At 55.5% G+C, this 52100-nt stretch carries 57 protein-coding genes and 1 pseudogene (1 of these 58 only partly in view); 31 read left to right on the forward strand and 27 right to left on the reverse strand.

The window, feature by feature from the left end; all coding sequences use genetic code 11:
• Window positions 1–24 carry the 5' end (the start) of an osmotically-inducible lipoprotein OsmE gene (osmE, locus tag H2Z33_RS21755; protein ID WP_003857836.1) on the reverse strand. It extends 321 nt beyond the left edge of the window, so only the first 24 of its 345 coding nucleotides appear in the window; it begins with the start codon at window positions 22–24; its stop codon lies beyond the left edge, outside the window.
• 231 nt (window positions 25–255) lie between these two features.
• On the opposite strand from osmE, the gene nadE reads away from it, so the two are divergent.
• Entirely contained in the window at window positions 256–1083 is an 828-nt protein-coding gene (nadE, locus tag H2Z33_RS21760) for an ammonia-dependent NAD(+) synthetase (protein WP_003857837.1), read from the forward strand.
• Window positions 1084–1198: 115 nt separating this feature from the next.
• The gene (cho, locus tag H2Z33_RS21765; protein ID WP_063136382.1) at window positions 1199–2077 is read left to right on the forward strand and encodes an excinuclease Cho; all 879 of its coding nucleotides are present in this window, start codon (window positions 1199–1201) and stop codon (window positions 2075–2077) included.
• Here cho and ves read toward each other — a convergent pair.
• The 7 genes from ves to H2Z33_RS21800 form a co-directional block, all read right to left on the reverse strand.
• The gene (ves, locus tag H2Z33_RS21770) at window positions 2055–2612 is read right to left on the reverse strand and encodes an environmental stress-induced protein Ves (protein WP_017384666.1); all 558 of its coding nucleotides are present in this window, start codon (window positions 2610–2612) and stop codon (window positions 2055–2057) included. The two genes, cho and ves, sit on opposite strands and share 23 nt — an antisense overlap.
• Window positions 2613–2779: 167 nt before the next feature.
• A complete protein-coding gene (spy, locus tag H2Z33_RS21775; RefSeq protein WP_015570753.1) occupies window positions 2780–3274 on the reverse strand; it encodes an ATP-independent periplasmic protein-refolding chaperone Spy in 495 nt (164 codons plus the stop codon).
• 337 nt (window positions 3275–3611) lie between these two features.
• Complete coding sequence (astE, locus tag H2Z33_RS21780; RefSeq protein ID WP_063135064.1) at window positions 3612–4577, reverse strand: succinylglutamate desuccinylase; 966 nt, start codon at window positions 4575–4577, stop codon at window positions 3612–3614.
• A gap of 9 nt (window positions 4578–4586) precedes the next feature.
• Window positions 4587–5912 carry an N-succinylarginine dihydrolase gene (astB, locus tag H2Z33_RS21785; protein ID WP_032104259.1) on the reverse strand — a complete coding sequence of 442 codons (1326 nt, stop codon included), beginning with the start codon at window positions 5910–5912 and terminating at the stop codon, window positions 4587–4589.
• On the reverse strand, window positions 5899–7386 hold the full coding sequence (gene astD, locus H2Z33_RS21790; protein WP_063866930.1) for a succinylglutamate-semialdehyde dehydrogenase: 1488 nt from the start codon (window positions 7384–7386) through the stop codon (window positions 5899–5901). The genes astB and astD overlap by 14 nt, the downstream gene beginning before the upstream one ends.
• The gene (astA, locus tag H2Z33_RS21795) at window positions 7383–8417 is read right to left on the reverse strand and encodes an arginine N-succinyltransferase (protein WP_058700341.1); all 1035 of its coding nucleotides are present in this window, start codon (window positions 8415–8417) and stop codon (window positions 7383–7385) included. Before astA ends, astD begins: the two co-directional genes overlap by 4 nt.
• Entirely contained in the window at window positions 8414–9634 is a 1221-nt protein-coding gene (locus tag H2Z33_RS21800) for an aspartate aminotransferase family protein (protein ID WP_032104258.1), read from the reverse strand. The genes astA and H2Z33_RS21800 overlap by 4 nt, the downstream gene beginning before the upstream one ends.
• A 433-nt stretch (window positions 9635–10067) precedes the next feature.
• Between H2Z33_RS21800 and xthA the strand changes: the two genes are divergently transcribed.
• The 6 genes from xthA (at window position 10068) to H2Z33_RS21830 (ending at window position 16243) form a co-directional block, all read left to right on the forward strand.
• Complete coding sequence (gene xthA / locus H2Z33_RS21805) at window positions 10068–10874, forward strand: exodeoxyribonuclease III (RefSeq protein ID WP_015570756.1); 807 nt, start codon at window positions 10068–10070, stop codon at window positions 10872–10874.
• A gap of 6 nt (window positions 10875–10880) precedes the next feature.
• Window positions 10881–11564: a TVP38/TMEM64 family protein gene (locus tag H2Z33_RS21810; RefSeq protein WP_063135062.1), complete on the forward strand. Its 684-nt coding sequence runs from the start codon at window positions 10881–10883 to the stop codon at window positions 11562–11564.
• 6 nt (window positions 11565–11570) lie between these two features.
• Window positions 11571–12740, forward strand: a complete 1170-nt coding sequence (locus tag H2Z33_RS21815) for an ABC transporter substrate-binding protein (RefSeq protein WP_074133791.1) — start codon at window positions 11571–11573, stop codon at window positions 12738–12740.
• Window positions 12713–14242: an ABC transporter permease subunit gene (locus H2Z33_RS21820; RefSeq protein ID WP_063135061.1), complete on the forward strand. Its 1530-nt coding sequence runs from the start codon at window positions 12713–12715 to the stop codon at window positions 14240–14242. The genes H2Z33_RS21815 and H2Z33_RS21820 overlap by 28 nt, the downstream gene beginning before the upstream one ends.
• Window positions 14242–14862, forward strand: a complete 621-nt coding sequence (locus H2Z33_RS21825) for an ATP-binding cassette domain-containing protein (protein WP_063135060.1) — start codon at window positions 14242–14244, stop codon at window positions 14860–14862. Before H2Z33_RS21820 ends, H2Z33_RS21825 begins: the two co-directional genes overlap by 1 nt.
• 73 nt (window positions 14863–14935) lie before the next feature.
• The gene (locus H2Z33_RS21830; RefSeq protein ID WP_063135165.1) at window positions 14936–16243 is read left to right on the forward strand and encodes a sulfurtransferase; all 1308 of its coding nucleotides are present in this window, start codon (window positions 14936–14938) and stop codon (window positions 16241–16243) included.
• Here the strand turns inward: H2Z33_RS21830 and H2Z33_RS21835 are convergent.
• Window positions 16240–16857, reverse strand: a complete 618-nt coding sequence (locus H2Z33_RS21835; protein WP_045141483.1) for a CDP-alcohol phosphatidyltransferase family protein — start codon at window positions 16855–16857, stop codon at window positions 16240–16242. The two genes, H2Z33_RS21830 and H2Z33_RS21835, sit on opposite strands and share 4 nt — an antisense overlap.
• Entirely contained in the window at window positions 16847–17419 is a 573-nt protein-coding gene (locus H2Z33_RS21840) for a carboxymuconolactone decarboxylase family protein (RefSeq protein WP_032670967.1), read from the reverse strand. The genes H2Z33_RS21835 and H2Z33_RS21840 overlap by 11 nt, the downstream gene beginning before the upstream one ends.
• A gap of 75 nt (window positions 17420–17494) precedes the next feature.
• Between H2Z33_RS21840 and H2Z33_RS21845 the strand changes: the two genes are divergently transcribed.
• The gene (locus tag H2Z33_RS21845; RefSeq protein ID WP_017384679.1) at window positions 17495–17911 is read left to right on the forward strand and encodes a pyrimidine (deoxy)nucleoside triphosphate diphosphatase; all 417 of its coding nucleotides are present in this window, start codon (window positions 17495–17497) and stop codon (window positions 17909–17911) included.
• Here the strand turns inward: H2Z33_RS21845 and H2Z33_RS21850 are convergent.
• Entirely contained in the window at window positions 17871–18143 is a 273-nt protein-coding gene (locus tag H2Z33_RS21850; protein ID WP_003857857.1) for a YnjH family protein, read from the reverse strand. The two genes, H2Z33_RS21845 and H2Z33_RS21850, sit on opposite strands and share 41 nt — an antisense overlap.
• Before the next feature lie 225 nt (window positions 18144–18368).
• Between H2Z33_RS21850 and gdhA the strand changes: the two genes are divergently transcribed.
• On the forward strand, window positions 18369–19712 hold the full coding sequence (gene gdhA / locus H2Z33_RS21855; protein WP_063135059.1) for an NADP-specific glutamate dehydrogenase: 1344 nt from the start codon (window positions 18369–18371) through the stop codon (window positions 19710–19712).
• A gap of 113 nt (window positions 19713–19825) precedes the next feature.
• Here the strand turns inward: gdhA and H2Z33_RS21860 are convergent, their stop codons facing one another.
• From H2Z33_RS21860 to H2Z33_RS21870, 3 genes are all read right to left on the reverse strand, one after another.
• A complete protein-coding gene (locus tag H2Z33_RS21860) occupies window positions 19826–21748 on the reverse strand; it encodes a DNA topoisomerase III (protein ID WP_017384681.1) in 1923 nt (640 codons plus the stop codon).
• 4 nt (window positions 21749–21752) lie between these two features.
• Window positions 21753–22796, reverse strand: coding sequence for a selenide, water dikinase SelD (selD, locus tag H2Z33_RS21865; protein WP_015570773.1), 1044 nt, complete (start codon window positions 22794–22796; stop codon window positions 21753–21755).
• 116 nt (window positions 22797–22912) lie between these two features.
• Window positions 22913–23464 carry an NAD(P)H nitroreductase gene (locus H2Z33_RS21870; RefSeq protein ID WP_032670093.1) on the reverse strand — a complete coding sequence of 184 codons (552 nt, stop codon included), beginning with the start codon at window positions 23462–23464 and terminating at the stop codon, window positions 22913–22915.
• A gap of 167 nt (window positions 23465–23631) precedes the next feature.
• Between H2Z33_RS21870 and sppA the strand changes: the two genes are divergently transcribed.
• From sppA to H2Z33_RS21890, 4 genes are all read left to right on the forward strand, one after another.
• Window positions 23632–25488 (forward strand): signal peptide peptidase SppA, encoded by a 1857-nt coding sequence (gene sppA / locus H2Z33_RS21875; RefSeq protein WP_058689454.1) that lies wholly within the window; start codon window positions 23632–23634, stop codon window positions 25486–25488.
• A gap of 62 nt (window positions 25489–25550) precedes the next feature.
• Entirely contained in the window at window positions 25551–26567 is a 1017-nt protein-coding gene (gene ansA, locus H2Z33_RS21880) for an asparaginase (RefSeq protein WP_033487292.1), read from the forward strand.
• A 9-nt stretch (window positions 26568–26576) separates the two neighbouring features.
• Window positions 26577–27218, forward strand: coding sequence for a bifunctional nicotinamidase/pyrazinamidase (gene pncA / locus H2Z33_RS21885; protein ID WP_017384686.1), 642 nt, complete (start codon window positions 26577–26579; stop codon window positions 27216–27218).
• Between the two features lie 219 nt (window positions 27219–27437).
• Entirely contained in the window at window positions 27438–28691 is a 1254-nt protein-coding gene (locus tag H2Z33_RS21890) for a glycoside hydrolase family 18 protein (protein WP_058700347.1), read from the forward strand.
• A gap of 50 nt (window positions 28692–28741) precedes the next feature.
• Here H2Z33_RS21890 and H2Z33_RS21895 read toward each other — a convergent pair whose 3' ends face one another.
• Together H2Z33_RS21895 and msrB are read right to left on the reverse strand one after the other, a co-directional pair.
• Window positions 28742–29014 (reverse strand): YeaC family protein, encoded by a 273-nt coding sequence (locus tag H2Z33_RS21895; protein WP_017384688.1) that lies wholly within the window; start codon window positions 29012–29014, stop codon window positions 28742–28744.
• 41 nt (window positions 29015–29055) lie between these two features.
• Complete coding sequence (msrB, locus tag H2Z33_RS21900) at window positions 29056–29469, reverse strand: peptide-methionine (R)-S-oxide reductase MsrB (protein ID WP_003857865.1); 414 nt, start codon at window positions 29467–29469, stop codon at window positions 29056–29058.
• A gap of 341 nt (window positions 29470–29810) precedes the next feature.
• Here msrB and gapA point away from each other — a divergent pair, with 341 nt between their 5' ends.
• Both gapA and H2Z33_RS21910 read left to right on the forward strand, forming a co-directional pair.
• Window positions 29811–30806 carry a glyceraldehyde-3-phosphate dehydrogenase gene (gapA, locus tag H2Z33_RS21905; RefSeq protein WP_006809136.1) on the forward strand — a complete coding sequence of 332 codons (996 nt, stop codon included), beginning with the start codon at window positions 29811–29813 and terminating at the stop codon, window positions 30804–30806.
• A gap of 74 nt (window positions 30807–30880) precedes the next feature.
• Complete coding sequence (locus H2Z33_RS21910; protein WP_063135058.1) at window positions 30881–31765, forward strand: D-hexose-6-phosphate mutarotase; 885 nt, start codon at window positions 30881–30883, stop codon at window positions 31763–31765.
• Window positions 31766–31831: 66 nt separating this feature from the next.
• Here the strand turns inward: H2Z33_RS21910 and H2Z33_RS21915 are convergent, their stop codons facing one another.
• Window positions 31832–32572, reverse strand: coding sequence for a MipA/OmpV family protein (locus H2Z33_RS21915; RefSeq protein WP_063135057.1), 741 nt, complete (start codon window positions 32570–32572; stop codon window positions 31832–31834).
• A 432-nt stretch (window positions 32573–33004) separates the two neighbouring features.
• On the opposite strand from H2Z33_RS21915, the gene yeaG reads away from it, so the two are divergent.
• The 3 genes from yeaG (at window position 33005) to H2Z33_RS21930 (ending at window position 36912) form a co-directional block, all read left to right on the forward strand.
• Window positions 33005–34939, forward strand: coding sequence for a protein kinase YeaG (gene yeaG, locus H2Z33_RS21920; protein WP_006809140.1), 1935 nt, complete (start codon window positions 33005–33007; stop codon window positions 34937–34939).
• 89 nt (window positions 34940–35028) lie between these two features.
• Window positions 35029–36312 (forward strand): YeaH/YhbH family protein, encoded by a 1284-nt coding sequence (locus H2Z33_RS21925; RefSeq protein WP_017384692.1) that lies wholly within the window; start codon window positions 35029–35031, stop codon window positions 36310–36312.
• 99 nt (window positions 36313–36411) lie between these two features.
• Complete coding sequence (locus H2Z33_RS21930; RefSeq protein ID WP_023303492.1) at window positions 36412–36912, forward strand: YbaK/prolyl-tRNA synthetase associated domain-containing protein; 501 nt, start codon at window positions 36412–36414, stop codon at window positions 36910–36912.
• Between the two features lie 20 nt (window positions 36913–36932).
• On the opposite strand, the gene yoaI is transcribed toward H2Z33_RS21930, so the two are convergent.
• Window positions 36933–37034, reverse strand: a complete 102-nt coding sequence (gene yoaI / locus H2Z33_RS23510) for a small membrane protein YoaI (protein ID WP_017384693.1) — start codon at window positions 37032–37034, stop codon at window positions 36933–36935.
• Between the two features lie 286 nt (window positions 37035–37320).
• Between yoaI and H2Z33_RS21935 the strand changes: the two genes are divergently transcribed.
• From H2Z33_RS21935 to H2Z33_RS21945, 3 genes are all read left to right on the forward strand, one after another.
• On the forward strand, window positions 37321–38652 hold the full coding sequence (locus tag H2Z33_RS21935) for a glycoside-pentoside-hexuronide (GPH):cation symporter (RefSeq protein ID WP_074133803.1): 1332 nt from the start codon (window positions 37321–37323) through the stop codon (window positions 38650–38652).
• A gap of 15 nt (window positions 38653–38667) precedes the next feature.
• Complete coding sequence (locus tag H2Z33_RS21940) at window positions 38668–40704, forward strand: TIM-barrel domain-containing protein (protein WP_063135236.1); 2037 nt, start codon at window positions 38668–38670, stop codon at window positions 40702–40704.
• Window positions 40705–40810: 106 nt separating this feature from the next.
• Window positions 40811–41257 carry a DUF441 domain-containing protein gene (locus H2Z33_RS21945; protein ID WP_003857881.1) on the forward strand — a complete coding sequence of 149 codons (447 nt, stop codon included), beginning with the start codon at window positions 40811–40813 and terminating at the stop codon, window positions 41255–41257.
• On the opposite strand, the gene H2Z33_RS21950 is transcribed toward H2Z33_RS21945, so the two are convergent.
• Window positions 41241–42032 carry an AraC family transcriptional regulator gene (locus H2Z33_RS21950; protein ID WP_063135237.1) on the reverse strand — a complete coding sequence of 264 codons (792 nt, stop codon included), beginning with the start codon at window positions 42030–42032 and terminating at the stop codon, window positions 41241–41243. The genes H2Z33_RS21945 and H2Z33_RS21950 overlap by 17 nt on opposite strands.
• A gap of 99 nt (window positions 42033–42131) precedes the next feature.
• Here H2Z33_RS21950 and H2Z33_RS21955 point away from each other — a divergent pair, with 99 nt between their 5' ends.
• Window positions 42132–43319, forward strand: a complete 1188-nt coding sequence (locus H2Z33_RS21955; protein ID WP_017384696.1) for a CynX/NimT family MFS transporter — start codon at window positions 42132–42134, stop codon at window positions 43317–43319.
• Window positions 43320–43350: 31 nt separating this feature from the next.
• Here H2Z33_RS21955 and H2Z33_RS21960 read toward each other — a convergent pair whose 3' ends face one another.
• A complete protein-coding gene (locus tag H2Z33_RS21960) occupies window positions 43351–44058 on the reverse strand; it encodes a CTP synthase (RefSeq protein ID WP_063135238.1) in 708 nt (235 codons plus the stop codon).
• Window positions 44059–44209: 151 nt separating this feature from the next.
• Between H2Z33_RS21960 and H2Z33_RS21965 the strand changes: the two genes are divergently transcribed.
• A complete protein-coding gene (locus H2Z33_RS21965; RefSeq protein WP_015570789.1) occupies window positions 44210–44554 on the forward strand; it encodes a DUF488 domain-containing protein in 345 nt (114 codons plus the stop codon).
• Here H2Z33_RS21965 and H2Z33_RS21970 read toward each other — a convergent pair whose 3' ends face one another.
• Both H2Z33_RS21970 and H2Z33_RS21975 read right to left on the reverse strand, forming a co-directional pair.
• The gene (locus tag H2Z33_RS21970) at window positions 44555–44860 is read right to left on the reverse strand and encodes a periplasmic protein (RefSeq protein WP_032670952.1); all 306 of its coding nucleotides are present in this window, start codon (window positions 44858–44860) and stop codon (window positions 44555–44557) included. It abuts the gene before it with no gap.
• A gap of 80 nt (window positions 44861–44940) precedes the next feature.
• Window positions 44941–45195, reverse strand: a complete 255-nt coding sequence (locus H2Z33_RS21975) for a DUF333 domain-containing protein (RefSeq protein WP_015570791.1) — start codon at window positions 45193–45195, stop codon at window positions 44941–44943.
• Window positions 45196–45507: 312 nt separating this feature from the next.
• On the opposite strand from H2Z33_RS21975, the gene H2Z33_RS21980 reads away from it, so the two are divergent.
• The 3 genes from H2Z33_RS21980 to yoaJ are packed head-to-tail and all read left to right on the forward strand — an operon-like array spanning window position 45508 to window position 46755.
• Window positions 45508–46536 (forward strand): sensor domain-containing diguanylate cyclase, encoded by a 1029-nt coding sequence (locus H2Z33_RS21980; protein ID WP_045141474.1) that lies wholly within the window; start codon window positions 45508–45510, stop codon window positions 46534–46536.
• A 45-nt stretch (window positions 46537–46581) separates the two neighbouring features.
• A complete protein-coding gene (locus H2Z33_RS21985) occupies window positions 46582–46680 on the forward strand; it encodes a YoaK family small membrane protein (protein WP_015570793.1) in 99 nt (32 codons plus the stop codon).
• On the forward strand, window positions 46681–46755 hold the full coding sequence (yoaJ, locus tag H2Z33_RS23630) for a protein YoaJ (RefSeq protein WP_015570794.1): 75 nt from the start codon (window positions 46681–46683) through the stop codon (window positions 46753–46755).
• A 53-nt stretch (window positions 46756–46808) separates the two neighbouring features.
• Here the strand turns inward: yoaJ and H2Z33_RS21995 are convergent, their stop codons facing one another.
• Window positions 46809–47057, reverse strand: a complete 249-nt coding sequence (locus H2Z33_RS21995; protein ID WP_003857896.1) for a GlsB/YeaQ/YmgE family stress response membrane protein — start codon at window positions 47055–47057, stop codon at window positions 46809–46811.
• Window positions 47058–47426: 369 nt separating this feature from the next.
• On the opposite strand from H2Z33_RS21995, the gene yncL reads away from it, so the two are divergent.
• Window positions 47427–47519, forward strand: a complete 93-nt coding sequence (yncL, locus tag H2Z33_RS22000; RefSeq protein WP_071524166.1) for a stress response membrane protein YncL — start codon at window positions 47427–47429, stop codon at window positions 47517–47519.
• 124 nt (window positions 47520–47643) lie between these two features.
• Complete coding sequence (locus H2Z33_RS22005) at window positions 47644–49143, forward strand: cyclic diguanylate phosphodiesterase (RefSeq protein WP_047735062.1); 1500 nt, start codon at window positions 47644–47646, stop codon at window positions 49141–49143.
• Window positions 49144–49147: 4 nt separating this feature from the next.
• On the opposite strand, the gene H2Z33_RS22010 is transcribed toward H2Z33_RS22005, so the two are convergent.
• From H2Z33_RS22010 to H2Z33_RS22020, 3 genes and pseudogenes are all read right to left on the reverse strand, one after another.
• A complete protein-coding gene (locus H2Z33_RS22010) occupies window positions 49148–49393 on the reverse strand; it encodes a YmjA family protein (RefSeq protein ID WP_015570796.1) in 246 nt (81 codons plus the stop codon).
• Window positions 49394–49468: 75 nt separating this feature from the next.
• Window positions 49469–49645, reverse strand: a pseudogene (locus tag H2Z33_RS22015) (isocitrate/isopropylmalate family dehydrogenase); the annotation flags it as partial.
• A 120-nt stretch (window positions 49646–49765) separates the two neighbouring features.
• Window positions 49766–50002, reverse strand: a complete 237-nt coding sequence (locus H2Z33_RS22020; protein ID WP_080459232.1) for a hypothetical protein — start codon at window positions 50000–50002, stop codon at window positions 49766–49768.
• A 353-nt stretch (window positions 50003–50355) separates the two neighbouring features.
• Here H2Z33_RS22020 and H2Z33_RS22025 point away from each other — a divergent pair, with 353 nt between their 5' ends.
• Both H2Z33_RS22025 and H2Z33_RS22030 read left to right on the forward strand, forming a co-directional pair.
• Window positions 50356–51090 (forward strand): protein kinase family protein, encoded by a 735-nt coding sequence (locus tag H2Z33_RS22025; protein ID WP_063135240.1) that lies wholly within the window; start codon window positions 50356–50358, stop codon window positions 51088–51090.
• On the forward strand, window positions 51087–51824 hold the full coding sequence (locus tag H2Z33_RS22030) for a PP2C family protein-serine/threonine phosphatase (protein WP_063135241.1): 738 nt from the start codon (window positions 51087–51089) through the stop codon (window positions 51822–51824). Before H2Z33_RS22025 ends, H2Z33_RS22030 begins: the two co-directional genes overlap by 4 nt.
• Window positions 51825–51935: 111 nt before the next feature.
• Here the strand turns inward: H2Z33_RS22030 and H2Z33_RS22035 are convergent.
• Window positions 51936–52100 (reverse strand): isocitrate/isopropylmalate family dehydrogenase (locus tag H2Z33_RS22035; protein WP_023337139.1); only part of this gene is annotated, 165 nt, incomplete at its 5' end.

Raw genomic sequence — 52100 nt, forward strand, 5'->3', positions numbered from 1 at the left:
AATTCCTGCTACGTTCTTGTTCATATTCCGTCCTCTTGTTTATCAGCGTGTTAACTAAGCATGGGATAAAAATTACTATTGTTCAACTTTGCGAGTTACGCCAGACGAATTTCGGAAAATTCTAATAAAACAACGGTAAGCTGCTAAATCGCTGTAAAACAGTACACTCAAAACTGTGATCCTTGTCGTTTCCCCGACAAAGGGTTAGTTTTAACAGATCACACTTTCTGTTTGGTTCTGCATAGGGAGGGCGTAATGGCTCTGCAACAAGAAATTATTCAGGCGCTGGGCGCGAAACCTGCGATTGATGCCAATGAAGAGATCCGTCGTAGCGTTGATTTTTTGAAAGCTTACCTGTCTGCACACCCTTTCCTGAAGACGCTGGTGCTGGGCATCAGCGGCGGTCAGGATTCCACTCTGGCCGGTAAGCTGAGCCAGATGGCCATCTCCGAGCTGCGTGACGAGACCGGTGACACCGCGCTGCAATTTATTGCCGTACGTCTGCCGTATGGCGTGCAGGCCGACGAGCAGGACTGTCAGGATGCGATTGCGTTTATTCAGCCGGACCGTGTTCTTACCGTAAACATCAAAGGTTCGGTACTGGCCAGCGAGCAGGCCCTGCGTGAAGCCGGTATTGAACTGAGCGATTTTGTCCGCGGCAACGAGAAAGCCCGTGAGCGCATGAAAGCGCAGTACAGTATCGCAGGGATGACCAAAGGGGTCGTCGTCGGCACTGACCACGCCGCGGAAGCCATCACCGGCTTCTTCACCAAATACGGCGATGGCGGCACGGATATCAACCCCCTCTTCCGCCTGAACAAGCGTCAGGGTAAGCAACTGCTGGCGGCGTTGGGCTGCCCGGAGCACCTGTATAAGAAGGCGCCAACGGCGGACCTGGAGGACGATCGCCCTTCCCTGCCGGATGAAGCGGCGCTGGGCGTTACGTATGACAACATCGATGATTATCTGGAAGGCAAAACGCTCGACGAAGGTACCGCTAAAATTATCGAAGGCTGGTATCTGAAAACCGAGCATAAGCGCCGTCCGCCCATTACGGTGTTTGATGATTTCTGGAAAAAGTAAAAGCAAAATGGTAACTCCGCTTTGCAGGCCGGGTAAGGCGTAGCCGCCACCCGGCTCTTTTTTAACCACCAAACACCTGCTACACTGTATGCCTGAACAGTATATGGAGCAGTATGTGAGCAGGCGTCAATCCGCCCCGCGTCTTGAGTTCGAAGCGGCGGCTATCTACGAATATCCCGAGCATCTTCGCCCCTGGCTTGAGGCACTGCCTAAACAGCCTGGCGTCTATTTCTTCCACGGCGACAGCGACACCATGCCGCTCTATATCGGCAAAAGCGTGAATATCCGCAGCCGGGTGATGTCGCACCTGCGTACGCCGGATGAAGCATCGATGCTCAGGCAGTCCCGGCGGATCACCTGGATCGAGACGGCAGGCGAACTGGGCGCGCTTCTGCTCGAAGCCCGGCTCATCAAGGAACAGCAGCCGCTGTTTAACAAACGCCTGCGCCGCAACCGCCAGCTGTGTTCCTTGCAGATTAACGCAGGAAAACCGCAGGTCGTTTATGCCCGGGAAGTGGATTTTTCGCATGAACCCAATCTCTACGGTCTGTTTGCCAACAAACGTGCCGCACTGCAAACCCTGCAATCCCTGGCTGATGAATTACAGCTTTGTTACGGCCTGTTAGGACTGGAAGCCACCACCCGTGGTCGCGCCTGTTTCCGCTCAGCGCTGAAACGCTGCGCCGGGGCGTGCTGTGGAAAAGAGAGCGTTGAAGAACATCATGCCCGGTTTATGGCTGGCCTGGCCTCTATCAGCGTTAACTGCTGGCCGTGGGAAGGCGCGGTGGCGCTGAAAGAAACCCGCGATGGGATGACGCACTATCACATCATCCGCAACTGGCTCTGGCTTGGCGCCGTTGAAAATCTGGATGACGCTACCGCTCTGCTGCGCACCCCTGCCGGTTTCGATCAGGATGGTTACAAAATTCTCTGCAAGCCACTGTTAACCGGAAAATATGAGATCATCGTCCTCAATGACCCGGCAGCCAGGTAATTTCACTGAACAGCAGCGACCCCTTCGTTTCCAGTAAACGGAGGGTATGACTGCCCGCTTCCCAGCTGGCGCCCTGATCGGCGGTCAGTAATTTGTCGCCCAGTTGCCAGGCGCCGCTTAATACGAACGCCACCCCACCGCGTGATGCGAAGGTAGTGAACGTCCGGGTAGCAACGCGCACCTTTGCCTGGCAGCAATCCCGTCGGGTCATGATGTTGAAGTCCATCGACATCTGCCCCTCTGTGAGCACGGCTTTCACCGCCAGATCGCCCGCAAATCGGTAAGGCTGATGATGCTTCAGGGTATGACAAAACGCCCTGCCTGCATCCAGGGTCACCTCGCCGCCCTCCAGCAGCGTAATCACCCGGTCAACGCCCGGGAACGCGGAAAATTCGCCGTTACTGGCGATGGAGGCAATACTGGCCCGCCAGAAAAAATCCCGCGTCGCGGGAGGAAAACAGCAAATCTCACGCGTCTCACCCGCACCATTACGCCAGAGACTGACCGGCATTTTACGGATATCAAAGAATTCCATGACCACTCCTGAAGGACGCACCGTGCGCCAGGGCATTTTCACAGACGTATTATCGGCAGCAGTCAGGCCAGACCTTAGGCATGGGATAAAAGAAAAACCGCCGGTCCTGTCCACAGCGTTTTCGCTTTTGTAGACAGGAGCCCGGCGGTCTTAAGAGAGTGAACCGATTATTCGGTTGGTGCAGGCATTTTACCTTCCGGCGCTGCACGTTCTGTCAGACGCTTCTCAAAATTGGCATTAAATTGCTTTTTCTGTTCCGGCGTCAGAATGTTGTAAATCTTGTTCTGAGTTTCCATGTGGGCCAGCATGCGCGCTTTATGCTGCTCGGCCATTTTGTCGATCTGCGCTTCCGCTTTTGCTTTATCGAAGCTGTCGCTGGCAATGATGTCATGCATTGCGCGGCGCTCTTCCAGCGGAGGACGTTTCATCTGGTCACGCTGGCTTTTCATGATGTCGCGGATCTGCTGCTTCTGCGCATCGGTGAGGTTCAGATCTTTAAACATCATCATCTCATGGTGCATACCCGGCTTGCCTTTATGATGCATCATCATTTTGCCTTCCGTCGGCGCGGCGGTAGTGGTCGCGGTATCGGCGGCGAACGCCATGCTGGTAGCGCCCAGAGCCAGGGTAGAGGCAACAAACAGTGCAGTTAATTTACGCATAATGTCTTTCCTTACTTTCAGTTATTCTTCGGCGCTATGCCGTGTTGACGAGATTAACTTTACGGGGTTTATCGTCAATTAGTCAGAGCAACGGTAAAACAATGAAAGTGTAAAAAACAACTTTTCGCCAATTGTGGAGAAATTAAGGAAAAAGCGTGGAGAGATGAAACAAAAATATTCAACAGGATGATTTTAAAGAGATTATGGAGAAGTATAGCGAAGTGCCGTTTAATAATAAAGCAATTCTCCAGGAATATTCCGCAAACAATACCAGAGCGCTTTTAACGCTAAGAAATTTATTCTTCATTTCCCCTCCGGTCTGCGCGAGGGGAGATGATCAGGGCATTTTTTCCAGCATCAGGCCAGCTCGCAAACCAAACGCGACCGACGGATTAGGAAATAAAACATATTCCGTGGATTTCTGTACCTCATAGCGCGTCTCACCATCTTCCGCCAGCAGGACGCCCTGGCGAAACGGCGTAAAGTTCAGCGTATGGGGCGCCATATGTAGCTGGAAAGCCTGGCTTTGACGCGTGATCTGCTGCACGACCCGATAGCGCACAACGGGTTCTCGGGAGGGTTCCGGCGCAACCCCGGCGAGCAACGCCCGAAGCGCCTGATGCGTAGGGGCAAAACGCGTCAGGTCGTTTTGCCCGAACGGCAGCGCTTTTCCCAGCTCCAGGGTGCAGGATAACGCGCCAACATTCTCGCAGGTGAAGTGGGTAAACGTGCCGCCTGGCGTCTGGTGGAAAACCAGCGCCTCCAGCCCCGCGTCGCCAAGCCAGGTCAGAAACGCCTCATCCCACGGCTGATGACGCTGCGGTAACACGCCAAAACGCACGTGGTACGAGGCGCGAATGGCCGTATGCAGATCGAGGTGCCAGCGTGTTTCCCCCGCCCCGGCAAAAAACGTCGTGACCACCTTCTCCAGCCATTGCGCGCGTGTCGTCTCAACACTCTGTGGAAACTGCGCCCAGCGACCACCAAACATGCGGTTGATGTCGCTCACGAGATACCGTTTATTTTGCGCCAGCGCAGGCGGATTTCCCAGCACCACCAGCAGACGGCAGTGCAGCGTGATCTCTGCGCGAAACAGCGCGCGCAGCAAAAGATCGACAATCTCCACGGGCGCGGTTTCGTTTCCGTGAATGCCGGTCGAAAGCAGCAGCGACAGGTCATATTCCCCCGTCGGCGTCAGTTCAAGCACGCCCGGCCCCAGCCATCGCCAGTGGAACGAGGGGCCTTCCCCCTCTTGCCGCTCCGGTGTCTCTTCGGCCAGCGTCAGCGCCAGTAAGTTTTCCATATCATCTCCTTAGCGCTGGAACGGATAAACCGATCCCAGTTGCAGGATGGTCGATAATGCATCCAGTGCCTCGCGGCCTTCGCGCAGCAGCTGCGGATCAACCAGATCGGCCTGAACCAGACGGTCGCGATAATAGCGGTCCACCCAGTCATTGAGGGTATTGAACAGCGTGTCGTTCATCATCACCGCCGGATTCACGGCCTGCATCTCCTCCGGCGTTAACACCACGCGCAGTCGCAGGCACGCCGGTCCCCCGCCGTTGGCCATACTTTCCCGCAGATCAAACACGCGCAGTTCATCAATCGGGTTATCCGCCTGCACCAGTTCGCTCAGATAGCGCCAGACGCCCTGATGGTTGCGGGACTCCTGCGGCAGCACCAGCATCATGCTGCCATCATCCCGGCTTAGCAGCTGGCTGTTGAACAGATACGTTTCGACCGCATCCTGCACGCTTACCGCCTGCGTGGGCACCTGAATCGGCATAAATCCCGGCACGCGTTCGCGCAGCGTGGCCAGCAACTTTTCCTGATGGGCAAACGCCTGCTCGTGGCAGAACAGCACCTGACGGTTGGAAACGGCAATGACGTCGTTATGAAACACGCCCTGGTCGATCACCTGCGGATTTTGCTGGGCAAAAATCACCTGAGAAGGATTAACCTGGTTCAGCCGCGCAACCGCCTGGCTTGCGGCTAAAGTTTGTCTCGCCGGATAACGAACCGGCGCGGCGTGGCCGCCCTCTTCCCGTCCATAGATAAACAGCTGCAAACCCGGCTCGCCATAGTCGCCGCCCAGACGGTTGTGGTTTGCCGCCCCTTCATCGCCAAACATCGCGACCTGCGGCAGCGCCGAATGTACCTCGAAATGCGCTTCATGATTAAAAATGGCGCGCAGCACGCGCCCGGTGGTCTCCGCTTCGCTGGCGCGGTGGAATTTGTTGTTCAGGTTAGCAACGGTCAGATGCACTTTGCCGTCCAGCGTATCCGCCGACGGCGCAACGGTGGCGGCATTCGCCACCCACATCGAGGAGGCTGAACTGGCCGCCGAAAGCAGGTGTGGCGTCTGCGTGCCTGCTTTTTCCACCACCTGTTCATCCGTACCGCTGAACCCCAGCTGGCGCAGCACGTCCACGTTTGGTCGCTCCTGAGGCGGGATCACCGCCTGCGGGAAACCGGCATCGGACAGCGCCTTCATTTTCAACAGACCCTGCTTCGCCGCCAGCTTCGGGTTCGAGACCTGGAAACGGTGCTTCGTCGAGGCTTCATTACCGAACGACAGCCCGGCATAGTGGTGCGTCAGCCCCACGAGGCCGTCAAAGTTAACCTCACGCGCTTTCATGGGCGTCACCCTCTGTAAAATCCAGCCCCGGATTCAGCGTCTCCGGCAGCGTCAGCGCCGGGGTTTCCAGGCTTGCCATCGGCCACGCGCAGTAATCGGCGGCATACCAGGCGCTGGCGCGATGGTTGCCCGACGCCCCTACGCCACCAAACGGCGCGGTGCTCGCCGCACCGGTCAGCGGTTTGTTCCAGTTCACGATCCCGGCGCGCGCTTCCAGCAGCAGCTGTTCGAATTTCTCGCGATGCGGCGATATCAGGCCGCTCGACAGGCCGTAGCGGGTGTTGTTGGCCATCTCGATCGCCGACTCAAAATCGTCATAGCGCCAGACGCACAGCAGCGGGCCAAAGACCTCTTCATCCGGCACGTTGCTCGTCGCACTCATCTCAATAATCCCCGGCGTCAGCAGCGACGTGCCCGGCTGAACCAGCTTCGGCTCCAGCAGGGTTTTCGCCCCGCGCGCCACGTGCTCCTGCCACGCTTTCAGCACGTTCAGCGCCGTCTGCGCGGAGATCAGCCCGCCGATAAACGGCTGCGGCTCGGCATCCCATTTCGCGGGAACCAGACGCGCGCTCACCTCCACCAGACGCTTCAGGAACGCATCCCCCTGCGCGCCGCGTTTAACCAGCAGGCGGCGGGCACAGGTACAGCGCTGTCCGGCGGTAATGAACGCCGACTGAATGGTCAGATGGACCGCGGCATCGATATCATCCGGATCTTCCACAATCAGCGGGTTGTTGCCGCCCATCTCCAGCGCCAGAATTTTTTCCGGCTGCCCCGCCAGCTGACGATGCAGCTGATAGCCCGTTCCGGCACTGCCGGTGAACAGCAGACCGTCAATGTCGCTCAGCGCACTCAGCGCCTGACCTGTTTCACGCCCGCCCTGCACCAGATTCACCACCCCCGGCGGCAGCCCCGCCTGCTCCCAGAGTTTTATGACTGCTTCTCCGGTTAAGGGGGTTAACTCACTCGGCTTGAAGATGACGGTATTCCCCGCCAGCAGCGCAGGCACAATGTGCCCGTTCGGCAGATGTCCGGGGAAGTTATAAGGGCCAAACACCGCCAGCACCCCGTGCGGACGGTGGCGCAGCGTGGCGGCGCCGTCTGGCATCTCGGTATGCTGCTCGCCGGTGCGGGTATGGTACGCCTTCACCGATATCGCAATTTTGTTGATCATCGCCGTGACTTCGGTTGTTGCCTCCCAGCGCGGCTTGCTGGTTTCGCAGGCAATGATGCGGGTCAGCTCGGCTTTATTGGCCTCCAGCAGCGCAGCAAATTTCTCAACCAGCGCCTGGCGCTCGGAGAATGGCCGTTTCGCCCATGCCGGAAACGCGCGGCGTGCAGCCTGGCAGGCCTGCTCAACCTGCCCGGCGCTGGCGTCGTTCCCCGACCAGAGCACCTCCTGGCCGACCGGGTTAGTTTTTGTCCGCGCGTCACCTTCGCCCGTTACCCAGTCACCGTTAATCCATAGAGTCATGCTGTTTTCTCCTCAGGGCAGAGCCGCACCAGGCGAACCGTGTCGCCAGCGTTACATTTCAGGGCATCCAGTTGCGCAGCCGTCAGTACCAGACGCTCGCATGTTGGGTTGGTTCGCACCAGCATGGCGCGGAAGTTGGTGTAATTCTCGTTCGAGACCATGCAGGCTGGCCACTCGCCCGGCGCGGGCTGGCCTTCTGAAACCTCAACCAGGCGGCTTTTACGGATGGCGCGAACGCGGTCAATGTCGCATTCCAGCGTCGGGCCGCCGTCGAAGATGTCGACGTAGTTACGGTAGCGAAATCCCTCTTTCTCCAGCACTGCGCGGGCCGGGGCGGTTTGCGGGTGAACTTCGCCGATCACCGCCTGCGCTTCAGGGGTTAAGAAATGGGTATAAATAGGATGCTTCGGCATCAGCTCGGCGATAAACGCCTTCTGACCGGTACCGCACAGGTAATCCGCCCGGCTAAATTCCATGGAGAAGAAGCGTTCGCCCAGACTCTCCCAGAACGGCGAGTAGCCCGTCTCATCAATCACGCCGCGCATCTCCGCGACCACTTTTTCGTTGAAGCGGTCGCGAAAGGCGGCCATAAACATAAAGCGCGATTTGGAGAGCAGATAACCGTTGCCCTCTTTGCGCCAGTCCGGATCGAGAAACAGGGTGCAGAGTTCGCTGGCGCCGGTATGGTCATTACAGAGGAAGAGCGTCGGCAGCGCGTTGTAAACGTTCAGCTCTTTCGAGGCGTGGACCATCGTGCCGACCCGGTAGTTGTACCACGGATCGTTAAGCCCGACGGCCACCTCGATGGCGCAAATCCCCGCCACGGTTCCCGTGTCGGTATCTTCCAGCACGAACACATAGCCCTGTTCGCTTTTTGGCAACGTCCCCTGCCAGGTTTGCAGGGCGCGCTCAATGCGCGCCGACAGCGTTTTTTCATCGGCAGGCAGCGAGGTTAGCCCGCCCCCTGTCTTACCGGCAAGCTGCATAAGCCCGGCGAGATCGCCGTGCGCAACGGGACGGATGACCATCATGATGACACCCCGGACTTCACCTGTTCGCAGGCCAGCGCAAAACGATCTAACCCGGTTCTGACCTCTTCCTCGCTGACGATCAGCGCAGGGGCAAACCGCACCACGTTAGCACCGGCAATCAGCACCATTACGCCCTGCTTTGCCGCTTCCTGTGAAATCAGCTTCGCTTTGCCGGCAAACTCAGGGGCAAGCTCACAGCCTATTAACAGCCCCAGACCGCGGATCTCTTTGAACAAGCCGGTCTGGTTATTGATGGCAGTAAGGCGCTCAACAAACCACTGGTGACGCTGCTTCACGCCGTTCAGCACCTCAGGGGTATTGATGATATCCAGCACCTGTCCGGCGACAGCGGTTGCCAGCGGGTTGCCGCCGTATGTGGTGCCATGGGTGCCCACGGTCATCACGCTGGCGAATTTATCGGTGGTCAGCATCGCCCCCACCGGGAAACCGCCGCCGAGCGCTTTGGCTGTTGAGAGCACATCCGGGGTCACGCCATAGTGCATGTAGGCGTACAGCTCACCCGTGCGGCCCACGCCGGTCTGGACTTCGTCAAAAATCAGAACCGCGTTATGCCGATCGCACAGCTCGCGCAGCCCTTGCAGGAACGCTTTCTGGGCGGGCATGACGCCGCCTTCCCCCTGCATGGGCTCGACAATCACCGCACAGGTGGTGTCGTCAATCAGCTCGCTGGCAGAGTGTAAATCGTTATACGCCGCATGACGGATATCCGGCGGCAGCGGCGCAAAATCCTGAGAATATGAGGGCTGACCACCCGCACTGACGGTAAACAGCGTGCGGCCATGGAAGGCATTTTTAAAGGCTACGATGCCGCTCTTGTGCGCGCCGAATTTATCGTGCGCATATTTTCGCGCCAGCTTCAGCGCCGCTTCGTTCGCTTCCGCGCCGGAGTTACAGAAAAAGACTTTTTCTGCGAAAGTGGCGTCGATCAGCTTCTTCGCCAGACGCAATGCCGGTTCGTTGGTATAACCATTGCCGGTATGCCAGAATTTCGCCGCCTGGTCATTCAGCGCCTGCCGCAGCGCCGGGTTTGCATGCCCCAGCGCATTCACCGCAATCCCACCCGCAAAGTCGATATACTCTTTGCCCTGCTGATCCCACAGGCGAGAGCCTTCCCCACGTACCGGAATAAAAGCCGCCGGAGCGTATACCGGCATCATCCATTCATCGAAATTTTCACGCGTAACTGACAGAGACATAGCGACCTCACCCGGTAAATAAAAGGTTGTTTAAATGTTAAATAATTGAGTGTTTGCACTGTGAATGTAGATTGCAGCCTTCGTGCCAGCCAGCGATAAAAATGCATAAACGGGTTGGGGTAACAGAATATCAATAAGTTACAATATGGAGTTATTCACTTTTAATGCATAAATAGTGAATATTTTTACGACAAGCGGCGCTTTGCCGCATGAAAACAAGAAAGAGTATGCAGAGGCCAAATATAATTCTGGAATTGTGATCGCTCGCGAAATTTATCGGTCCTTTATGCCCTGTTCGAGGGCAAAACGCGCCGAAATGGTGCAAATATTGCACCGTCGGCATTATCTGTCGCAGTAATTGGGCGAAGCGGATAACAGACGACGTAAATTCTGCTACCATCCTTGCACTATTCACCTTGCATTGGCAGCGACTATGAAATTTGTCTCTTTTAATATCAACGGCCTGCGTGCCCGCCCTCACCAGCTTGAAGCGATTGTTGAGCAACATCAGCCAGATGTGATCGGCTTGCAGGAGACAAAAGTTCACGACGATATGTTCCCGCTCGAAGAGGTAGCGAAGCTGGGCTATAACGTTTTTTACCACGGTCAGAAAGGCCACTACGGCGTTGCACTGCTGACCAAAGATACGCCGGTGTCGGTGCGTCGTGGCTTCCCGGGTGACGATGAAGAGGCGCAACGCCGCATCATCATGGCGGAAATTCCTTCCGCGCTCGGCAATGTGACCGTCATCAACGGCTATTTCCCGCAGGGTGAAAGCCGCGATCATGAAACCAAATTCCCGGCCAAAGCGAAGTTTTATCAGGATCTGCAAAACTACCTGACAACCGAACTCAAAAAAGAAAACCCGGTGCTGATCATGGGCGACATGAATATCAGCCCGACGGATCTGGATATCGGTATTGGCGAAGAGAACCGTAAGCGCTGGCTGCGCACCGGCAAATGCTCTTTCCTGCCGGAGGAGCGCGAGTGGATGGAGCGCCTGCTGGGTTGGGGGCTGGTGGATACTTTCCGCACGGCTAACCCGGCGACGCAGGATCGCTTCTCGTGGTTTGACTATCGCTCTAAAGGCTTCGATGACAACCGGGGCCTGCGTATTGATCTGCTGCTGGCGAGCGCCCCCCTGGCCGAACGCTGCATCGAAACCGGTATCGACTATGACATCCGTAGTATGGAAAAGCCGTCCGACCATGCGCCGGTATGGGCAACGTTCAAGCTGTAAACTTCAGTGAATATTAAAAAAATCAGTCTCCTGTGCGCCCTTTTGGGCGCATTTGTTTTGACCGTTGTTTTGCTTCCTCCAGGCATGCTCTCCCTCGACACGCTAAAAATGCACCAGCAAACGTTGCTCGATCGTGTGGAGCAGGCGCCTCTTCAGAGCGCGCTGATCTATTTTGCGGTTTACGTTCTGCTCTCCGCGCTGTCGATCCCCGGAGCCGCGCTTCTGACGCTGCTCGGCGGGGCGCTTTTCAGCCTGTGGGAGGCGACGCTGTTGGTGTCATTTGCCTCGACGCTCGGCGCCACGCTTGCCATGCTCGTCAGCCGTTATCTGCTGCGCGACTGGGTGCAGCGGCGCTTTGCCGCACAGATGAGCACGATAGATGCGGGGATGGATCGCGATGGCGCGCGCTACCTTTTTGCCCTGCGCCTGATGCCGTTGTTCCCGTTCTTTCTGGTTAATTTGCTGATGGGGCTAACCCGTCTCAAGGTGCGTCACTACTGGTGGGTCGGCCAGCTTGCAATGCTACCTGCCACCGTCATTTATCTGAACGCCGGACGCGAGCTGGGGAAACTCACCGCGCTGCGCGATATTCTGTCGCCGGGACTGCTGTTCGCCTTTACACTATTAGGGTTATTACCGCTGGTCACTCGCTGGCTGTTTTCCCGTTACATCCCTTCGATTAAAAAGTGAGGCATTATGCGCCGGGTGCGTTTTTGCGCGTTTCTGACGAGTCTGCTGCTGGCAACCTCTGCCTTCACCGCAGAGAGCTGGCAATCCATTCAGCAACAGGCCACCGGGCAGACCGTCTGGTTTAACGCCTGGGGCGGTGACGAGGCCGTTAACCGCTACCTCGACTGGGTAAGCGGCGAGATGAAAACGCACTACGCCATCAACCTGAAGATCGTTCATCTGGCCGATGCCGCCGACGCGGTGAAGCGGATCCAGACGGAACATGCCGCAGGACGCAGCAGTAACGGGTCGGTGGATCTGCTCTGGGTAAACGGGGAAAACTTCCGCAACCTGAAAGCGGCAAACCTGCTGCTCACCGGCTGGGCGCAAACCCTGCCCAACTGGCGCTACGTCGATACCCGTAAACCGGTAACGGAAGATTTTGCCATCCCGACCGATGGGGCAGAATCCCCGTGGGGCGGCGCGCAATTAACCTTTATCGCCCGTAAAGCGAGTACGCCGACACCACCGGCAGATCCCCACGCGCTGCTGGTATACGCCCGACAGCACCCTGGCAAGGTGAGCTATCCGCGACCGCCGGATTTTACCGGCACGGCGTTTCTTGAGCAGCTACTGCTGGCGCTGACCGCCCATCCGGAGGCGTTAAAAAACGCGCCAGACAGAACCTTTGCGCAGGTCACCGCGCCGCTGTGGGATTACCTTGATACGCTGCACCCCCTGCTGTGGCGCGAAGGGAACGATTTTCCTCCGTCGCCTGCGCGCATGGATACGCTGCTGGCCAGCGGCAGCCTGAACCTGTCGCTCACCTTTAACCCCGCCCATGCGATGCAAAAGGTGGCGAGCGGTGAACTGCCTGCCGACAGCTACAGTTTCGGCTTTCTCAAAGGCATGATCGGCAACGTCCATTTTGTCGCTATCCCGGCAAACGCCAGCGCGAGCGCAGGCGCGAAGGTGGTGGCGAATTTCCTGCTGTCACCGCAGGCGCAGATCCGCAAAGCTAATCCTGCCGTCTGGGGTGACCCGAGCGTGCTGGATGGCGAAAAACTGCCTGCGAAAGCGGCAAAACAGCTTCGCGCCTTTACCCCCTCAGGCACGCCTGATGTACTTCCCGAACCTCACGCCGCCTGGGTTAACGCCCTGGAGCAGGAATGGCTTCGCCGCTACGGAACCCGCTAAGCGAGCTGGTCTGGGCGGCAATGGCGGTCATCTATCTGCCACTGCTTCCCGCCAGCGGCATGCTGCTGGCCCCGGCGTTTTCTCCCGACAACTGGGCGACGCTGTTTGCCGACCCGCAGCTGCCGCAGGCGCTGGCCGCCACGCTGGTTTCCACGCTTATCGCGACGCTGGGCTCACTGTTTATCGCCCTGACCCTGCTTGCGCTTCTCTGGCCGGGTGAAGGCTGGCAGCGCCTGAGCACCCGTCTGCCGTGGCTGTTAGCCGTGCCGCACGTCGCCTTCGCCACCAGCGCGCTGCTGCTGTTTGCGGAAGGGGGGCAGTTTTACCGGATCTGTACGGTCTGTTCGCCGCAGCTTGACCGCTACGGTATCGGGCTTGGCCTGACGCTTGCGGTCAAAGAGAGCGCGTTCGTTCTGTGGGCAATCTACGCCGCGCTGCCTGAAAAGCGCCTCGCACAGCAGAAAATTGTCCTGCATACCTTCGGCTACGGACGAATGCAGGCGCTCAACTGGCTCGTCCTCCCGGCAATCGCCCCCGCGCTGGGCGCAGTCATGCTGGCGGTGCTGGCCTGGTCGCTTTTCGTGGTGGATGTGGCGATCGTGCTCGGGCCAGGCAACCCGCCTACGCTGGCGGTACTGGCCTGGCAGTGGCTCGCCCAGGGCGATGCACAACAGCAAACAAAGGGAACGCTGCTGTGTCTGGTGTTGCTCCTGCTGCTGGCGGCGCTTGCCGCGGTGGGATACGGCTTCTGGACGGCATGGCGGCGCGCCCAGCGTGCCCCCTCCGGAATTCGTCACGCTTCGCATACTGCGCTGCCCGCACGGACGCTGGGCGGGTTACTGCCGCTGTGCGGCGTCCTCTGTGCGCTGGTTCTGCTGATGCTGGCACGCCGGGACGACATCGGCCCCGTCAGCGACAGCCTTTCACTGGGACTGCTGTCCAGCCTGACAGCGCTGGCCATCCTCATGCTCTGGCTTGAGTGGGGACCCCAGCGCGGCGCGGTGTGGGTCTGGCTGCCGCTCGCCCTCCCGGCGCTGCCCCTCGTGTCCGGGCAATATGCCGTGGCGCTGTGGCTGGGCATCGACGGCCAGTACGCTGCGGTGCTCTGGAGCCATATGCTCTGGGTTCTCCCGTGGATGCTCCTGGTGCTGCAACCGGCCTGGCGCAGGCTCGATCCCCGGCTTATCCTCACCGCCAGAACGCTGGGCTGGCGACAGGCGAAAATTTTCTGGTTGGTGAAATGCCCCCTGATGATTCGTCCGGCCCTGCTGGCCTTTGCCACCGGCTTTTCCGTGAGCATGGCCCAGTACATGCCGACCCTCTGGCTGGGAGCGGGACGTTTCACCACCCTGACGACGGAGGCGGTCGCCCTCAGCAGCGGCGGCAGCATTCCGATCCTCGCCAGCCGGGCGCTGGGTCTGTTGCTGTTGACCAGCAGCGTATTTGCCCTTGCCGCGCTGCTCTCCCGGCTCGTGGGCCGTCACAGACAAGGATTACGTTAATGCTGAACGTGACAAATCTCACCATTGCGCCACTCTTCCGTGAGGTCAACTTCCGCGTCCCGGCGGGGGAGATTGTCACGCTGATGGGGCCCTCCGGGAGCGGGAAATCGACCCTTTTCGCCTGGATGGTGGGGGCGTTATCCGCTGATTTTAAGGCGCACGGCGAGCTATGGCTGAACGATCGCCGCTGCGATATGCTCCCCGTGGAAACGCGCGGGATCGGCATTCTGTTTCAGGATGCCCTGCTGTTTGACGCCTTCAGCGTGGGGCAAAACCTGATGCTGGCGCTGCCGGCGCACATCGTCGGGCGCGCCCGCCGCAACGCGGTAGAACAGGCCCTGGACACTGCCGGGCTGGCAAACCACTACGCCAGCGATCCGGCGACCCTTTCCGGCGGCGAGCGCGCCCGGGTCAGCCTGTTGCGCGCCCTTCTCGCCCAGCCGCAGGCATTGCTGCTCGACGAGCCGTTCAGTCGACTGGATAAAACGCTGCGCGCCTCATTCCGGGCGTGGGTATTCGAGGTTACTCGCCAGCGCAGGATCCCGGTGGTGCTGGTCACGCATGATGAGGACGATATTCCGCCCGGCGGCGAGGTGATTGAGATTTCTCGCTGGCAATAATGTGCTAACGCAATGTTTTTGGCTTCAGGAGAGACGACAATGCCCCCCTCTTTTAATGACGTCAGGTTTTTCGATGAAACGTGTTTCTCAACTGACCGCGCTGGCCCTGCTCTGCGGCCTCGCCTCACTCTCCTCCACGGCGGCTGATATGCCCCACTCCCTCACGCTGGACCAGCTCCAGGCGCAAAACGGCGCGGTAATTGATACGCGCGTCAGTGCGTTCTTTAACGGCTGGCCGCAGACCCTGAGCGGAACGTCCGGGCATGAACCCGCCGCGCTTAATCTCTCTGCCAGCTGGCTTGGGGCAATGAGCGATGAACAGCTCAGCGGCTGGGCAAAACAACATCGGCTTACGCCAGACATGCCAGTTGCGCTCTATGGCAACGATGATGACAACCAGACCGTCAAAACGCGGCTGGAGAAAGCGGGCTTTACCCACGTCTCCACCCTGAGCGATGCCCTGCAACAATCCGACCGTCTGCAACGTCTGGCGCATTTCGAACAGCTGGTTTATCCGCAGTGGATCCGCCAGTTGCAGCAGGGCAAACCCGTTACCGCCGCACCAGCCGGAGAGTGGAAGGTGATCGAGGCTGGCTGGGGTGCGCCGAAGCTTTATCTCCTGAGCCACATTCCCGGTGCGGGCTATATCGACACCAATGAAGTGGAAAGCGAACCGCTGTGGAATAAGGTCTCTGACGAAAAGCTGAAAGCGATGCTGGCGAAGCACGGGATCCGTCACGATACCACCGTCATTCTGTACGGTCGCGACGTGTATGCCGCCGCGCGCGTGGCGCAGATCATGCTCTACGCGGGCGTGAAGGATGTGCGAATTCTGGATGGCGGCTGGAAGGCGTGGTCCGACGCCAGCCTGCCCGTTGAGCGCGGAACGCCTGCAAAGGTCAAGCCAGCCCCTGATTTTGGCGCGCCGATCCCGGGCCAGCCCCGGCTGATGGTGGATATGGAGCAGGCCCGGGGAATGCTGCACCGTCAGGACGCCTCGCTGGTGAGCATTCGTTCCTGGCCAGAGTTTATCGGTTTAACCAGCGGCTACAGCTATATCAAGCCAAAAGGTGAAATTGCCGGTGCGCGCTGGGGCCATGCGGGCAGCGACGCGACCCACATGGAAGATTTCCACAATCCGGATGGCACCATGCGCAGCGCCGATGATATTGCCGCCATGTGGAAAACGTGGAATATCCTGCCGGAGCAGCACGTTGCGTTTTACTGTGGTACCGGCTGGCGCGCGTCTGAAGCCTTTATGTACGCCCGCGCCATGGGCTGGCAGAACGTTGCCGTCTACGACGGCGGCTGGTACGAATGGAGCAGCCATCCGCAGAACCCGGTCTCCACCGGGGAGCGCGGACCGGAGAGCGCACGCTAGCGGGGAAGTGATTTCAGCGTGATATAACCGCTCCAGATGCGCGTTGTGGTGGTCAGCCAGCACAATGCGCCAAACGTCCAGGCAAACAGCGCGAAATGCGCCGGAAACAGGCAGCACAGCGCAAACAGCGCGATGGTCTCCGTTCCTTCCGTTAATCCCCCAATGTAATAAAGCGACTTGTGCGCATAGCCGGGGTTGTCGATATCATGCTTCCCCGCCAGCGCGGCAAAGGCCAGAAAACTGCTGCCCGTCCCCATAAAAGCGAACAGCAGCCAGGCGGCGGCGATCGCGTTATCAGCCGGAGCGGCCAGCGCAAAGCCAAACGGCACCAGGGCGTAGAACAGGAAGTCGAGGGCGATATCAAGAAATCCTCCCGCGTCCGTCAGGCCACGGCGACGCGCCAGCGCGCCGTCCAGACCATCCAGCAGCCGGTTCAGCACAATGGCGATCAGCGCCGCCGGATACCAGCCCAGCGCCAGAAACGGTAACGCCAGCACGCCAATCGCAAACCCGGCGAGCGTTAAGCCATCAGGCGTGATAAACGGTCTATCCAGCGCGGCGGCCAGCTGATTTAACCCGGGTTTCAGTCGGGGGTGCAGATGTTTATCCAGCATGCGGTTTACCTTTAAACGTGGCGCACAGCCCCTGAGCCGGGATATCCAGCGCGGCGTTAAAGCGGGCGGAAAGATTCTGAAAGGCAATCAGAGCCGTCATTTCGGTGATGGTCTCTTCCGTAAAGTGGCGCTTCAGCAGACTTTTGATATTTTCATCCACCTGAGGTGGCGTGGCGGTGACCGCTTCCGCATAGGCCAGCGCCGCGCGCTCCTCTTCGCTGAACAGGGTGGAATTTTGCCAGTCGCTGACGGCCTGCACTTTATCCAGCGCCCCGCTCCGCTCGGCCAGACGCAGGCTGTTGGCATCAATACAAAATGCGCAGTGGCAGATCTGCGAGATCCGCGTCATTAGTAGCGATCGCAGAACCGGGGTCAAACGCGCCTTGCGCCGCTCCAGATAGCCGACAAATAGCGCCACCAGCCAGAAAAGACGCGGCATACGCCCCCACCAGCGCGTGGGGTTCAGCACCGCGCCGAAGTGTTTTTTCTGCATGGCGGCGATGGGGCTGAGGCTGACGGGAAGGGTTTCCATGGGCGCAACCCAGGCGGATGTCTCTTTCACCTGATTCTCCTGATGACTGGACTCTTTGGAAGGGCACGATAATATGTCGTTTTTCGCTATTAATTATTGACGAACATGCTGAAAACACTCGATGTGGTTGCGGCCATCCTCGAAAAAGAGGGCAAGATTTTGCTGGCGCAGCGTCCCGAACATGCCGATCAGCCAGGAATGTGGGAATTTGCAGGCGGGAAGGTTGAAGCCGGTGAGACCCAGCCGGAAGCGCTGATCCGCGAACTGCGCGAAGAACTCGGCATTGAAGCCGTGCCCGCGCGGTATGTGGCAAGCCACCAGCGGGAGGTGTCGCAGCGGCTGATTCACCTCCACGCCTGGCATGTGCCTGAATTTAGCGGTCAGCTGAAGGCGCATTATCACTCGGCGCTGGTATGGTGCACGCCAGAAGACGCGTTCACGTATGCTTTAGCCCCGGCGGATATACCGCTGCTGGAAGCGTTTATTCTTTTACGCGACGCCAGACCAGCGGATTTGTACTGAGGGTGCGTTCATCACGCTGGCACTGCAACAGCACGCCATCTGCCCTGACTACTGCGCCTTCGGAATAGTTTTGATCCTGATAGATACAGCACTGATTACACGGCTGCGCACGCTGGCCGCCAGCGCTAAAAACCTCTGGCGGCACGTTGACCTCGACATCCGGGCGAATGCGGTCAGCCTGTGCCCCGGCGGACACCATCAAACATAACGCGGCCATTGCGTAACGGTTCATAGACTTTATTTCCTTTGCATCGTTTATATCTATAACGGTCGATCCGGACGGGATCTTTAATTTATCTCGTCATCGCTTTTGGTTATGACGCGCGCCCTGTCATTAATTTCCCTTGCGGCATAAATTTCTGCTTGCCTCTCAAAGCGGTGCGGGTGGTATAGTCAAAAAAACGACACAAAACATCTACGCCACACGCATAAATTATTATAAGAGGTTCTTATATCTATGGATCAGACACGCTCTCTGGAAAGCTTTCTTGCCCATGTTCAGCAGCGCGACCCGCACCAAAGCGAGTTTGCCCAGGCCGTTCGTGAAGTCATGACCACCCTGTGGCCCTTCCTTGAGGAAAATCCGCGTTACCGTCAGATGGCGCTGCTTGAACGTCTGGTAGAGCCGGAGCGCGTCATCCAGTTCCGCGTGGCGTGGGTGGACGACCGCAATCAGGTGCAGGTCAACCGCGCGTGGCGCGTGCAGTTTAACTCCGCCATTGGGCCGTTTAAGGGCGGGATGCGCTTCCACCCCTCGGTGAACCTGTCGATTCTGAAATTCCTCGGCTTCGAGCAGACCTTTAAAAATGCGCTCACTACCCTTCCGATGGGCGGCGGTAAAGGCGGGAGTGATTTCGATCCGAAAGGCAAGAGCGAAGGCGAAGTGATGCGCTTCTGCCAGGCGCTGGTCACTGAGCTCTATCGCCACCTTGGGCCGGACACCGACGTTCCTGCCGGGGATATCGGCGTGGGGGGGCGTGAAGTGGGTTTTATGGCCGGGATGATGAAAAAGCTCTCCAACAACAGCGCCTGCGTCTTTACCGGCAAAGGTCTGTCGTTTGGCGGTAGCCTGATTCGCCCGGAAGCGACGGGTTATGGTCTGGTCTATTTCACCGAAGCGATGCTTAAGCGTCACGGGCTGAGCTTCGAGGGGATGCGCGTGGCGGTCTCCGGCTCCGGTAACGTGGCGCAGTATGCTATCGAGAAAGCGATGGCGTTTGGCGCGCGCGTGGTGACCGCCTCCGACTCCAGCGGCACCGTGGTGGATGAAGCTGGCTTTACAGCAGAAAAACTGGCGCGTCTGTGCGAAATCAAAGCCAGCCGTGACGGTCGGGTAGCGAATTATGCCCGTGAATTTGGCCTGACCTATCTGGAAGGTAAACAGCCGTGGGGCGTGCCGGTGGATATCGCCCTGCCGTGCGCGACGCAAAACGAGCTGGACGTGGATGCCGCCCGGACGCTGATTAGCAATGGCGTGAAAGCGGTAGCGGAAGGGGCAAATATGCCCACCACTATTGAAGCGACCGACCTGTTCCTGGACGCGGGCGTGCTGTTTGCGCCAGGCAAGGCGGCGAACGCTGGCGGCGTGGCAACATCCGGTCTGGAAATGGCGCAAAACGCCGCGAGAATGGGCTGGAAGGCAGAGAAAGTGGATGCCCGTCTGCACCACATCATGCTCGATATTCATCACGCCTGCGTGGAGTACGGCGGCGAGGCCTCGCAAACTAACTACGTGCGCGGGGCGAATATCGCCGGGTTCGTGAAGGTGGCCGATGCGATGATCGGACAGGGTGTGATTTAGTTTCGCTGCATTCTCGCCCTTGTAGGCCCGGTAAGCGTTAGCGCCACCGGGCTTTTTTCAGGCCGCAGAGGGGCTTTCGCCGGGTGGCGGCTTCGCCTTACCCGGCCTACGGTTTAAGCGGTTGTATTTTTGGCTGCGCTTTTCTTCTTTTTGAACGGTTTCTTCGCCCCGCCGCCCGGGGCGACCATTCCCCGGAATCGCTTCACTGGCGTACTGCGCGCCTGGTCAATCAGCTGATAAAGCGTCCCTACCAGCGGCTGCATAAAGTCCTGATAACGGCACTGCTTTTCGCTGATCTGCGTCAGCACCGACTCCCAGTGCGCGGTCATGTCCGGCCTGGCGGCCAGCTCCGGCAGCGAATGAATTAGCGCCCGGCCCGGTTCTGTTGAATGGATGTAACGTCCCTTTTTCTCCAGGAAGCCGCGCTTAAAGAGCAGTTCGATGATCCCCGCGCGGGTCGCTTCCGTGCCCAGACCGTCGGTGGCGCGCAGGATCTTCTTCAGATCTTTATCCTGCACAAAGCGGGCGATGCCGGTCATGGCCGACAGCAGCGTCGCGTCGGTGAAATGGCGCGGCGGCTGGGTTTGTCGTTCAACCACTTCGCCCTTCTCGCAAAGCAGTTCGTCGCCTTTGGCCACGACCGGCAGCGGCGTGCCGTCGTTCTCTTCGTCACGTTCTTTGTTGCCGAGCAGCGTGCGCCAGCCCGCTTCCGCGAGGAAACGCGCTTTGGCGATAAATTTGCCTTTGGCAATTTCCAGTTCAATAACGCACTTGCGGAACACCGCGTCCGGGCAGAACTGCATCAGATACTGACGCGCGATCAGGTTATAGACCTTTGCTTCGTTGTCGGTCAGGTTGACGTTGCTGGTGCGCGCCGTCGGGATTATCGCGTGGTGAGCATCGACTTTTTTATCGTCCCAGCAGCGGTTATGGGTATCCGGGTTTACCGCCGGCTGCGGCAACAGATCCGGCGCATGGACGCCAATGGCATTCATCACCGAGTGGCGTCCGGCGAAGTGTTCTTCCGGCAGATAGCGGCTGTCCGAACGCGGATAGGTGATCAGCTTGTGGGTTTCGTAGAGCTTCTGGCAGATATCGAGCACGTTCTGCGCGCTAAGACCAAAGCGCTTAGCCGCCTCAATCTGCAACGCCGAAAGGGAGAACGGCAGCGGTGCGGGCTCCGTTTCCCGTTTGTCGTTATAGCTGGTGACGATTGCGGGCTGGCCGGTAATGCGGTTGACCACGTGCTCCGCCAGCGGGCGATGCAGCAGCCGTCCCTCTTCGTCCTGATATGACTCACAGGCATCGCTTGGCTGCCAGACGGCGGTAAAGCGTTCGTCTTTCGGCGTGACGATATGCGCTTTGACTTCGAAGAAGTCTTTGGCGACGAAATTTTCGATCTCTTCGTCGCGACGCACCACCAGCCCCAGCACCGGTGTCTGGACACGACCGACGGAGAGTACGCCCTGATAACCCGCGTTGCGCCCGAGAATGGTGTAGGCGCGGGTCATGTTGATCCCGTACAGCCAGTCCGCACGGGCACGCGCCAGCGCGGAGACACACAGGGGAATAAATTCGCTGTTGGCGCGCAGGCGTGAAATGGCCCGCTCTACCGCCTGAGGGTTGAGGTCGTTGATCAGGCAGCGCTGCACCTGCTGGCGCTTTTCCGGCGCCAGCTCCAGGTAGTCCAGCACTTCATCGACCAGCAGTTGCCCTTCCCTGTCCGGGTCACCCGCGTGGACCACTTCCGTCGCCTCATGCAGGAAGCGCTTAATGACGTTGAGCTGTTTGGTGACGGAAGGACGCGGTTGGAGACGCCACTTTTCCGGCACAATCGGCAGATCGTTGAGATTCCAGCGGGCGTAGCGGCTGTCGTAGACATCCGGCTGCGCCTGTTCAAGCAGGTGACCGATACACCAGGTGACCACCTGCCCGTTACCGCATTCGATAAAGCCGTCGCCTTTGCGATGCGGCCTGGGCAGCACATCGGCGATGGCACGCGCCAGACTCGGCTTTTCGGCAATAAACAACCGCATCGAATTAACGGATCTCAATCATCGGGCGACCACCGCGGGCGGTCACCAGCTCACCAATGGCCGTCAGGGTGATGCCAAACTCGGCAGCCGTCGCCTGAACGTCAGCTTCAGCTTCCGGCGTCACCGCCAGCAGCAGGCCGCCGGAGGTTTGCGGATCGCACAGCAGGTTACGCCACGCTTCCGGCATTTCGCCCATTAAATGGCCGTAGCTGGCGAAGTTGCGCTGCGTCCCGCCCGGCACTGCGCCCTGAGCAATGTACTCTTCCACGCCCGGCAGCTTCGGCACATCCTGATACCAGACCTGCGCCTGCACGCCCGCGCCCTGACAGACTTCAGAGAGGTGCCCCAGCAGACCAAAACCGGTCACGTCGGTCATGGCCTTCACGCCGTCGATATTGGCGAATGCCGCACCGGCGAGGTTCATCTGGCACATCACTTCCGTTGCCAGACCGATATGCTCGGGCTTCAGCAGGGATTTCTTCTCGGCAGTGGTCAGTACGCCAATGCCCAGCGGCTTGGTGAGGAACAATTTGCAGCCCGGTTGCGCCGTGCTGTTGCGCTTCACGCGCTCGGTCGGCACCACGCCGGTGACGGCCAGGCCGAAGATCGGCTCCGGCGCATCGATAGAGTGACCACCGGCCAGGGCAATACCCGCCTGCTGGCAGGCAAAGCGTCCGCCTTCGATCACGTCGCGGGCAATCTCCGGCGGGAGGGTGTTAATCGGCCAGCCCAGAATGGCGATCGCCATAATCGGTTTACCGCCCATCGCAAAGATATCGCTGATGGCGTTGGTGGCCGCAATGCGCCCGAAGTCGAACGGGTTGTCGACAATCGGCATAAAGAAGTCAGTAGTGCTGATAATGCTGGTGCCGTTACCCAGGTCATAAACCGCTGCATCGTCACGCGTTTCGTTACCGACAAGCAGGTTCGGGTCGACAAACTTCGCCTGTTCACTGTGCAGGATGGTCTCCAGCACTTTCGGGGAAATTTTACAACCGCAACCGGCTCCGTGGCTGTATTGCGTTAAACGAATGGTTTGCTCGCTCATGGACGTCTCCTGTCATCTCAATCGCGCTATGGTAGCGCTCATTCCATAAAGAGGTAAGTATGACTGTCTGAATTCTGCGGCGGATGCTCAGAATCCAGACAGTTTAGCGCGGGTGATTAAAAACGGCTGACGAAAGGCGTAGTGTCCGGCACGCTAATGGTGCTGGAAGCTTTAAGCTGCGGGGTGCCGAGATAGAGGAAGCCGACAATTTTATCCTGTTCGCCACAGGAGAAACCTTCCCGCACGGCGGCGCTCCCGGTCAGCGGCCCGGTACGCCAGATGCCGTTAAAGCCCTGCGCGACGGCGGCCATCTGCATTGCCATTACCGCGCAACCGGCAGACATCTCCTGCTCCCAGACCGGCACTTTATGATCGGCCTGACATTTTGCGACTACCGCGATGATCATCGGCGCACGGAACGGCGCGTTGCGGGCTTTATCAATCCCCTTCTCATCCTGGCCTGCGGCAACAGCCCCCTGCTCCAGCAGCTGGCTGAAGCGGTCGCGCCCTTCGCCTTCAATGATAAAGAAGTGCCACGGCTGCAATGTGCCATGGTCCGGCGCACGCATTCCGGCACGCAGAATGTTTTCCAGCTGCTCGCCGACGGGTGCCGGTTCGGCCAGGCGGGAAGCGCTACGACGGTTAACAAGCAGTTCAAGTGCGTCCATTGGTTAACTCCTTTCATGAAATTTACTCACAAAATTAACACGACAGCAGAATTTGTTACAGCGTGGCAGGCGATTCCTGCTGACAAGTGGCGGTTGGGTCATTACGATAACCGCACATTACCGTCCCGTGGCGACGGAAACAGTCCTTTTCTGGTTAGGGAGAATACATGCGAACCCTTTGGCGAATCTTTGCCGGTTTCTTTAAATGGACGTGGCGACTGCTCAACTTCGTCCGCAACCTGGTGATGAACATCTTCTTCATCTTCCTGGTCCTGGTATGCGCAGGTATCTGGATGCATATCAGCAATGCAAACCAGTCGCAGCATTCGACGCGCGGCGCGCTGTTACTCGATATCACCGGGGTGATTGTTGATAAGCCATCGACCAGCAACCGTCTGGGCGTGATTGGTCGCCAGCTGTTCGGCGCAACGTCAGACCGTCTTCAGGAAAACTCCCTGTTTGATATTGTCGACACCATCCGTCAGGCTAAAGACGATCGTAACATTACCGGTATCGTGCTGGACCTGAAAGATTTTGCCGGCGCCGATCAGCCGTCAATGCAGTACATCGGTAAGGCGCTGCGCGAATTCCGCGACAGTGGTAAACCGGTTATTGCCATTGGCGACAGCTACACCCAGGGACAATATTATCTGGCGAGCTTTGCCAATAAGATCTGGCTTTCGCCACAGGGCACGGTCGATCTGCATGGCTTCGCCACTAACGGTCTGTACTACAAATCGCTGCTCGACAAGCTGAAGGTCACCACCCACGTCTTCCGCGTCGGGACCTATAAATCCGCCGTGGAGCCGTTTATCCGCGATGATATGTCCCCTGCCGCCCGTGAAGCGGACAGCCGCTGGATTGGCGAGCTGTGGCAGAACTACCTCGGCACCATTGCCGCTAACCGTCAGATTACCGCTGAGCAGGTCTTCCCGGGCGCGCGCGGCGTGCTGGACGGCCTGCGCAAGGTGGACGGCGATACAGCGAAATACGCGCTTGATAACAAACTGGTCGATCAGCTGGGTTCCAGCGCTGAAATTGAAAAAGCGCTGACCAAACAGTTCGGCTGGAGTAAAGAGGATAAAAACTACAGCGCCATCAGCATGTATGACTACGCCGCGAAAAAGCCGGACGACAGCGGTGACAGCATCGCCGTGGTGTTTGCTAACGGGGCCATTATGGACGGCGAAGAAACGCCGGGGAACGTCGGCGGGGACACCACCGCGTCGCAGATCCGCGATGCGCGCCTGGATCCGAAAGTGAAGGCGATTGTCCTGCGGGTGAACAGCCCTGGCGGCAGCGTCAGCGCCTCTGAAGTGATCCGTGCTGAACTGGCCGCCGCGCGCGCCGCGGGCAAGCCGGTAGTGGTCTCGATGGGCGGCATGGCGGCTTCCGGGGGGTACTGGATCTCGACGCCAGCCAACTACATTGTGGCTAACCCAAGCACGCTGACCGGCTCGATTGGCATCTTCGGCGTGATCAACACCGTAGAGAACAGCCTGGATTATCTCGGCGTCCACACCGACGGCGTCTCCACCTCGCCGCTGGCGGACGTGTCCGTTACCAAATCCCTGCCGCCTGAAGTGTCTGAGATGATGCAGCTCAGCATTGAGAGTGGCTATAAACGTTTCATCACGCTTGTTGCGGACTCCCGTAAAAAGACGCCCGATCAGATTGACCAGATCGCTCAGGGCCACGTCTGGACCGGCCAGGACGCGAAGAGCAACGGCCTGGTAGACAGCCTGGGTGACTTCGACGACGCCGTGAAGAAAGCGGCGGAGCTGGCGAAGCTCAAGCAGTGGCACGTGGACTATTATCAGGACGAACCAACGTTCTTCGATATGGTCATGGAGAGCATGTCCGGCTCCGTTCGTGCCATGCTGCCGGACGCGCTTCAGGCTTATCTGCCGGCGCCGGTGGCGACCGCGGCGAAAGCCATGAAAGCGGAGAGCGACAAGCTTGCAGCCTTTAATGATCCACAAAGCCGCTACGCGTTTTGCCTGACCTGTGCGAACGTGCGTTAAAAACCGTCCCCTCTTCCCGTGAAGAGGGGATTTTTTCTTTTGAAGAACAAGAACTCATTACCATGCAGAAGAAATCAATTTATGTCGCCTATACCGGCGGTACCATCGGTATGCAGCGCTCAGAAAATGGCTATATCCCGGTTTCCGGCCACTTACAGCGCCAGCTGGCGCTGATGCCTGAATTCCACCGTCCGGAAATGCCGGACTTTACCATCCATGAATATGAGCCGCTGATGGACTCCTCCGACATGACGCCGGAAGACTGGCAGCATATTGCGGACGATATTAAAGCCCATTACGACCAGTACGACGGCTTCGTGATCCTGCACGGCACCGACACCATGGCGTTCACCGCCTCGGCGCTCTCCTTCATGCTGGAGAACCTGAGCAAGCCCGTCATCGTGACCGGCTCGCAGATCCCGCTGGCGGAACTGCGTTCAGACGGGCAGATCAACCTGCTTAACTCCCTGTACGTGGCCGCTAATTACCCGATCAACGAGGTAACGCTGTTCTTCAACAACCGGCTGTACCGCGGGAACCGTACCACTAAAGCGCACGCCGATGGCTTTGACGCTTTTGCCTCACCTAACCTGCAACCGCTGCTGGAAGCGGGGATCCATATCCGTCGTCTGGGCACGCCGCCCGCGCCAAATACCGCAGGCGAACTGATCGTTCACCCGATCACCCCGCAGCCGATCGGCGTGGTGACGATTTATCCGGGTATTTCCGCCGACGTGGTGCGCAACTTCCTGCGCCAGCCGGTGAAGGCGCTGATCCTGCGCTCCTATGGTGTGGGTAACGCCCCGCAGAACGGTGAATTCCTGAAAGAGCTTCAGGAGGCGAGCGATCGCGGGATTGTGGTGGTCAACCTCACCCAGTGTATGTCCGGCAAAGTCAATATGGGCGGCTACGCCACCGGTAATGCCCTGGCGCACGCTGGCGTGATCAGTGGTTTCGATATGACCGTTGAGGCAACGCTGACTAAACTTCACTATTTACTGAGTCAGGATCTGGATATTGATTCCATTCGCCACGCCATGATGCAAAACCTGCGCGGTGAACTGACGCCGGACGAATAAGGAGGTCCCATGAAGCAACGCGCCCTGTTACTGGTCGATTTGCAAAATGATTTCTGTGCGGGCGGTGCGCTGGCCGTCGCGGAAGGCGACAGCACCGTAGACGTCGCGAATTCGCTGATTGAGTGGTGTAAAGCTCGTGGTGAAGCGGTGGTGGCGAGTCAGGACTGGCATCCGGCAAACCACGGCAGCTTTGCCAGCCAGCACAACGTTGAGCCTTACAGCCAGGGCGAACTGGACGGGCTGGCGCAAACCTTCTGGCCCGATCACTGCGTGCAGCAGACGGAGGGCGCTGAGCTGCATCCGCTGCTGAACCAGAAGGCCATCGACGCGGTGTTCCACAAAGGTGAAAACCCAACCATCGACAGCTACAGCGCGTTCTTTGATAACGGTCATCGTCAGAAGACGGCGCTGGACGCGTGGTTGCGCCACCATGAGATCACCGAGCTGATTGTGCTGGGCCTGGCGACGGATTACTGCGTGAAGTTCACCGTGCTGGATGCGCTCCAGTTGGGCTATACCGTGAATGTCATCACCGACGGCTGTCGCGGGGTAAATATTCAGCCGCATGACAGCGCTCAGGCGTTTATGGATATGGCCGCAGAAGGCGCAACGCTGTATACGCTGGCTGACTGGATGGAGACGCAGGCGTAAGCTTTTTAGCTGGGTGACGGCTTAGCCTTACCCGGCCTACTTTCTCTGGTTTTGTAGACCGGGTAAGCGTCAGCGCCACCCGGCATTTCTTCCCCAATCCCCATAAAGTGAACTCCCTCGCATCACAAGCGAAACGGCGATGCTATTCTCTTCAGGCTGTTTTTTCGCCACGCCTTTTCTGTGGCGTGGTTATTTTTGTTCAGTCAAAGAGGAAATTATATGAAACGTTTGCCCTTGCTGGCAGCATTACCCTTGCTTTGCGCGTCACTGGCTTCCGCCGCGCCCCTGATGTCCGTGGGTTACTTCAATGGGGGTGGCGATGTTACCGCCGGACCGGGTGGCGATATTAATAAACTCGACGTCCGCCAGATCACCCACCTCAACTACTCGTTTGGTCTGGTCTATAACAACGAGAAAGACGAAACCAACGCCGCGCTGAAAGATCCGGCAAAACTGCATCAAATCTGGTTATCACCTAAGGTGGCATCCGATCTGGCGTTACTTCCTCAGCTTCGTAAACAAAACCCGAACCTGAAAGTCCTGCTTTCCGTTGGCGGCTGGGGGGCGCGTGGTTTTTCTGGCGCAGCGGCAACCAAAGAGAGTCGCGCGGTATTTATTCGCTCCGCGCAGGAGATCGTCAGTAAATACGGCCTGGACGGGATCGACCTGGACTGGGAATATCCGGTCAACGGCGCGTGGGGACTGGTCGAGAGCACCCCTGCCGACCAGGATAATTTCACCGCGCTGTTAAAAGAGATGCGTGACGCGTTTGGTAAGAAAAAGCTGGTCACGATTGCGGTGGGCGCGAATGCGGAAAGTCCGAAAAGCTGGGTGGATGTGAAAGCCATTGCCCCCCTGCTCGATTACATCAACCTGATGACCTACGACATGGCGTACGGTACTCAGTATTTTAACGCGAATCTGTATGACTCCAGCGCCTGGCCAACGGTGGCTGCCGCAGACAAATACAGCGTCGATTTCGTCGTTAATAACTACCTTGCCGCCGGCCTGAAGCCGCAGCAGATGAACCTCGGGATCGGTTTTTACGGTCGAGTACCGAAGCGCGCCGTTGAACCGGGTATCGACTGGAGCAAATCGGACGCGCAGAACAATCCGGTGACGCAGCCCTACTTCGGGCCGCAGGAACTGGGCCTGTTCAAATCGCTTGGCTATGATCTGACCAAAGATACCTATGTGAAATACAACGATATCGTCCGCAAGCTGCTGAACGATCCGCAGAAACGCTTTACCGAGCACTGGGACGAACAGGCGAAGGTGCCGTGGCTGTCGGTGAAATCCGCCGACGGGAAGGCGCTGTTTGCGATTTCCTATGAGAACCCACGCTCCGTGGCGATCAAAGCGGATTACATTAAGGAGAAAGGTCTGGCTGGCGCCATGTTCTGGGAGTATGGGGCTGACGACGAAAACCAGCTCGCGAAACAGCTGGCGGAGTCGCTTGGGATCCCGCACTAAGATGTAGTGTGCCGGGTGGCGCTAGCGCTTACCCGGCCTACATGGGAGCTTTATTTGAAGGTCGCAATCGGCTTCGGCGCGATGCCGAACTCTTCTTTCAGCTCGCGCTTGCTTTTCATCACCATCTGACCGTTTGTGTCGATGGTCATGTGCTGGGCGTCGGTATTGTGACGCGCCTGCCACAGCATCACCAGCTGCAAACTGTTCTCTTTTTGCTCAGGTGTGAGCGCCACACCGTCCGGCCATTTTCCCAGCTCAACGGCCGTTACCAGACGCTGATAAACCTCCGGGGTCATACCTGCAATCATGTCATCAATATTCATGATCTCTCCCTTTCAAAGGAATAATTTGCTGAATCGTTTTTTCAACCCTTGGTCTGGTCGCCGTTTTCATCATCGGTAAAGCTCATGGAAGCCGAATTTACGCAGAAACGCTCCCCTGTCGGCTGCGGGCCATCCGGGAAGACATGCCCGAGATGGGCGTCACAGTTCCCGCAGCGAATTTCGGTGCGCACCATGCCGTGCGAGGTGTCCGTCAGGTAGCGGATCGCATCATCGCTGACAGGCTCGTAAAAGCTCGGCCAGCCGCAGCCAGAATCGTACTTCGTCTGGGAGTTAAACAGCGGTGCATCACACACCAGGCAGTGGTAGACGCCTTCCCGTTTATTGTGCAGCAAACGCCCGGAAAACGGCGGTTCTGTGCCGTGATTTTGCGTCACGTAAAACTGCATCTCTGTAAGGTTTTTTTTCAAATCGTCGGGGTTACGTTGGTTCGACATATGCTTACATCTCGCTGTTGAAACAGACATCTTTTAACCCAGATTCTAACAAAACATTAACACCCGCGCGTGCACTTTTGTTCTAAACTTATGTGTCGCGAAAAGGCGGTCAGGCAATTGTGATCAATTTCACATTTTAATCCTGCGAGGCCTTTAAAATTCCGGGCGCAGCCCCCATGTGGTTGCTAGCTTAAAGGGAAAGTGAGGCGAGTCAGTCGCACAAACGTTAGTCACAGGATTGATTTGTCGCAATGATTGACACGATTCCGCTTGACGCTGCGTAAGGTTTTTGTAATTTTACAGGCAACCTTTTATTCACTAACAAATAGCTGGTGGAATATATGACTATCAAAGTAGGTATCAACGGTTTTGGCCGTATCGGCCGTATTGTTTTCCGTGCTGCTCAGAAACGTTCTGACATCGAAATCGTTGGTATCAACGATCTCCTGGACGCTGAATACATGGCGTACATGCTGAAGTACGACTCAACTCACGGTCGTTTCGACGGCACCGTTGAAGTGAAAGACGGCCACCTGGTTGTTAATGGCAAAACCATCCGCGTTACTGCTGAGAAAGACCCAGCTAACCTGAAATGGAACGAAATCGGTGTTGACGTTGTAGCTGAAGCTACCGGTATCTTCCTGACCGACGAAACTGCACGTAAACACATCACTGCGGGTGCGAAGAAAGTTGTTCTGACTGGTCCTTCCAAAGACAACACCCCAATGTTCGTTCGCGGTGCAAACTTCGAAACTTACGCTGGCCAGGACATCGTTTCCAACGCATCCTGCACCACCAACTGCCTGGCACCGCTGGCTAAAGTTATCAACGACAACTTCGGCATCATCGAAGGTCTGATGACTACCGTTCACGCAACCACCGCTACTCAGAAAACCGTTGATGGCCCGTCTCACAAAGACTGGCGCGGCGGCCGTGGCGCGGCTCAGAACATCATCCCATCTTCTACCGGTGCTGCTAAAGCAGTAGGTAAAGTACTGCCAGAACTGAATGGCAAACTGACTGGTATGGCGTTCCGCGTTCCAACTCCTAACGTATCCGTTGTTGACCTGACCGTTCGTCTGGAAAAAGCTGCTTCTTATGAAGAAATTAAGAAAGCAATCAAAGCTGCTTCCGAAGGCCCAATGAAAGGCGTTCTGGGTTACACCGAAGACGACGTTGTATCTACCGATTTCAACGGCGAAGTGTGCACTTCCGTGTTCGATGCTAAAGCAGGTATCGCACTGAACGACAACTTCGTGAAACTGGTTTCCTGGTACGACAACGAAACTGGCTACTCTAACAAAGTACTGGACCTGATCGCTCACATCTCCAAATAAGTTGAGATGAGTGCTTGCTCCTAAAAGGCGACTTCGGTCGCCTTTTTTATTGTTTTTAGACAGAGGATTGCTTAATGATTAATAAAATTTTTGCACTTCCGGTAGTCGAACAACATACCCCTGTGCTCTCCCGCCGTCAGATCGACGGTGCCGATATCATCGTCGTTGATCATCCGCGCGTTAAAGCCTCCGTAGCGCTCAATGGCGCCCACCTGCTCTCCTGGAAACCAGAAGGTGAAGAAGAAGGCCTGTGGCTGAGCGAGGCCACCTCGTTCAAAAAAGGGGCGGCGATCCGCGGCGGCGTACCGATCTGCTGGCCATGGTTTGGCCCGTCAGCGCAGCAGGGTTTACCCTCACACGGTTTCGCCCGTAACCAGCAGTGGACGCTGAAAGCCCACAATGAAGATGAAAACGGTGCGGTGTTGACCTTTGAACTCCAGGCGAATGATGAAACGCGTGCCCTGTGGCCACACGAGTTCACCCTGTATGCCCGCTTCAAGCTGGGTAAAACCTGCGAGATTGAACTGGAAGCGCACGGCGAATTTGAAACAACGTCCGCCCTGCACACCTATTTCAACGTAGGCGACATTCAGGCCGTTAAGGTGAGCGGACTTGGCGATACCTTTATCGACAAAGTGGATAACGCGAAAGAAGGCAAGCTGGACGACGGCGTGCAGACTTTCCCGGATCGTACCGACCGCGTGTATCTGCACCCGGAAGCCTGTAGCGTCATCCACGACAGCGCGCTGAACCGCGGTATTGATGTGGTTCATCACCACCACAGCAACGTGGTGGGCTGGAACCCGGGCCCTGCCCTTTCCGTCAGCATGGCGGATATCCCGGATGACGGTTACAAGACCTTCGTGTGCGTGGAAACCGCGTGCGTGACCGCGCCGCAGAAAACCAGCGAAGAAAAACCGTCCCGCTTAGGCCAGACGATCAAGATTGTGAAGCGCTAATATTGTTCAGGCATCATAAAAAACAAACGGGGCGCTAGCGCCCCGTTTTAATGCATCACGTTCTGGTCAGAACTTGTAGGTCACACCCACGGAGAAGATGCCAGACCAGGACTTGTCGACCATCGGGCTGTCTTTCACTTCATCGCTCAGACGAATGTAACGGCCAGTACCGTACACATTCCAGTCACCGAGGAAGTTATACGAGGCGGTGAGTTCCAGGTACGGGTCCCAGCCATCATCCGCGCTGTAGCTCTTCAGACCACTGCGGCGAGACTCCGCTTTAGACACGCCATAGTAGTAGTCGTTGTAATTCTCGCTGCTGTACTGCACACCGATACCCGGCGTCAGCGTCACTGCGCCGTTGGTATAGCGATAAAGCCACGCCAGATCCCAGATGAAGCCGTTGCTGTTGTCCAGGGTATCGCCCGCCAGCGCAGTGCGCAGGAAGCCATACTCGGTATTATGGACGTAAGAAAGCCCCGCCATCAGTGAGCTTCTGCGTTTGTCCAGCTGACGAAGCGCATTGCTGTCGCCTGGTTTAAAGTGCGTTGGATCGTAATAGGCCATGATGGAGAGCTTATCGGCCGTATCGTTCCACAGATAGTAGCCACCGCCCAACCCACGGAACCAGAAGTTATCGCCTTCATAGGTGACAACGGGGACAGGATAAACGTCGCGGTCATACTGCTTGTACGGGCTGTTAATCACGCCAGCACCCGCGCCAACAGTCCACTGGCTCTCAGCCTGTACGGTGCTCGCTGCGGTAGCGGCAAGGATGCCCAATGCCAGAAGTTTGAGTTTGGTCACAATCCATTCTTTCCTGTAGTCAAATAATCAGCGGGTGAAGTGTAACCGCCATTCCCGTACATCCCAAAATTTTTTGCGCGCTAATCCGTTTGATTAACCCGTTATTTTTCATTTTTCAGATGACATCCCGCTTTCATTTATGTGACCGATAAATGAAAAACCCACTTTTCGCTTATAACCGCAGTGGAAATTTTTGGATGAGTTATTGATATGTCATTGAAAGTAGATTTTATCCGTATGCAAGTTTTGCAATTGCCATCTAAGCTTTAATTTAAGAAGAGGTTTTGCTGAACACCCTGCGGTTCATAGCCTTCGACCTGGCACACAGGTTGCTGCTCTGGCAGTGAGGTGCGAAAAATTCTCTTCCGGGAGCCTCCACTACTCATACGAACGGCTCTTATCCTGTGCTAAAAAACGAAAGGACGGCATGCCATGAATATATTCGATCACTATCGCCAGCGCTACGAAGCTGCCAAGGACGAAGAGTTCACACTGCAGGAGTTTCTTACCATTTGTCGGCAAGATCGCAGTGCCTATGCCAATGCGGCAGAACGGCTATTGATGGCTATTGGTGAGCCAAACATGGTTGATACTGCCCTGGAGCCACGGCTTTCCCGTCTATTTTCGAATCGGGTGGTCGCCCGATACCCGGCGTTTGAAGAGTTCTATGGCATGGAAGACGCCATTGAGCAGATCGTCTCCTACCTGAAGCATGCCGCTCAGGGGCTGGAAGAGAAGAAACAGATCCTTTATCTGCTGGGTCCTGTCGGTGGGGGTAAATCCTCCCTGGCTGAACGGCTGAAAGCGCTGATGCAGCGCGTGCCGATCTATGTGCTGAGCGCCAACGGCGAACGCAGCCCGGTCAATGACCATCCGCTGTGCCTGTTTAATCCGCAAGAGGATGCGCAAATTCTGGAAAAAGAGTTTGGCATTCCGCATCGCTATCTCGGTACGATCATGTCGCCGTGGGCGGCAAAACGTCTGCACGAGTTTGGCGGGGACATCACCAAGTTCCGCGTCGTGAAAGTGTGGCCGTCTATCCTCGAGCAGATCGCCATCGCTAAAACTGAACCCGGTGACGAGAACAACCAGGATATCTCGGCGCTGGTGGGTAAAGTCGATATCCGTAAGCTGGAGCATCACGCGCAAAACGACCCGGATGCCTACGGTTATTCCGGTGCGCTGTGCCGCGCCAACCAGGGGATTATGGAATTTGTCGAGATGTTTAAAGCACCGATCAAAGTGCTGCATCCGCTACTGACCGCCACCCAGGAAGGGAACTACAACGGGACAGAAGGTATTTCCGCCCTGCCGTTTAACGGGATTATCCTTGCCCACTCTAACGAATCTGAATGGGTGACCTTCCGTAACAACAAAAACAATGAGGCGTTCCTTGACCGTGTGTACATCGTCAAAGTGCCTTATTGCCTGCGGATCTCCGAGGAGATCAAGATTTACGAAAAACTGCTCAACCACAGTGAGCTGGTTCATGCCCCTTGCGCACCGGGAACGCTGGAAACACTGTCGCGCTTCTCGATCCTGTCGCGCCTGAAAGAGCCGGAAAATTCCAGCATCTACTCAAAAATGCGCGTGTATGACGGTGAAAGCCTGAAGGATACCGACCCGAAAGCGAAATCGTACCAGGAATACCGCGATTACGCCGGGGTCGACGAAGGGATGAACGGTTTGTCGACGCGTTTCGCGTTTAAGATCCTCTCCCGCGTCTTTAACTTCGACCACGCGGAGGTGGCCGCCAACCCGGTACATCTGTTCTACGTGCTGGAACAGCAAATTGAACGTGAACAGTTCCCACAGGAGCAGGCTGAACGCTACCTGGAGTTCCTGAAAGGCTACCTGATCCCGAAATACGCCGAGTTTATCGGCAAAGAGATCCAGACCGCCTACCTGGAATCCTATTCCGAATACGGCCAGAACATCTTCGACCGGTACGTCACCTACGCTGACTTCTGGATCCAGGATCAGGAGTATCGCGACCCGGATACCGGCCAGCTGTTTGACCGTGAATCCCTGAACGCGGAACTTGAAAAAATCGAGAAACCAGCCGGGATCAGCAATCCGAAAGACTTCCGAAACGAGATTGTGAACTTCGTGCTGCGCGCCAGAGCGCATAACAACGGCCGCAATCCGAACTGGACCAGCTACGAAAAACTGCGCACGGTTATAGAGAAGAAAATGTTCTCTAACACGGAAGAGCTGTTGCCGGTCATCTCGTTCAACGCCAAAACCTCAACCGACGAGCAGAAAAAGCACGACGATTTTGTCGACCGTATGATGGAGAAAGGCTATACCCGCAAACAGGTCCGCCTGCTCTGTGAATGGTATCTGCGCGTGCGTAAATCGTCTTAAAACAAGTGCCCGGTAACGCGCTTACCGGGCCAACAAAATGTCCGGTACTTACGGACGCTGCAAGTTGGCAAATGCAGTACGGGGGATATATGACCTGGTTTATTGACCGGCGTCTTAACGGCAAAAACAAGAGCACGGTGAATCGCCAGCGCTTCTTGCGCCGTTATAAAGCGCAAATTAAACAGTCGATCTCCGAGGCCATCAACAAACGCTCGGTGACCGACGTCGACAGCGGCGAATCCGTCTCCATCCCTAACGATGACATCAGCGAACCGATGTTTCATCAGGGGCGTGGCGGCCTTCGCCATCGCGTGCACCCAGGTAATGACCACTTCGTCCAGAATGACAGAATCGAGCGGCCCCAAGGCGGAGGCGGCGGTTCTGGCAGCGGTCAGGGGCAGGCCAGCCAGGACGGTGAAGGCCAGGACGAGTTCGTCTTTCAGATTTCAAAAGACGAATATCTCGACCTGCTGTTTGAGGATCTGGCCCTGCCGAATCTGAGAAAGAATCAGCACCGTCAGCTCAACGAATACAAAACCCATCGCGCGGGTTATACCGCAAACGGGGTGCCCGCCAACATCAGCGTGGTGCGTTCACTGCAAAACTCGCTGGCGCGACGCACGGCGATGACGGCAGGCAAACGGCGCGAACTGCGCGAGCTGGAAACCAGCCTGAAAGTGGTGGAAAACACGGAGCCGGCACAACTGCTGGAAGAGGAGCGCCTGCGAAAAGAGATCGCCGAACTGCGGGCGAAGATCGACCGGGTGCCGTTTATCGACACGTTCGACCTGCGCTACAAGAACTACGAAAAACGGCCGGAGCCTTCCAGTCAGGCGGTGATGTTCTGCCTGATGGACGTATCAGGTTCAATGGATCAGGCCACCAAGGATATGGCTAAGCGTTTTTATATTCTGCTCTATCTGTTCCTGAGCAGAACGTATAAGAACGTGGAGGTGGTCTACATCCGCCATCACACTCAGGCGAAAGAGGTGGATGAACATGAGTTCTTCTACTCGCAGGAGACCGGCGGCACCATCGTGTCGAGCGCCCTGAAGCTGATGGACGAGGTGGTGAAGGAGCGCTACGATCCGGCGCAGTGGAATATCTACGCCGCGCAGGCATCGGATGGCGATAACTGGGCGGATGACTCGCCGCTGTGTCATGAAATTCTGGCGAAGAAGATCCTGCCGGTGGTGCGTTACTACAGCTACATTGAAATTACCCGTCGCGCCCACCAGACGCTGTGGCGTGAGTATGAGCATCTGCAAGCGATGTTCGATAACTTTGCGATGCAGCACATTCGTGACCAGGATGACATCTACCCGGTCTTCCGGGAACTGTTCCAGAAACAGTCGTCCACCAGCAACGCATAACCCAACAGCCAGCGCACCCGCTGGCTGTTTTCTTTCAGCCCTCTCCGTCCCGTGCTAATGTAGCAAGCTACGTATTGGCAAATCACAGGTGAAATCGTTATGTCTGATGACGTGATCGGGACGACGCCCCATCAGCGGCTAATCAGCTTATTAACCGAGCAGGAGGCGCGCTTTCGCGTGGTGGCGCATGAGGCCGTTGGGAAATGCGAAGCGGTCAGTGAAATTCGCGGGACCGATCTCCGACAGGGTGCAAAAGCACTGGTCTGCAAGGTAAAAGGCAACGGCGTTAAGAAACATATTCTGGCAATCCTCGCCGCCGATCGACAGGCCGATCTAAGCCTGCTGGCCAGTCATTTCGGTGGGCTAAAGGCCTCTCTCGCCAGTCCGGCTGAAGTGGATGCGCTTACCGGCTGCGTTTTCGGCGCCATTCCCCCCTTCAGCTTTCATCCGGATCTGACGCTGGTCGCCGATCCGCTGCTGTTTGAGCGCTTCGATGAGATCGCCTTTAACGCCGGCCTGCTGGAAAAGTCGGTGATTATGGACACCCAGGACTATCTGCGTATCGCCCGTCCTGAACTGGTGACGTTCCGTAAACAATAAATACTGCGGCTGGCTAACGGTCAGCCGTTTTCCAGCAGCAGCACGGAAGCAATCAAAATAATCGCGATAATAAAAAACGATGAGGAGATAATCAGCGTTTCGACAAACATAGGATCGTTCATGATGCCCTCTGCTTTGCCCATTTGCCTCTTTTTTACCCCCGCACAATGACAGTTAAATGACAATGACGCGTCCGTGAAATGACTATTTTTTCGCTGAAACGATTCGCTGTTACCTATCCTCCACCGTATAAAGTCACTGTTTAAATACTTTATTTGTTACCGGTATCACGAAAAGAAATTTACGTAACCCCGATGCCAGATCTCGCAATTGTTAACCTTTTCATCATGGTTAACCCTGTTTACGGAGCACCTCAAAAATAAACCTTACACTGGCAAGGTGAATACAATGACCGAAATAATTACCCGTAAAGAAAAGATCAGTTATGGGTTAGGCGATATGGCGAGCCATATTGGGCTGGATAACGTCATTATTTTTCTGACGTTTTACTATACGGACGTGGTGGGGCTACCTGCCGCATTCGTGGGCACCATGTTTCTTCTGGCGAGAACCGCCGATGCCATAATAGACCCGGCGATGGGCTATATCGCAGACAGGACGCGCACGCGCTGGGGCAAATTCCGCCCCTGGATGCTGTGGCTGGCGCTGCCCTTTGGGGCAAGTTGTCTGCTCACCTACGCCGTGCCAGCGTCGCTCGATCTGCACGGTAAAATGATTTTCGCCACCGTCAGCTATACCCTGATGATGCTGATGTATACCGCAATCAATATTCCCTATTGCTCCATGGGCGCGGTGATTACGCCCGACAACGATGCGCGAATTTCCCTCCAGTCCTATCGCTTTTTCCTGGCCACGCTGGGTGGCGCGCTGTCGACATTCTTTATGATGCCGCTGGCAGAGTTTTTAGGCGGCGATGATAAATTACTGGGCTACCGCTGGGCGATGGCCATTATGGCGACCATCGCGGTCGTCATGTTCTGGATCTGCTTCGCCAATACGCGTGAACGTATTAAGGCTCCCGCCACCCACAATAATTATCTTGCGGAACTGCGGGATTTATTACGAAACGACCAATGGCGGGTTGTCGCCGTCCTGGTATTAACCAACATTGGTTTTGGCGTTATTCGCCTTGGCGCAATGATGTATTTCGTCACTTATTATCTCGGTAGCGCGAGCTATTTTATGTGGATGCTCGGGGCGCATATTCTCGGGAAAGCCGCAGGCAGCGCGCTGGCCAAACGTCTGACGCAGAACGTCAGCAAAGTGCAGATGTTTGGATACTGTTCCGTACTGGCGGGGGTACTCAGCATCGCCCTGTTCTTTGCGCCTAAGTCAGTGCTTATTCTGGTGCCCATGACGTTTATCGTCTCCACCCTTTACCAGGCCACCACCACGCTGATGTGGGTAATGATGGCGGACGTCGCCGATTACGGCGAATGGAAACAGGGGAAACGCATGGACGGCGTGATCTTCTCCACCTTCCTCGCCGTACTCAAGCTGGGAATGGCGATCAGCGGCGCGATTGTTGGCTGGACGCTGGGCTTAAGCGGCTATGTCGCCAACGCCCCGGAACAGACCACCACGGCCATGTACTGCATCATCGCCCTCTTCACCGTCGTGCCTGGCGTCTTGTCACTCTGCGCGTTTGCCACGCTGCGCTGGTACAAGCTCGACGACAGCACAATGCAATCCATCCATCTTGCCAAACACCCTATTTAGAAGGACGCGTTATCCATGAGTGAGCTGATCCAACATTCCAACAGTATCGAATGGCGTTTTGAACGCCAGATCCTGCGTATTGAACCGTGGGGTGAAAACAGCCTGCGCGTCAGGGCCACCTGCTCCCCGGCTTTTGATGACGCCTTACAGGCACTGTTGCCCGCCGCCCCTTGCCAGGCTGAGATTGTCGCCGAAGCGGAAAGCCTGACGCTGCGCAACGGCAATATTACCGCGACGCTGAATCTTAAAGGTCAGCTGGCCTTCTACAATCAGCGCGGCGAACTGCTGCTGGAAGAGATGTGGCGCCAGCGTTCAACGGTGGGTATCGGTGCCAGCGAGAAGAGCCAGGATAAATATGTCAGCGCCCTGAAGCTGGATGGCCGCGAATTTAAGCCGCTAATGGGGGGGAAATATCAGCTCACCGTCCGGTTTGAATCGCGTCCGGATGAACGCATCTATGGCATGGGTCAGTATCAACAGCCGTGGCTGGATCTGAAAGGCTGTACGCTGGAACTGGCACAGCGCAACTCCCAGGCCAGCGTGCCCTTTATGCAGTCCAGCCTTGGCTATGGCCTGCTGTGGAACAACCCGGCGATTGGTGAAGCCAGCTTTGCAAAAAATCAGACGGAATGGCGCGCCCGCGTCACAGGAGAAATGGACTACTGGATCACCGCCGCCGACACGGTGGCGGATATCACCCGCCAGTATGTGAAAGCCACCGGTACTCCGCCCTCCGCCCCGGCGTTTATCAGCGGGCTGTGGCAGTGCAAATTACGCTACCGCACCCAGCAGGAGGTGCTGGAGGTTGCGCGGGAGTATCGCCGCCGTAATCTGCCGCTGTCGGTGATGGTCATCGACTTTTTCCACTGGCCGAATCAGGGCACCTGGTGCTTCGACCCCGTAGACTGGCCCGATCCTGAAGGGATGGTCGACGAGCTGCGCGAAATGGGTATTGCGCTGATGGTGTCGGTGTGGCCAACGGTAGAGGCGCGCAGCCCTCTCTACCCGCTGATGAAAGCCAAAGGCTGGCTGGTCAGCAGTGAACGTGGCGTGCAGGTCAACCTCGATTTTATGGGCAATACCACCTTCTTTGATGCGACCCATCCTGAGGCGCGGAAATTCGTCTGGGATACGGTGAAGAAAAATTACTACGACATGGGCATTAAGCTGTTCTGGCTGGACGAAGCCGAACCGGAATACCGCGCCTATGATTTTGACAACTATCGCTACCACGCCGGTCCGGTGCTGGAAGTGGGTAATCGCTACCCGCGTGACTTTGCGCAGGGCTTTTACGATGGGCTCCAGGCAAACGGCGAAACCGACATTGTTAACCTGGTACGCTGCGCCTGGGCAGGCAGCCAGCGCTTCGGCGTGCTGGCGTGGTCGGGTGATGTCCACTCCTCGTTCCATGCTTTTCGCAATCAACTCGCCGCGGGACTGAATATGGGGCTGGCGGGGATCCCATGGTGGACGACCGATATCGGCGGCTTCCAGGGAGGGAACGTTAACGACCCGGCGTTCCACGAATTACTGATCCGTTGGTTCCAGTGGGCGGTGTTTACACCGGTTCTGCGCATGCACGGCTATCGCGAACCGCAGATCCAGCCCCCGGAGCGCTACCGTGACGGCATTCCTCAGTGTAACAGCGGTTCGCCTAATGAGCTGTGGAGTTACGGAGAAGAGAATTACGCCATCATGCAGCACTGGCTTATCGTGCGCGAAACCCTGCGCCCCTATATTGACGCGTTGTACCAGCAGGCTCATCTGCACGGAGACCCGCTCATGCGTCCGCTGTTCTGGCACTATCCGCAGGATAAGCAGAGCTGGGCATGTGAAGATCAGTATCTGTTTGGCGAAGATCTGCTGGTGGCGCCGGTTATGCAGGCCGGTCAGCGTGAGCGCGATGTCTGGCTGCCGACGGGCAATAGCTGGGTCGCTCTCAACGGTGAGCGCTACGCCGGTGGGGAGCATATCCGGGTGCCTGCGGCGCTGGAAACCATCCCGGTGTTTATCCGCGAAGGAAGTCCACTTATCCAGCAGCTGGTGGACTGACGTCAGGCAAGTGCCCAAAAATAGACAATTTTTTCAGTAAAGCCTGCCTGCCGTCGCGTTTGCGCGTAAAGTAAGCAGGCTTACTATTTTTGGCAAGGATCCCGTCATGTTCGACCCTACTCTGCTCATACTTCTGGCCCTGGCTGCTCTGGGTTTTGTCAGCCACAACACCACCGTCGCGATTTCCATTCTGGTCCTGATCATCGTTCGTGTCACACCGTTGAATACCTTCTTCCCGTGGATAGAAAAACAGGGGCTTACCATCGGGATCATTATTTTGACCATCGGTGTGATGGCCCCGATTGCCAGCGGAACGCTACCGGCCTCAACGCTGCTGCACTCCTTTGTAAACTGGAAATCGCTGGTGGCGATTGCGGTGGGCGTTTTTGTCTCATGGCTTGGCGGGCGCGGCGTGACGCTGATGAGCAGCCAGCCTTCACTGGTGGCCGGGCTGCTGGTGGGCACCGTGTTAGGCGTGGCGCTGTTTCGTGGCGTGCCGGTTGGCCCGCTGATTGCTGCCGGACTGGTTTCGCTGTTTATCGGGAAGTCGTAGTCAGGCTGGCGATATAGCGGGTGGGCGTCTGTCCCAGTCCTTTCTTAAACATGGTGATGAAGGCGGTGGTGGAGTCATACCCCAGCGCCTGCGCCGCCTGCTGAACCGACTTTCCGCCGATCAAAAACTGCAATGCGACAATCAGCTGGAGCTGGTGCCGCCAGCGGCGAAAGCTCAAGCCAGTCTCTTTCACCACCAGCCGCGCCAGATTGCGTTCGCTCATGGCAAAGTGGCTGGCCCACTGCGCCAGCGTCTGCCAGGCGGCAGGTTCGTTTGCCATGGTCTCGCTCATCAGGCGAATTTTTGGATGCGGAGATACCGGCAGCTGTAGATGCTCCTGCGGTTGCAGGGGCAGTTCATCAAACAGGACGTCAACCAGCCTTCCGGTAGCGGGAAGAGGCAGTTCCTCCCGTGACCTGTCCGCAAGCGCCAGCACCAGCTCCCGCACCAGGGGCGATATTTTCAGCGTACAGGTACGCGTCGGCAATTCGAGCGCACCGGGTTCAATAAACAGCAGACAGAGCTGCGCGCCGGGCGTCGCCTTGTTGCTGTGCGGCGTTTGTCCCGGGATCCACACCGCATACTGGGGCGGCACCATCAGCATCGCGTTCTCCACTTCACAGGTGATCGCGCCACCCAGCGCCATAATCAGCTGCCCTTTGCGGTGCTGATGCAGCGGAATATATTGTTCCTGTGCCACCACGCGGATGCGAAAGGCCACCGCCGCGTCGTGCTGGCTATCGGGATCGTAGCCGTCGAGCCCCAGTCCGTACATAAAGTTGTCCGATATTAGCGATAAACTGTCATTTTAGCCTGATTTCAACCACGACTTAAATCGGTATGGTATGCGCTCGCCTGAACGTAAGAGACAATAATGACTACTGCTATTCAACCTTCCGGGAAACAGGGTGCGCTGCTGATTGCAGGCATCCTGATGATTGCCACGACGCTGCGCGTCACCTTTACCGGTGTCGCCCCCCTGCTCGATACCATCCGACAGGACTATGGTTTAAGCACGGCGCAAACCGGCCTGCTCACGACGCTGCCTCTGCTGGCCTTCGCCTTTATCTCTCCCCTTGCCGCAGGCGTCGCCCGGCGCCTGGGCATGGAGCGCAGCCTTTTTATCGCTCTGCTGCTGATTTGCATCGGGATTGGCGTACGTTCGCTGCCGTCGGCCTCGCTGCTATTTATCGGTACGGCGATCGTGGGCTGTGGGATTGCGCTGGGCAATGTCCTGCTACCTGGCTTAATCAAACGTGATTTTCCGGGCCAGGTCGCAAAACTGACGGGGGCTTATTCGCTGACGATGGGGGCCGCTGCTGCCGCAGGGTCGGCGCTGATCGTCCCGCTGTCGCTGGGGAGTGGTGGCTGGCACGGGGCGCTGCTGATGCTGATGTTCTTCCCGCTGGTGGCGCTGCTGCTGTGGTTACCGCAATGGCGCCAGAAGCCGGCCGCCACCCTGACCGGAGCGGGCGCGCTGCACAATCGGGCTATCTGGCGCTCGGCGCTCGCCTGGCAGGTGACGCTTTTTCTGGGCATTAACTCGCTGATTTACTACGTCATTATCGGCTGGTTACCCGCGATTTTGCTTAGCCATGGCTACAGCGAAACGCAGGCTGGCTCCATGCACGGGCTTCTCCAGCTGGCAACCGCGGTTCCCGGTCTCGCCATTCCGCTGATCCTGCACCGTCTTAACGATCAGCGTGGCATTGCCGGGCTAGTCGCCCTGATGTGCGCCGTCAGCGCGGCCGGGTTCTGGTTCGCGCCGGGGCTGGCCGTCGTCTGGACGCTGGTGTTTGGCTTTGGATCCGGCGCCACCATGATCCTCGGCCTGACGTTTATCGGGCTGCGCGCCAGCTCGGCCCATCAGGCCGCGGCGCTCTCCGGCATGGCACAGTCGATTGGCTATCTTCTGGCGGCCTGTGGCCCACCGCTGATGGGGAAAATTCACGATACCGCCGGAGACTGGCGCATTCCGCTGCTCGCCTGCGCGCTGGCCGCGGTGGTGATGGCGTTATGCGGTATGCTTGCCGGGCGTGACCGGGAGATCACACCCCGCTGACATTCAAGGCAGACCCGGAGGTCTGCTTTTTTTATCCCTGCGCCGCCCGCAGCATGGCCTGTACCAGCACGACCGGGCGCCCTTGCAGCGCGGCCCGCTCATGCTGGAACAGGGTGAGGACAAAGAAAGGATGGGTTACCAGCTCTGCCGCGCGGATCTCGCCCTGCTCGTCCCAGCCCGTTACGCGCATGTCGCCCCGCTCAAGCTGGTCGGCAAACTCAGGTGAGACGCCGTAATTGCAGTGATACCCCTCCTGAATTTCCGGCTTGCCATACGCTTTAGCAATCAGCGTGTTATTCCGCAGCTCGATCGCGTCGGTTTTTTCCACCAGCGAGCAGGTCAGCGGCGCAATTACCATCCTTCCCTCGGTGTCGGTTTCGGCATGGCCTGCATCGTGCCAGCCCAGTACATTACGCGCATACTCAATCAGCGCATGCTGGAACCCGCCGCAGGTGCCGAGAAAGGGGATGCAGTTCTCACGCGCGTAACGGGCCGCAATAAACGCCGCCTCGGTGTTTTTATACGGGCTTGCCGGTACCAGCCAGATGGCATCATACCCGACCAGGTCTTCGGCGCTGGTCAGCTCAAGCGTGGCGAGCCAGTCATAATCAGCGGTGAGCTCCAGAACCGCAGCGGCGTCGTCAATCGCCAGCGGGATCGCCTGGTGCGCAATAACATCGGGATTGTAATCACCAACCAGCGCAATGCGCAGCGTCGTTTTAACCGGGGAGAGTTCCATCAGAGATTCCTTATGCCGGAGGATTTTCAGATAACATAAGGAACCTCAGACTACCGATCTTTTGCAATTATCACAATACCTTAAATTGGGTGGATAAAAGCCGGGTGCTATAGTGTTCTTGCAGAACGTCGTAAGGAAATGAGGAGGACCCATGATTCAATGTAAACGCGTGTATGAGCAGGCGACCTCAAAAGACGGTTACCGGATCCTGGTCGACAGACTCTGGCCGCGAGGGATAAAAAAGACCGACCTCGCCTGCGATGAGTGGTGTAAAGCGCTAACGCCGTCCAGCGAACTGCGAAAAGCCTTTCACAGTGAAACGATAGATTTCACCGCGTTCAGTGAAGCCTATCGCAAAGAGCTGGCGCAGCATCCGGATGAAGGCAAACGCCTGGCGGCTCTCGCCAAACAGCAGACCGTGACGCTACTCTATGGGGCGAAAAATACGGAGCAGAATCACGCGCAGGTACTGGCGGACTGGCTGCGTAAACTGTGATTAACCGATCGCCAGCTCATCCACGTTGTGTGGCATCTCGTCGGGAGTAAGCGGCATCAGATGTTCCGGGCGAACAAACGCAAAACCGTGCTGATTATCAAAGGCATAAACATCACCGGTGACCAGCCACAGCGCACGCGCTGTCGTGGCGGGTAATTGCGTCATGACGCCGTTAACCGGGTTCACAAAACGCTGGCCCGGCTGACAGAGGCCAAACAGCTCGACGGATTTACCGATATTTCGACGGCCTGCCGCCGTACGCGCACCCACGATCATCGCCATGCTGCCCGGTTTTAACTGAAACATACTTCTTCTCGCAAACGTACTGCCAGAAACTGGCTAAGAATAATCCTAAAGAGAAGTGTATCGCAGTTTTATTGCCGTTGTCATCTGGTCGGTTGCGGGTGATCGCGGCGGTAGAGATCCCATTCATCGATCACTTCCCCGCCTGGCAATTTGCACTCGGTACGTACGCCCTGCGGGCTTTGAACAGGGATTTGCTCTCCCCCTTTCTCCAGACAGTACACTGACGCCGGGTTTGCCATACCAATAGCGTGCGGCGGTTGAGGCGCATCAGGAGGGGTTGTCTTTGTTGAGCAGGCGGCCAGCGGTAAAACCAGCGCCAGGAGAAGATATTTCATTATCATGATCCTTCAGGGTGTAAAAACGTCAGAGTAACGGGTCATCGCCGTTTTCTCCATGATTTCTCCATTAAACCTGCACGATTCCCCCTTATAGTGATGCCTGTTCTCACACTGACCAGAGAACATCATTCCGTAATCAAGATGTTTTGCCCCGATCTCAACATCGGGGCTTTTTTTTAGCCTCACCCTCATCCGCCTCCAGAAGAATCTATAAAATTAATCCTGTTCATGTTTTACTATGGCTGGAGTCTATATTTTCAGCATAACATGCAGATACAGAGGTCTTCTGCATGGGAGTCATCCTGCCTCATGTCAGATATCATTCTTGCCCGTGTTTCAGAAACCCTCTCCACTGAGCAATCTCTCGACAGTCTGGTGCGTCAGCTACTGGAAATGCTGGAAATTGTGACGGATATGGAATCAACCTACCTGACGAAAGTCGATATCAATGCGCGTTTGCAGCACATTTTATATGCCCGTAACAGCAAGCAAATGCAGATCCCGGAAGGGTTCAGCGTGCCCTGGGACGAAACACTGTGTAAGCGCGCCATCGACAGCGACACGTTGTTCAGTAACGAGGTGCCCGACCGCTGGCCGGAGTGTGAAGCGGCCAAAGCACTGGGCATTACAACCTATATGAGCGTGCCGGTTCACCTGGCTGACGGTTCTCTGTATGGCACGCTTTGCGCTGCCAGCACCGCACAGAAACAGTTCAGCGAGCGTGGCGAGCAGGTGATCAGACTCTTTGCCGGTTTAATTGGTCAGTACATTCAGAAAGAGTCGCTTGTGCTTCAGCTTCGCGAAGCAAATGCGGCGCTCATTGCTCACTCTTACACCGACGCCCTCACCGGCCTGCCGAATCGTCGCGCCATTTTTGAAAACCTTACCACCCTGTTCTCACTGGCGCGCCATCTTAACCGCAGGGTCATGATGGCCTTTATTGACCTCGATGATTTCAAGCGAATCAATGACCAGTACGGGCATGAGGCGGGCGATCGCTTCCTCGTACAGGTTGGCAAGCGGCTGACTCACGAGCAAACGCAGGATGAGATTATTGGCCGGCTCGGCGGCGATGAATTTCTGGTTGCCAGCCTGAGTCACAGCGATGATGGCGACGCCAGTACAGAGGTCAACGCAATCAAAACCCGCCTCAATGGTCTTATTGCGGGCGAATACGGGTTAGGCAATGCCACTATTCTTTATCCCGGCGCAAGCCTTGGCGTCGTTATTGTTGATCCTCACAGCACGGATGAAGATAGCGCCCTGCGCACCGCAGACCTCGCGATGTATCAGGATAAAAAAGGAAAAAGCAAAACAGGCTTTGTCGCGTTAGATTAAAACCGTACACTCTACGGCCTTATACAAACTCAAACAGGTGATGGCATGAGAATAGGGATCCTCTTTCCGGTGGTTATTTTTATCACAGCGGTGGTGTTTTTAGGCTGGTTTTTCCTTGGCGGTTACGCCGCGCCGGGGGCTTAAATGAGAAAAACGACCATCATCATGTTGATTGTCGCCATCGTGGCCGTCGCCGGTACGCAGTTGGGCTGGTGGTAACGCCCAAAGTAAAAAGGCCGCCGTCAGGCAGCCTTTTTTAACTCAGGTCAGATTTAGCTTTTGATTTTTCTGTAGATAAACAGAACAACCAGCGCGCCAATCACCGCGACGACAAAGCTGCCGAAGTTGAAGCCATCAACTCTGCCAAAGCCGAACAGGGTACTGATCCAGCCACCGACGACTGCACCCACAATCCCCAGAATGATCGTGACGATGAAACCGCCGCCATCTTTGCCCGGCATAATCCACTTCGCCAGGATCCCCGCAATCAGCCCAAAGATAATCCAGGATAAAATTCCCATAGCTTTCCTCTCTGTATGGTTTTTGTCATTAAATCAACGACACAGAAAAGGATAGCACAGGATCTGAGAAAGGAAATTTGTGATAGGAATCACACGGTTCGTTTGATTAAAATATGAGCAGTAAAAAAATGCCGTTCCACACTCATCGTGGGGTTGCATCTTTTACTGAGAAAGATTATCTTTCTCATTACTGAATAGTTGAGCAAATCACTCAGGTATTCAGTACGACATTGCTCACATTGCTTCCAGTATTTCTTGCCCACTCTTGAGTGGGCTTTTTTTTGCCCGAACCCACCAAAATCTGGCGTTTCTTCAGTGGAGGTGAAACGCTATTCTCTGTGGCTACTGAACAACAAAAACGTTGATAACATGAACGTATCAAGCAAGTTTGTCATCTGCCTTAATCTTGTTTCTGCCAGTACGTTACTGCTACTGCTCTCAACACGGTTTGAGTGGTTCTGAGATGAAAGGAGCCTGGCATGGTGGCTTTCCTTTCGATTCCGTGCAGCCTCAACTCTCATACTTGTAGCTTTTATGACCTGTGTTAAGATCCCTGCACCTCAGGACGTGGTGGGACAACAGGAAAATGAAGAAGGCCATTGCCGTTGCTATCATCTCAACCTTTATGGTCGTCCTGTCGCTGTATGCGGTTAACGCCATTATCGCTGAGCAGCAAAAGAACCGGCAGAGGGAGATCTCCCACACGCTCTTAAGCTATTCTGAAGAGTTAACGCAAAATATCGCCAGTACGCTTAAAAATACCTCCGCGCAGGGATGCGATAGCGCCAGTCTGAACGTCTACCGAAAATTAAAGATGCGAAGTCTCTATTTCGCCGATGTGGGGTTTATTGAAAAGGGGAAAATCACCTGCACCGCGTTTTGGGGCAAGCTGGCAAATCCCATCGCCCTTCCCTCTGAGCTGCATAATACCCAGAACGGATTCAGCCTGGCGCAGTTTTCGCAGAAAGATTTCTTTGTCGGCAATGCGACAATCTATAACCACCTTATTATCTTCACCTCCCGTTCAGCCTACGATAAATTTGCCCCCGTTACCGCCAACTATTCGCTTCGTTCTTCCACTAAAGATTTCGGCCGCACTTTTTTCACCGTTACGCCGCCATCAGAAAACTTCAGCCGCTTACAGTCTCTGTTATTTACGCTGGCTGTGACAGAGTGCAGTACACGCTGGGATTTGTGCGTTACCGTCACACACCATGATGCCGGACTGGCTTCGCTCTCCCACGTAGTGATGGTGCTTCTGTGCTTGTTTTTATACTTTATCTGGGTATCCCTGACGCTGTTTTCTCTTCGACTTTATGAAGACCGACGTTCTCTGGAACGAACGCTGGTCAAAGCGGTAAAAGCGAATACCATCAGCGTTCATTTTCAGCCTGTTATTCGGGTTGCTGATAAGAAAATCGTCGGGGTTGAAGTGTTATCAAGATGGCAGGATAACAATCACAAAGAGGTTTCTCCTGAGCTGTTTATCCCGTTAATTAAAAAAATTGGCCTGTATAACGTTTATTATCAGAACATGATAAAGAAATCCCTGGCGGAAATTGCCGCGCTGGCCGCTGAACATCAGTTAATGATTTCACTGAACGTTGGCCGGACGGAAATTGAAGACGGCAAATTCCTGGCGGTATTACGTCATGAATGCTCAGAGAACGCGATTCCCTTATCGTTAATCAAAGTTGAGTTATCCGAAAATGGCGTTTCCACCGCGGCCATCCTTGAAGAGTTTTGTGAGGAGCTTAAATCGGCAGGCGTCAAAATTTCAATAGACGATTTTGGTGTGCAAAACTCTAATCTGGCCAGGCTATCAAATCTCAAATATGACGAAATCAAGGTGGATAAGTCGTTAGTGGACGGCATCAGCGAGCACTATAAACAGGATATCCTGGTGATCTTCAGCGACGCGCTCGCTAAACTGCAAAAAACCCTGGTTTTTGAAGGGGTTGAAAGCGAAACGCAATATCAGTTCATCGCGCAGAGATACCCCGATGCCCTCGTACAAGGCTGGTACTTTTCAAAGTCGCTAACCCGGCACGACCTCGCCAGGCTGCTGGCAGACTCAGCGCGATGACGCGTTATTCATTGCCCCACTGATTCAGGAAGTTCGCAATATCGTCAATGCGCGCTTCGTCTATCTCCGCCTGGACAGCCATCTCCCGCTGCGCCTCTTCACTGATTTCCTCATTGTTGTATAAGCGAGTGAGCAGCAGCTGGAAATAGTGTGCCAGCGGCGTACGCTCTGCCTCTTCTACCGGTTTCGCCGTTTCAGTCGCATACTCGTCGACGATGTCATAATACTTGAGCGGGATATCATGGTTCATAGCGTTGTTTCCGTCTTGTGTGCATAAAAAACGGGAACCCTCAGGCTCCCGTTGTCATTTAACCCAGCGAGTGGATTACATGTTCGCGATAATCGCGTCGCCAAACTCTGAGCATTTCAGCAGTTTAGCGCCTTCCATCAGACGTTCAAAGTCATAGGTGACGGTTTTCGCGTTAATCGCGCCTTCCATACCCTTAACGATCAGGTCTGCGGCTTCGAACCATTCCATATGACGCAGCAGTATTTTGCAAGACTTTTATTAAGCCGCTGAATTTGCTGAATAAAGATGTAAAAAACACCATTAAAGCCTGGTTTTTTCTAATACATAACTATTTGATTTCCAATTATTAATTTTTAACTTTGATAAACATATTTAGAAAGGACATATCTTTTCACTTCTGGGGCGGTTGAAGAAGAATATCACTCTCCACATCACTTTAACGCCTTCCAGAGCAACACCTTCAATCGCTTCTCCATCGTCTGTAATGAGTGCCCACCCTATCAGCTTGGCAAATATGTGACCGTCATACAGAATCAGCAACACATCTTCTTCACTCCCTAATTCATTCTTTCGAGCTGCCTCAATGCTAGAGCGCAAGTCAAACTTCATAGCAACAATTCTTAGTAATGCAAGGGGCAATTTTGGTATCGAGTGGAGGGATGGTACCCCAGTGACCTATCTTTAACAGCGGTCTTTAGCAGAGCGGCTTTACAAGGAACAGGGTATTGATACCTGAAAACTGCTAAGCCAAAAGTCACCAAATCAAACTGCTTGTTATCACGATGATCGTGGTAAGGACTGGACGAAGATTGCAAGGTAATATGATAAACGGATGAAAACCAAACTCATAAACAGCTCTAAAAGTTGATTGAGTTCAATGAACTGAAACATAATTAGGATATATCCGAATGAAATGGGTATCTTATTGCTAAAAATGTTGATACCTACATCGGAGGGTTTTAATGATTCCACATAGTAGTTACTTTATTGAGCCTCACAACGGTCTTGGGAAGGGAAGTTTCGGTAATGTTGAAAAAGTAACCATTAGGAATTCTAATAAAGAGGATTGCGGTGACTATGCAAGAAAAATTCTTGTAAATCATCATGCCGATCCATTACTTGAAGCTCGGTTTCGTCGAGAAGTAATGTCGCAAGATGCCTGCTTGCATACAAATGTGGTGAGAATAATTCTGTGCAATTTAACATCTCCGCCACTATGGTATGTAATGGAATTAGGAGAATGCACATTAGAGGATGAAATAAAATCTGGTCTATTACAGCAATATGATAAAATAAAGATAGCCCAAATGATTACCAGAGGTGTTGCGCATATCCACTTGAAAGGTTTTTTACATAGAGACATAAAGCCTCAAAATATTTTAAAGTGTCCAAGCGGTATATATAAAATTTCTGATTTTGGTTTGGCAAGACATATGGATCCTGATGAAGCTAGCCAAATTTTAACCCAAGTTGGACATTTCCCACGAACTCCTCGATATTTTGATCACAATGTAGTACTCAATGGTTACTCACCTCAATCTGATATTTTCTCTATAGGAATTGTCCTTGAGGAGTTAAATATTGCAGGATTTGATGATATCATTGCTAGATGTACTGACAGAAAGTTGCATAAACGCTACTTAAATGCAGAGCAACTTCTTAATGATATTAACAAACATATGGAGCAGAACAAATGATTGATATCATTTCAGCTTCTTTCTTCACCGTGTCTAAAGAGCTAAACAAGCTTAATCAAGACACCATACTTCCACCAATAAAAGTAAATGATGGCTATTTATTTGCCATTGCTGATGGATTAGGAGGTTATACTGGAGGTAAAGAAGCCTCTGAGAAAGTTATTTCGTACATATATGAGAATACGAAGAATTTAATCAGTAGTAATTTCGACAACCTTTTCATAGGCCTTAAAGAAGCTGTTAATGAACTAAGCGCACAAAATAGCGAACTTACAAATGCTGCAACAACACTAACCCTATGCTATATCACAAATAAATATTTAAAAATTGCACATGTAGGAGATTGTCGTTTATATGTTAAAAATAACAATAAATTAAAACAGCTAACAAAAGATCATACTCAACACCAAATGCTTATTGATGAAGGCATCTTCAGCTCGCGACAATTAAAAAATGCAAAAGGTAAGAATTTACTAACTACGGCGATTTCAAAAACAATTGAGTTAGATTACAACATGTTGCAAATACCACTGAGTGATCTTTATGATGACAATCAAAATTTAATTCTCATAGTAATGTCTGACGGGGCTCATCACTTTTGGGAAAAAAGACCCCGGTTTTCTGTCAATACCTTGTCTGAGCCTTCGAGGTTCTGTTCAAGTCTAAAAAAGCGTATTGAGAATGGCCCCCCTATAGACGATTACTCTGTTATTGCAGTTAAGCTAACTACTTAGCTTGGCCAGTAGTAACCAAGGTATTTAGATAAAATTTTGATAACAGTTCGAAAACTATTAATAAAAACGGGAACCAATCGGCTCCCGCTCTTGTTTAATCCAGAATCGGAATTACATGTTCGCGATAATCGCGTCGCCAAACTCTGAGCATTTCAGCAGTTTAGCGCCTTCCATCAGACGTTCAAAGTCATAGGTGACGGTTTTCGCGTTAATCGCGCCTTCCATACCCTTAACGATCAGGTCTGCGGCTTCGAACCATTCCATATGACGCAGCAT

Source organism: Enterobacter sp. YSU (genome assembly GCF_016082135.1).
GTDB lineage: Bacteria > Pseudomonadota > Gammaproteobacteria > Enterobacterales > Enterobacteriaceae > Enterobacter > Enterobacter hormaechei_C.

Bases quoted from the DNA above. Each gene is read 5' to 3' on its own strand.
- astB (WP_032104259.1), bottom strand. From the start codon at position 5,912: ATGAAAGCGCGTGAGGTTAACTTTGACGGCCTCGTGGGGCTGACGCAC.
- spy (WP_015570753.1), bottom strand. From the start codon at position 3,274: ATGCGTAAATTAACTGCACTGTTTGTTGCCTCTACCCTGGCTCTGGGC.
- yoaI (WP_017384693.1), bottom strand. From the start codon at position 37,034: ATGAACGATCCTATGTTTGTCGAAACGCTGATTATCTCCTCATCGTTT.
- H2Z33_RS21980 (WP_045141474.1), top strand. From the start codon at position 45,508: ATGTCAGATATCATTCTTGCCCGTGTTTCAGAAACCCTCTCCACTGAG.
- H2Z33_RS21845 (WP_017384679.1), top strand. From the start codon at position 17,495: ATGCTGAAAACACTCGATGTGGTTGCGGCCATCCTCGAAAAAGAGGGC.
- H2Z33_RS21975 (WP_015570791.1), bottom strand. From the start codon at position 45,195: ATGAAATATCTTCTCCTGGCGCTGGTTTTACCGCTGGCCGCCTGCTCA.
- H2Z33_RS21825 (WP_063135060.1), top strand. From the start codon at position 14,242: ATGCTGAACGTGACAAATCTCACCATTGCGCCACTCTTCCGTGAGGTC.
- H2Z33_RS21930 (WP_023303492.1), top strand. From the start codon at position 36,412: ATGTCTGATGACGTGATCGGGACGACGCCCCATCAGCGGCTAATCAGC.
- H2Z33_RS21895 (WP_017384688.1), bottom strand. From the start codon at position 29,014: ATGAATATTGATGACATGATTGCAGGTATGACCCCGGAGGTTTATCAG.
- astD (WP_063866930.1), bottom strand. From the start codon at position 7,386: ATGACTCTATGGATTAACGGTGACTGGGTAACGGGCGAAGGTGACGCG.
- pncA (WP_017384686.1), top strand. From the start codon at position 26,577: ATGAAGCAACGCGCCCTGTTACTGGTCGATTTGCAAAATGATTTCTGT.
- astE (WP_063135064.1), bottom strand. From the start codon at position 4,577: ATGGAAAACTTACTGGCGCTGACGCTGGCCGAAGAGACACCGGAGCGG.
- H2Z33_RS21830 (WP_063135165.1), top strand. From the start codon at position 14,936: ATGAAACGTGTTTCTCAACTGACCGCGCTGGCCCTGCTCTGCGGCCTC.
- ansA (WP_033487292.1), top strand. From the start codon at position 25,551: ATGCAGAAGAAATCAATTTATGTCGCCTATACCGGCGGTACCATCGGT.
- H2Z33_RS21850 (WP_003857857.1), bottom strand. From the start codon at position 18,143: ATGAACCGTTACGCAATGGCCGCGTTATGTTTGATGGTGTCCGCCGGG.
- msrB (WP_003857865.1), bottom strand. From the start codon at position 29,469: ATGTCGAACCAACGTAACCCCGACGATTTGAAAAAAAACCTTACAGAG.
- H2Z33_RS21835 (WP_045141483.1), bottom strand. From the start codon at position 16,857: ATGCTGGATAAACATCTGCACCCCCGACTGAAACCCGGGTTAAATCAG.
- H2Z33_RS21870 (WP_032670093.1), bottom strand. From the start codon at position 23,464: ATGGACGCACTTGAACTGCTTGTTAACCGTCGTAGCGCTTCCCGCCTG.
- selD (WP_015570773.1), bottom strand. From the start codon at position 22,796: ATGAGCGAGCAAACCATTCGTTTAACGCAATACAGCCACGGAGCCGGT.
- H2Z33_RS21970 (WP_032670952.1), bottom strand. From the start codon at position 44,860: ATGTTTCAGTTAAAACCGGGCAGCATGGCGATGATCGTGGGTGCGCGT.
- yncL (WP_071524166.1), top strand. From the start codon at position 47,427: ATGAACGTATCAAGCAAGTTTGTCATCTGCCTTAATCTTGTTTCTGCC.
- nadE (WP_003857837.1), top strand. From the start codon at position 256: ATGGCTCTGCAACAAGAAATTATTCAGGCGCTGGGCGCGAAACCTGCG.
- H2Z33_RS21985 (WP_015570793.1), top strand. From the start codon at position 46,582: ATGAGAATAGGGATCCTCTTTCCGGTGGTTATTTTTATCACAGCGGTG.
- gapA (WP_006809136.1), top strand. From the start codon at position 29,811: ATGACTATCAAAGTAGGTATCAACGGTTTTGGCCGTATCGGCCGTATT.
- yeaG (WP_006809140.1), top strand. From the start codon at position 33,005: ATGAATATATTCGATCACTATCGCCAGCGCTACGAAGCTGCCAAGGAC.
- sppA (WP_058689454.1), top strand. From the start codon at position 23,632: ATGCGAACCCTTTGGCGAATCTTTGCCGGTTTCTTTAAATGGACGTGG.
- xthA (WP_015570756.1), top strand. From the start codon at position 10,068: ATGAAATTTGTCTCTTTTAATATCAACGGCCTGCGTGCCCGCCCTCAC.
- H2Z33_RS21925 (WP_017384692.1), top strand. From the start codon at position 35,029: ATGACCTGGTTTATTGACCGGCGTCTTAACGGCAAAAACAAGAGCACG.
- H2Z33_RS21955 (WP_017384696.1), top strand. From the start codon at position 42,132: ATGACTACTGCTATTCAACCTTCCGGGAAACAGGGTGCGCTGCTGATT.
- ves (WP_017384666.1), bottom strand. From the start codon at position 2,612: ATGGAATTCTTTGATATCCGTAAAATGCCGGTCAGTCTCTGGCGTAAT.
- H2Z33_RS22025 (WP_063135240.1), top strand. From the start codon at position 50,356: ATGATTCCACATAGTAGTTACTTTATTGAGCCTCACAACGGTCTTGGG.
- H2Z33_RS21815 (WP_074133791.1), top strand. From the start codon at position 11,571: ATGCGCCGGGTGCGTTTTTGCGCGTTTCTGACGAGTCTGCTGCTGGCA.
- H2Z33_RS21965 (WP_015570789.1), top strand. From the start codon at position 44,210: ATGATTCAATGTAAACGCGTGTATGAGCAGGCGACCTCAAAAGACGGT.
- H2Z33_RS21995 (WP_003857896.1), bottom strand. From the start codon at position 47,057: ATGGGAATTTTATCCTGGATTATCTTTGGGCTGATTGCGGGGATCCTG.
- H2Z33_RS22005 (WP_047735062.1), top strand. From the start codon at position 47,644: ATGAAGAAGGCCATTGCCGTTGCTATCATCTCAACCTTTATGGTCGTC.
- H2Z33_RS21890 (WP_058700347.1), top strand. From the start codon at position 27,438: ATGAAACGTTTGCCCTTGCTGGCAGCATTACCCTTGCTTTGCGCGTCA.
- H2Z33_RS21950 (WP_063135237.1), bottom strand. From the start codon at position 42,032: ATGTACGGACTGGGGCTCGACGGCTACGATCCCGATAGCCAGCACGAC.
- astA (WP_058700341.1), bottom strand. From the start codon at position 8,417: ATGATGGTCATCCGTCCCGTTGCGCACGGCGATCTCGCCGGGCTTATG.
- H2Z33_RS21860 (WP_017384681.1), bottom strand. From the start codon at position 21,748: ATGCGGTTGTTTATTGCCGAAAAGCCGAGTCTGGCGCGTGCCATCGCC.
- H2Z33_RS21820 (WP_063135061.1), top strand. From the start codon at position 12,713: ATGGCTTCGCCGCTACGGAACCCGCTAAGCGAGCTGGTCTGGGCGGCA.
- H2Z33_RS22010 (WP_015570796.1), bottom strand. From the start codon at position 49,393: ATGAACCATGATATCCCGCTCAAGTATTATGACATCGTCGACGAGTAT.
- H2Z33_RS21935 (WP_074133803.1), top strand. From the start codon at position 37,321: ATGACCGAAATAATTACCCGTAAAGAAAAGATCAGTTATGGGTTAGGC.
- H2Z33_RS22030 (WP_063135241.1), top strand. From the start codon at position 51,087: ATGATTGATATCATTTCAGCTTCTTTCTTCACCGTGTCTAAAGAGCTA.
- H2Z33_RS21910 (WP_063135058.1), top strand. From the start codon at position 30,881: ATGATTAATAAAATTTTTGCACTTCCGGTAGTCGAACAACATACCCCT.
- H2Z33_RS21960 (WP_063135238.1), bottom strand. From the start codon at position 44,058: ATGGAACTCTCCCCGGTTAAAACGACGCTGCGCATTGCGCTGGTTGGT.
- gdhA (WP_063135059.1), top strand. From the start codon at position 18,369: ATGGATCAGACACGCTCTCTGGAAAGCTTTCTTGCCCATGTTCAGCAG.
- H2Z33_RS21945 (WP_003857881.1), top strand. From the start codon at position 40,811: ATGTTCGACCCTACTCTGCTCATACTTCTGGCCCTGGCTGCTCTGGGT.
- H2Z33_RS22020 (WP_080459232.1), bottom strand. From the start codon at position 50,002: ATGAAGTTTGACTTGCGCTCTAGCATTGAGGCAGCTCGAAAGAATGAA.
- H2Z33_RS21800 (WP_032104258.1), bottom strand. From the start codon at position 9,634: ATGTCTCTGTCAGTTACGCGTGAAAATTTCGATGAATGGATGATGCCG.
- H2Z33_RS21940 (WP_063135236.1), top strand. From the start codon at position 38,668: ATGAGTGAGCTGATCCAACATTCCAACAGTATCGAATGGCGTTTTGAA.